The following is a 55884-nucleotide window of genomic DNA, read 5'->3' on the forward strand; positions in this document are numbered from 1 at the left end:
ACTGGTACGTGGACACCAAGGACGACCTGCTGGAACTTGCCCTGGACTCGGTGTTCGGGGAGCTGCGGGTGCCGGACGTGGAAGGCGCCGGGGCGGACGCGGACTGGCGCGACCAGCTCCGCGAACTCGCCGTCAGCTACCGCTCGGTCATGGTCCGCCACCCCTGGGTGTCGCCGCTCGTCGGCCGCTACCTCAACATCGGGCCGCGCTCGATGGAGTTCGCGAACGCCGCGCAGAAGATCCTCAGCCGCACGGGGCTGCCCGCCCACGGCATCACGGGCGGCCTGTCCGCCGTCTTCCAGTTCGTGTACGGCTTCGGCACGATCGAGGGCCACTTCGTCGCGCGGTGCGCGGAGGCCGGAGTCACCCAGGACGAGTACTTCGCCCAGGCGATGGGCGCCCTGCGCGAACGCCCCGACTTCCACCAGACGATGGAGCTGGCGGAGGAACTGATGGAGGCGCGGGGCGGGGACACGGTGGAGGAGATGCGGGAGCGGGACTTTGTGTTCGCGCTGGATATTTTGATCGCGGGGATTGAGGCTAAGCGGGAGCGGTAGGCGGGGGGTTGTTCTTCCCGTTCCTTCTCTACCCCTCCGGGGTGGTGTGGAGGGATGGGCCCGGACGGGCGCGCGGGGCATGGGCGTGGTTGGACGCCTCAATGGGAGAGGGCCCGAGGTGATTTCCCGGGCCCTTTCGGTTGGTGACGTGGGGCTGTGACCTTCTGCTCCGTAGCTATAGCGGGATGGGGCAGGGACGGTCATGGCGGTTGCTGTCGGGCCCCGGGAGGATGCCGCCGAATGGGGGTAGTTGCTGGGGTTGCGGTACGGAGCTGCTGTACAGCCACAACTGATCACGGACGGCCGTGACCTGCGGCCGCCTACTGGATCACTGCTCTGAACTGCGGCGCAGCTGTCGCCAGTTGTCAGCGCTGGTCACCATCAAGCGCCCTTTCACGGCCTCAGGGCGGCCCGGGAGGGCGCTCGTTCGGCTCCTTCGCATCATGCTGATCGGTACGCTACGCACATGAATCCGGAGGGGATCGCTAACGCCGTCGTCTCGGTATTGGCTGCTGTAGGGACGCTTGCCGGTGTGACCAGTCGCCAAAGGCGGCGCCGTAACGAAATTAAAGAGAATCTGATCCTGGCAGAGGAACTGCAGAAGAACGCGATTCTGAGTGATCATACGCCTGCAGTGGCTTGGCTTCATGGAAAGATTGCTCTTGACGTGGCTAAGCTCTCCGGGCAACCAACAGGAGCCCCCAAGAAGCCTATTCCGAAAGGAGGGGTCGCTTTTGCCGGTTTCTTCTTGCTTGGATTCGGCGGTTGGACGTACTGGCTAAACTTGGATGGTTTTGTCTGGTACTCGTTGGTGACGGGGGCCTTTGCTGCCTCAATGCTTATTTCGATTTTGGGGATGACTACGAATAGAGAGATCCCATCCGGTGAGGAAGGTGATCTACCAGAGGGTGCCGTTCCGATTTTGACTGAGGGCACGTCCGCATCTGACGAAGTTGTTGCATCGGTTGCTGTTGCCTCCATGAGTTCGGACGGCAGGTACGAAGATGACGGACAGATCGGAGTAGCAATCCGCTTTGTTCGGCACATGGTGGCAGGCGAATTTCATGAAGCCATCGAGCTGGCGGATTCGAACTGGCTATTGTGTCGAGTCCAGGCGTGGCTATGGAACACTCGAGAGCATCTCGACCGCGAGGACGGCCAACTCCCCGAACTGGCCGAAGCGATCGTAGGTGTTCGTGAAGACCACGAGCTATGGTCGATCTTCTGTGAAATTGAAATTGAAGGTTTTCGCAATGCTTGGGGAGAGATCGATCCTAATCGGCTCGGCGGAGCGAGTAGGCGGAGGAGGGTCGCCCGAGACTATGACTTGGTAGTTCTGGCGCCAGTCGGCGAAACTGGTGGATACTTTGTCAACTCTCCAACTCCCATTCCGGGAGGACTTACTCTCCTGCTGCATAGAACAGATAGAGGGTGGCTAGTTGCCAACCATGTCGGAGCAGCGCCGCCGCAGCCGGGTTTCCCTCCTGCCTGGTGGATTGTTGGGGATCCGAGCGTTCAAGAACTTGCAGATTAGGTCGGCGGAGCGGCTTTGGGCTGGAACTGCTTTGGCGCGAGTGTTCATGGCCTCGTAAGCTCTAGCGCGTCGGGCAGTCCGTGGACCTGCCCGCTCAAGCACGACGTGGGGCCATGATCTTCGAGGCTCGAGCCAATATGGCTGCCTAAAGCCGTGGAGCCGACCGCCCCAGCCACGATGTACCCCTTCTCTGACATCAGACGGCTGATGGCCCTGCGCTCGGCACGGGCGTCGGCCCGGCTGGGGTCGGGCAGCGCGCGGTGAGTGGAGCGGGCCGCCTGGAACCTGTAGAGAAAGTTGTGGCTCAGGCCCATGGCCATACGCAGATGCGGTGGCGCTCGCCCGCCGCTATCGGGCTGATCAGCCACACCATGGTCAGGGAGCCCTGGACCAGGGTCAGGGGCGTCAACTGGTTCTCGCGGAGCTCTCGTTCCGCCGTCCGGCCGTCCGCCAGGAACGCCCGCGCCGCCCGCAGTGTCTCGCCCTCGAACCCGGGCAGCGCCGCCCGCACCGCGATCCGCATCCAGCGCACCGCCGCCTCCACCGAGTCGACCTCCAGGGCCGCCTCGTTGACGCGCTCCCCCGTGTCCCGGCGCTCGACCGAGAACTCGCACAGGAACCCCGGCCCCCTCAGCATGGGAGCTCCGCCGTGACTGTGCGGCCCGCCTCGTCTCCCGTGACCGCCAGGCATTGCGCGAGCGCCATAACGATGCTCAACCCCCGCCCGTGAACGGCATCTTCAGTCGACTCAGTCACCTTCGGCCCCTGCGGCGCCCCGCCCGAGTCCGTGACCGCCACGGTCACCCGGCCCTCGGTCACGGTCAGCATCACCCGCAGCGCATCCCCCGCCGTATGCGTCAGCGCGTTCGTCCCCAGCTCGCTGACGACCAGGACCGCGTCGTCCACCCGGGGGTGCTCCCGTAAGACGTCGCGGGTCCAGCGCCGGGCGCGGGCCACTTCTTCCGGGGAACCTGGGCAGATCAAGCCCCAGATACCCGCCGGGACTCTACTCATATACTCGTCCATACAAGTTACTCCGTGCTGGTAGGCGGCCCATGGACAGTGGTTTCACGGGGCCCGTGCTAGATGAGTCGAACGCCGTCGTGTGCGCGGACAGCCGGCGGGGACATGCGATCAAGTGCGTCCAGGACGCGGATCGCGTACGCCTCGTCGGCGAGCTCGACCACTTCCTCGCGGGTGACCCAGCGCAGGGCGCGGGTCTCGTCACCGACCGTCGGAGCACCGTCGATGGCTTCGCAGCGGAAGACCAGGGAGACGATCAGGCCGGTCATGTTCTTGTACACGCCGGTCAACATCGATGGAAGGGCGATCTTGATGCCGGTCTCCTCCAGGACTTCGCGTTGCAGGGCGTCGGGAAGGGATTCCTCGCGTTCGACCACGCCGCCCGGCGGCTCCCACTTGCCGTTGTCGCGCCGCTTGATCACAAGCGCGCGGCCCGCGTCGTCGACGATGACGCCGGCGACGCTGACGGAGTGCGGGCGATCGGTGCTCACGTTCCTCGGCCCTCCCGGGTCTGGCTAGGCTCTCCACCATAGCGATCCAGGTCACCTGCTCGTCTAGATATCTAAAGGAGTACGCGCATGGCTCTCCCGTCCGGTCTTCTGGGCGCGCTGGACCCGACCAGTGACCGCGCTGTCTTCCGACAGATCGCCGACCACCTGCGCGAAGCCATCGACAAGGGCCGTTTCCGCGAAGGCGACAAGCTGCCCTCAGAGACCGAACTCGTCGAGCATTACGGCGTCTCCCGTATGACCGTTCGCAACGCCCTCTCGATCCTCCAGGGCGAAGGACTCGCCGTCTCCGAGCACGGCAAGGGCGTCTTCGTACGGCCCCGGCCGCCCGTACGCCGCCTCGCTTCCGACCGCTTCGCCCGCCGCCACCGCGACCAGGGCAAGTCCGCCTTCACCGTCGAGGCGGAAGCCGCGGGCGTGCACTCCGAAGTGGACGGCCTGGAGGTCAAGGAGGAGAAGCCCTCCCAGGATGTCGCCGCCCGCCTTGGCTCCCCGCGCAAGGTCCTCGCCCGCCGTCGCCGCTACCTCATCGACGGCCGCCCGGTCGAGTTCGCGACCTCCTACCTTCCCCTCGACATCGCACGCGGCACGCAGATCACCGAACCCAATCCCGGCCCCGGCGGCATCTATGCCCGCCTGGAAGAGCAAGGCCACCGCCTCGACCACTTCGACGAGGAGATCCGCGCCCGCATGCCCTCCCCACACGAGGTCCGCACACTCCACCTCGCCTCCGGCGTCCCCGTGATCCATCTGATCCGTACCGCGTACGACACCGAGGGCCGCGCCGTCGAAGTCTGCGACACCATCATGGCCGCCGACGCCTTCGTCCTCGCCTACCAACTTCCGGCTACGTAAGCACACTTGAACCTGTGAATACGGCGGGCTCTCTGGCCCCGGCTGCGGCTGACCAGGAGTTGGCGTAGCTCGTCGCGGTGGGGTGGCCGAGCTGGGGGCCTTAGTGCATTCGTAGTGGAGCTCCGAGAAGGTGTACGGCAGTTCAGCCGCAAGTCTGGGGAGTGTTGAGCCTGCGGGTGCGGTCAGGCGGGTCTTTGTCTGTACGGTCCAGACAGCCGGAACGAGCTGGACGAGACCGGTGAAGTTGCCCGCCCCGACGCGGAGGAAGCCCGTTGCCCGCACGACACGACATCGACAGTGAACGCGAACTGTGGGACACCTTCGCGCAGAGCACCAAGGGCAAGGTGTTCGACTCCGACCCCGTGTTCTGCTGGACGCAGTACTCCGGGCACGGGCCCGGCCCCGAGCTGCTGGGCGAGCCCGCAACGGTGCTGGAGATCGGATGCGGCACCGGACGAGCGCTCGCCCACCTCGCACAGCAAGGAGTGAAGGCAACGGGTGTCGACCTCTCACCCGTCATGGTCGCCAACACCACTGAGCGTTGGGGCCCGTTGGGAGCACGGTTCATCTGCGCCGAAGTGCTGGACCACCTCAGCACCCGTACGGACACGTACGACGCCATCTACTCGATCTTCGGAGCCGTGTGGTTCACCGACCCGGCCAGGCTGCTCCCGCTGATCGCCGAGCGGCTGAACCCCGGCGGAGTCCTGGCGTTCTCCCATCCCCCGGCCATCCCCGGCGCATACGGGCCGCAAGGCATGTACAAGGGCGGCTTCGCGGGAAAAGCGACGTTCACCTACCGCTACAGCTACACACCCCGCAAGTGGCACAACCTCTTGTCGAAAGCCGGCTTCACCGACATCGACGCGACGATCGTCAACGCCCCCGAACCCGGTCACATCGGCACGCTGATCGTCCGCGCCACCGTGTGAACCGGGCCCATGTGCCGACCCGCAGCCGGCGAACCCGGCCCGCCCAGGGGCAAAAAACGGGGCGGCAGGCCGTCCCCTGCCTGCCGCCCCTGTCGGGTGCCTCCGCTCGGGGCACCCGAGTTCAGTTACTCCGCCGCCGTCGGCGCCTGCTCCGACCGCGACTTCAGCGCGACCTCCTTGATGAACAGCGTCACGAAGAAGGCGAGCAGCGTGCACGGCGCGGCGTAGAGGAAGACGTCGGCCACCCCGTGGCCGTACGCGCTCTCCATCACCGTGCGCAGGGGCGCCGGCATCTTGTCCAGGTCGGGGATGCCGCCTCCGCCGCCCTGGGCCAGGCCCGCCGCCTTGGGGCCGAGGTCGGTCAGGCCGTCCTTGACGTAGTGCGTGACCCGGTTGGCCATCACCGCGCCGAGTGCGGACACGCCCACCGCGCCGCCCAGCGACCGGAAGAACGTCACCACGGACGACGCCGAGCCGAGGTCGGCCGCGGAGACCTGGTTCTGCGTGCACAGCACCAGGTTCTGCATCATCATGCCGATGCCGAGGCCCATCAGCGCCATGTAGATCGCGAGCTGCCAGTACGCCGTGTCGTACCGCATCGTGCCGAGCAGTGCGAGACCCGCCGTGACCAGGACGCCGCCGCTCACCAGCCACGCCTTCCAGCGGCCCGTCTTCGTGATGACCTGGCCCGAGACCGTGGAGGAGATGAACAGGCCGGCGATCATGGGGATCGTCAACACGCCTGACATCGTGGGGGACTCGCCTCGTGCCAGCTGGAAGTACTGGCTGAAGAACACCGTTCCCGAGAACATCGCCACACCCACGAACAGCGACGCCAGCGACGCCAGCGTGATCGTGCGGTTGCGGAACAGCCGCAGCGGGATGATCGGTTCGGCCGCCTTCGACTCCACGTACACGAAGACCGCGCCGAGCAGCACCGAGCCGCCGACCATCGCCGCCGTCTGCCACGACACCCAGTCGTACTTGTCGCCCGCGAACGTCACCCACACCAGCAGCAGCGACACCGCCGCGCTGATGAAGAACGCGCCCGCCCAGTCGACCTTCACCTCGCGCTTCACGACCGGAAGCTTCAAGGTCTTCTGCAACACGATCAGCGCTATCACCGCGAACGGCACGCCCACGTAGAAGCACCAGCGCCAGCCGAGCCAGGACGTGTCGGTGATCACGCCGCCGAGCAGCGGTCCGCCGACCGTCGCGACCGCGAACGTGGCACCGAGGTAGCCGCTGTACCGGCCGCGCTCACGCGGCGCGATCATCGCGGCCATGATGATCTGGGCGAGGGCGGAAAGGCCGCCGACGCCGATGCCCTGGACGACGCGGCAGGCGATCAGCATGCCCGCGTTCTGGGAGAGCCCGGCGATCACCGAACCGCTGACGTAGATGACCAGGGCTATCTGGACCAGCAGCTTCTTGCTGAACAGGTCGGAGAGCTTGCCCCACAGCGGGGTGGTCGCGGTCATCGCGAGCAGCGAGGCCGTGACGACCCAGGTGTACGCGGACTGGCCGCCGCCCAGATCGCCGATGATCTGCGGAAGGGCGTTGGAGACGATCGTCGAGGACAGGATGGCGACGAACATGCCGAGCAGCAGCCCGGACAGCGCCTCCATGATCTGCCGGTGAGTCATCGGCGCGTCGCCGTTGGAGGGCTGCCCTCCATGGGCGGCGCGGCCGTCCCGCACACCGGCCGGTGTGGATGTAGCCATGAACTTCCTTCTCTGGTGCGTCTGTTACGCCTGTTGTGCGGCGGGTGTACGGGTGAGGGGTGCGGCGGGGGCCTGGGCCAACGGTTCCTCGCGGCAGTTGAAGCTCTCTCTGAGCCGCGCGAGCATCGCGTTCAGCTGCCCGACCTCGTCGTCGGACCAGTCCCGCAGGGTCCGGGCGAACATGTCCGCCGTGCGCCGCCCGAGCTCGTCGAGCATGGCGCGGCCGGCGGGGGTGAGCCGCAGGATCCGGGAGCGCTTGTCCAGCGGGTCCGGGTCGCGCTCGATCCAGCCCCGCGCGGCCACGTGCTGGACGTGACGGCTCGTCACCGACATGTCCACATCGAGGAGTTCGGCGAGCCTGCTGATCCGCATCTCGCCGTGGCGGCCGAGGAGTGTGAGTACGGCGGCGGACCCGGCGGGGCACTCGGCGGGCAGGATCCGGCCGAGCCCGCGCTTGACGGCCCCGATGGCGCTGAGCTGCCGGGCCAGCTCCTCGTAGTGGCTCTGCGCGGCCATCGGGCTTCTCCCCTTGACTCTCATTGGCTCAATGATCTCGTTGCTTAGGGCAACCATAGGATTGATTGGTTGCTGAAGGCAAGCGAATGGGGGCGGGTGGGGGTAAAGTAAATGCAAAGTGTTCGCATGTGGGAAGTCAACGCGCAGGTGGGAGGGGTCGGGCGGCGCTCGCGCCCGGTGTGCGTACGCCGTGAGCGTGTGGTGTGCGTGCCGGGGCACGCGGGGGCGGGGGTTGGGCGGAACCCGGGACTTCGCTAGGGTCCCGTGCATGGCACACAACACCCCGGGCCCCGAGGGCAACTACGACCCCGCGGGCAGCACGCAGATGTTCCGCGCCTTCGTCGACGAGGGCGCGCCGCAGGGCCGCCAGGCGGCGGCGACCCCGGCGGCGGCGCCGGCCGGTCCGCGCGTCGGCCTGATCGTCGGCATCGTCGTCGTACTCGCCGTCCTCGCGGGCGTCGCCTGGCTCGCGCTGGGCTGACCCTCCCGCACCTCCCGTACCTCCACATCGAGACCTGTTTCGCTCAGCGCCAGTCGGCGGTGACCGTACGGGTCTCGATGTGCATTCCGAGCGGTACGCGCCAGGCGTCCACGCAGACGGTGTACGTACGTGACGTCGCGGCGTGCGCGGCGACGGGTGCGAGGGGCTGTTCCGTGGTGATGGTCGCCCAGTCGATGCCCAGCAGGCCGATGATGTGGGTCGCGAACGTGAGCGTGCCGGACCGCACGGGGGTGTCGCCGGTGTTGCGGACCGGGATCGTGACGTTTTCGCACCAGCGGGTGGGGGTGGGGGTCCGGGTCGGGGGGCCCAGGGTCAGGGCGGCGGGGGTGTCGGGGCTGGGGGTGGGCGTGGGGGTGCCGCCCGTGCTGGGGGTGCCGGTGGGGTCGCCCGTGGTGGGGCCGCCTCCGGGGGTGCTGCCGCCGCTGGTGCCCGGGGTGGCGCCGCTTCCCGCTGAACCGCTTCCCGCCGAGCCGCCTCCGGCGGAACTGCCGCCTCCGCTGCGGCTACCGCCACGGACCTCGGCCGTACCGCCGCGCGCCCCCGTCGTACCGTCGCCGCTACGGGCCTGCGGGCTGCTGGGCGCCGCGCTCCCGCCCGCAGGCGTGGTGCTCGCCCCGTCCAGCGGAACCAGCTCCACCTTGCCGTGGGGCGGCACCGCCTTGCTCGACGGGGCCTCCGTGCCCACGGCCACGTACGGCTTGCCGCCCTCCCCGCCGCAGGCGGCCAGCGCGCCGCCCAGCGCGAGCGTGGCGGCCGCCGATACGCCGATCAACGCAGCACGTCGCATCGCGCCAGTGTTGCTGACGGAGCGTCAATTGTGAACCCCGGGACGGGGCTGAGGCGGGGGGAGGAGGGGGAGGGGGCCCGGGCGGGACAGCCGGACCCCACTCAGCCCCTAGTCCGCGATCAACCCCTCCCGCAGTTGCGCCAGCGTCCGCGTCAGGAGGCGGGAGACGTGCATCTGGGAGATGCCCACCTCCTCGCCGATCTGGGACTGCGTCATGTTCGCGAAGAAGCGGAGCATGATGATCTGGCGTTCGCGCGGGGGGAGTTTGGCCAGGAGGGGCTTGAGGGACTCGCGGTACTCCACGCCCTCAAGGGCCGCGTCCTCGTAGCCGAGGCGGTCCGCGAGGGAGCCCTCGCCGCCGTCGTCCTCGGGGGAGGGGGAGTCGAGGGAGGAGGCCGTGTACGCGTTGCCGACCGCGAGGCCGTCCACCACGTCCTCTTCCGAGACGCCCAGGACCGCCGCCAGCTCGGGCACGGTGGGCGAACGGTCCAGCTTCTGGGCCAGTTCGTCGCTCGCCTTCGTCAGCGCGAGGCGGAGTTCCTGGAGGCGGCGCGGGACCCGGACCGACCAGCTCGTGTCGCGGAAGAAGCGCTTGATCTCACCGACCACCGTCGGCATCGCGAACGTCGGGAACTCCACGCCCCGTTCGCAGTCGAACCGGTCGATCGCCTTGATCAGGCCGATCGTGCCGACCTGGACGATGTCCTCCATCGGCTCGTTGCGGGAGCGGAAGCGGGCCGCCGCGTACCGCACGAGCGGGAGGTTCAGCTCGATCAGCGTGTCGCGTACGTACGTACGCTCCGGGCTCTCCCCGCCGCCCAGCGCGGCCAGCCGCAGGAACAGGGAGCGGGAGAGCGTGCGGGTGTCCAGCGGTTCGTGGGAGCGCGTCGCCTCCCGCCGGGCGGCCGCGGCGGAGGGCGCCGGTCCGGCGGAGTCGAGCGCCTCGGGGGAGCCGGGCACGGCGCAGGTGTCGATGGCTTCCGGGCTCTCGCGCACATCTGGCGCGGGCACGCTCTTCATGAGCGTGAGCACCTGCACCTTTGAGCTGCCCTGTTCTGCGGACATGCCACCCCCTTGAGGTCGCGGACGGTCGCGGTGGCCACGACCATCGGAGGAACGCAGCCTCCACCTGAATACCGGAGGCGGGGCTGCGGCAAACGCGGTTCCAGCAGAATGTCACATGTCGGCAACACGCTGTAGTGACATGTCGACAAGTCAGGTGTGGATCCGTGCAGTTAGCAGGGGGTGTGCCGGTTTTGCCGCCGGATTGTTCACCCGGACGTGGATCACTCGATCCGGTTATGCCTCGATTCGATTTGCGGATCGAAGCCGCGCGAAGCTCCTGGCCAGCAGCCTGGACACATGCATCTGGGACACGCCCAGCTCCTGGCTGATCTGGGACTGCGTCAGATTGCTGTAGTAGCGGAGCATCAGGATCCGCTGCTCGCGTTCGGGCAGTTGTACGAGGAGGTGGCGGACCAGATCGCGGTGTTCGACCCCGGCCAGCGCCGGGTCCTCGTAGCCGAGCCGGTCCAGGAGGCCCGGCAGGCCGTCGCCCTCCTGGGCCGCCTCCAGGGAGGTCGCGTGGTACGAGCGGCCCGCCTCGATGCAGGCCAGTACCTCGTCCTCGCCGATCTTCAGCCGGTCGGCGATCTCGGCGGTCGTGGGCGAGCGGCCGTGAGCGGTCGTCAGGTCCTCGGTGGCGCCGTTCACTTGGACCCAGAGCTCGTGCAGCCGGCGCGGGACGTGGACGGTGCGCACGTTGTCGCGGAAGTACCGCTTGATCTCGCCCACCACCGTCGGCATGGCGAAGGTCGGGAACTGCACCCCGCGCTCCGGGTCGAACCGGTCGATCGCGTTGATCAGACCGATCGTGCCGACCTGGACCACGTCCTCCATCGGCTCGTTGCGGGAGCGGAACCGCGCCGCCGCGTACCGCACCAGCGGCAGGTTGGCCTCGATCAGCGCCCCGCGCACCCGGTGGTGCTCCGGAGTGCCCGGCTCCAGGCCCTTGAGCTGCCCGAAGAGGACCTGGGTGAGCGCCCGGGTGTCCGCGCCCCGGCTGCTGGTCCGGACAGGGGCACGGTGGCTTTCGGGGGGCTCCTGGGGCTCGTTCTGGGGCGGCACTTGAGGTGCGGTACTGGCCGGCACGGTCAACGCCACCCCTTCGCGGTCACTGCTTGGTCAATGTCGCGGTCAACTTCGGTCGAACCATCGTCGACTCATCCGTCAAAAGCGGTCATAGCATCACAAGACATGTCCACTGTGTGCAAGCACCGTATAACCACGTGTTGAGGGCAAGTTGGGCATTTGGCCCGCCCGGCGCCCGCCCCCGGGCATACGAAAGGCCCCGCACCACCCGGGTGCGGGGCCTCGTCGCGTACCGGCTCAGAACGGATAGTCGGCGATCACCCAGGTGGCGAACTCGCGCCACTGCCCGGCCGCCGCCTGGTGGGCCGGGTGTTCGAGGTAGCGCTTCAGCGCGTCCGCGTCCTCGACCGCCGAGTTGATGGCGAAGTCGTACGCGATGGGCCGGTCGGTGATGTTCCAGGCGCATTCCCAGAACCTCAGCTCGGGGACGAGCCCGTCCAGTTCCTCGAACGCCTTCACCCCGGCGGCGACGCGCGCCTCGTCGCGCTCCACGCCTTCGTTGAGCTTGAAGAGGACCAGATGGCGGATCATGTGTGCTCCTTGCCGTGCGTACGTGTCAGCGCCCCCGCTGATCGTACGAGCAGGCCTTCGCGACTCAGCGGACCAGCTCGGTCATGAACTGGCCGATCCCCTTCGCGGCGGAGGAGATCCCCTCGAACCCCGTCTGGACCATCCCCGCGGCCTCCACCGGCGAGGTGATGATCGTGTACAACACGAAGACGACCGCGCAGTAGAGCAGCACCTTCTTCACGTCCACGTGCGTGCACCCTCCCCGGCTCCCCTGTGCGCTCGCGTGAGTCTAACCAACACCACTTCCGCCGTCCTCACCCCGTCTTTAAGGACCAAGGGCCCCCGGATCGGGGCCCTTCGCCGGACGTTACGGACGTGACAGGGGAGCAGGATGGTTCCAGAGCCCAGCGGATCTGGCAGGAATCCGAGGGGCCGGAACAGGGCCTCACTGCGGGGTCCGCGCCGCAGGCTTCCCCCCGAACGCGGCATGGACTTGCAGGCCCGTTCTCGTCGGGGGGAGCGGCTTTGTCCCCCCGATGCCGCTCCCCCCGTCCCAGCCACGAAAGCCCCGGTCGTCTCGGCCGGGGCTTTCGCGCGTCCGGACGGGCGCCGGGGCACGCAAGAAGGGCCCCGACGCTGTCGGGGCCCTTCTGAGAGCGGTAGCGGAGGGATTTGAACCCTCGGTTACTTGCGCAACACTCGCTTTCGAGGCGAGCTCCTTCGGCCGCTCGGACACGCTACCGAGAGAGAGCTTAGCCCAAGGTGGCCCGTGGTTTGAAATCCGTATGCGGCGACCGGGGTGAGACGTGGGTCACCGCCCGCCCACCTGCCCTGCCGACGCCCTGCCGACACCCGGTCGGCGCTCCCGGTCAGCGCTCCCGGAAGAACGCCGTCAGCTGGCGGGAGCACTCCTCCTCCAGGACGCCCTGGATCACCTCGGGGCGGTGGTTGAGCCGCCGGTCGCGCACCAGGTCCCACAAGGACCCGGCCGCGCCCGCCTTCTCGTCGCGCGCCCCGTACACGACCCGTTCGACCCGGGACTGCACCAACGCGCCCGCGCACATGACGCACGGCTCCAGGGTCACCACGAGCGTGCAGCCGGTCAGCCGCCACTCCCCGGTCTTCTGCGCCGCCCTCCGGAGCGCGACGATCTCCGCGTGCCCCGTGGGGTCGCCGGTGATCTCGCGCTCGTTGTGGGCGGTGGCGAGGACCGTGCCGGCCGCGGACAGGACGACGGCGCCGACCGGCACGTCGCCGGCCAGTGCGGCCCGCCCGGCCTCCCCCAGGGCGGTGCGCATCGGCTCCGCCCAGGGGTCGCGTACGGGATCGTGCGCCACGGCCACTAGCGCACGGCCTCCAGCACCTCGGCCGCTCCCAGCGCGTCGGCGATCTCCACCAGCGCGTCCGAGTCGAGCGTGAGCAGCTGGCCCTCGCTCACGCCGAGGTCCGCGAGGATCGCGGTGTCCCCGAGCGGGCCCGCGGGCACCGGGTCGAGGGCGTCCACGGCTTCGTCGTCCGGGTCCTCCTGTTCGTCGAGGTCGCCGTCCTCCGTGCCGTCGAGGTCCAGCGCGTCCAGCTCGTCGGCGCTGTCGTCGGAGGCCGGATCGCGGCCGAGCAGTTCGTCGGTGAGGAGGATTTCTCCGTATGAGGAACGGGCGGCGGCGGCTGCGTTGGAGACATAGATGCGAGGGTCCTCCTCGCCGTCCAAGCGGACGACGCCGAACCAGACATCCTCCTGCTCGATGAAGACGAGCACCGTGTCGTCGGCCCCGTCCGCCGTGGCCTCCCGGGCCAGGTCGGCGAGGTCGGCGAGGGTCTCCACATCGTCGAGCTCCGTGTCGCTCGCTTCCCACCCGTCTTCGGTGCGCGCGAGCAGTGCGGCGAAGTACACCGTGACTCTCCCACTGGTCATAGGCGTGCCGGTTGGGGGTCCCCCCGGCCGTGGCTTCACTGGAATCGTTGCAGAAACAACGCCGTTGCGAGAGTTCTTCCGCGGTTGCGTTTCTCCGGTCGGCGCGTCGGCCGCGTTCCCCGCGTCCGACGCGTCGTTTCTCAGGTCACCAGCGGAAGGTTCGCATGCGCATGGCCTGGCGCATACGGGCCGCGCGGGCGCGCCGGGGCTGGACGCGGTCGCGCAGGGCCTTCGCCTCGTGCAGCTCGCGCAGGAACTGGGCGCGCCGACGCCGCCGCTCGGCGGCGCTCTCGGGCCGCGCGTCGTCCCTGCCGTCCTGCTCGTCCGGCTGCTTGTCCGCCTGCTTGTCCGCCATGAGTGGGCACCGCCCCGGGGGTGTGTCAGTCCCTCGTCAGTCCCTCCCACCTTCCCTCGGGTGGGTGGTTTGATGCCAGCGCGGGCGGCGCGGGCGGGCCGTCGGCCCGGTTACTGTGGGGTTATGCGTCTCCACGTCGTCGACCACCCCCTGGTCGCCCACAAGCTCACCACCCTGCGCGACAAGCGCACCGACTCCGCGACCTTCCGGCGCCTCTCCGACGAGCTGGTCACCCTGCTCGCGTACGAGGCCACGCGCGACGTGCGCACCGAGCAGGTCGACATCGAGACCCCGGTGACCCCGACGACGGGCGTGAAGCTGTCGTACCCGCGTCCGCTGGTGGTCCCGATCCTGCGGGCGGGCCTCGGCATGCTGGACGGCATGGTCCGCCTGCTGCCGACCGCCGAGGTGGGCTTCCTGGGCATGATCCGCAACGAGGAGACCCTGGAGGCCTCCACGTACGCGACGCGCATGCCGGAGGACCTCTCCGGGCGCCAGGTGTACGTCCTGGACCCGATGCTGGCCACCGGCGGCACGCTGGTCGCGGCGATCAAGGAGCTCATCAGGCGCGGCGCGGACGACGTCACGGCGGTCGTCCTGCTGGCCGCGCCCGAGGGCGTCGAGGTCATGGAGCGCGAGCTCGCGGGCACGCCGGTGACGGTCGTGACGGCGTCGGTCGACGAGCGGCTCAACGAGCACGGGTACATCGTGCCGGGTCTGGGTGACGCGGGGGACCGCATGTACGGCTCGGCGGAGTAACCAGGCCTTGCCCGGGGGCTCGGCCCCCGGACGCCCCCGGTCGGCGCGCCGCCGCTGCCGGGGGCTCTGCCCCCGGACCCCCGCTCCTCAAACGCCGGAGGGGCTGAATTTGCCGCCCCTCCCCCCGGAGGGTTTAGGGAAGGGGCGGGGAGGGGCTCAACACTTGCCGGGAGCCTGCGGCGTCGGCTTGCCCAGGGTTGCCAGGGCCGTGGCCGCCTGTTGGGCCGGGTCCAGGGTCTGGAAGGTCGAGCCCAGGATGAGGTCGACGTCCGGGGTCGTGCGGGCGTCCGTCTTCTGGGTCGTGCCCTTCAGCTGCGTACCCAGGACCGAGAACATGCCCCGCGTCGCCCCGGGCGCGCCCAGCAGTATCCCGTTCCCGGTGACCTTCTTGTCGTACTCCTCCGGCGCGTTCCCCACCTTGCCGATGGCGAAGCCGCGTTTCTTGAGTTCGTCCGCCGTCTCCTTGGCGAGGCCGCCCCGCGGCGTCGCGTTGTAGACGTTCACCGTGATCTGGGCGGGCTTCGGCAGCGCGGCGGCCGCGGCGGTCGCCGTGGACGGCGACGGGCTCGGCGCGCAGTCGTGCTTCGCGCCCGCCGTCTCCTTCTTCGCGTCGTCCGACCCGCCGAAGACGTCGATGAGCTGGATCGTCCCCCAGCCGATCAGACCGAGGGCCACGACGGCGGCGACCGCCGCGAGCAGGAGTCGGCCGCGGCGGCGGGGGCGGCGCATCCGCGGGTACTTGTCGCCCGTGATGCGGTACTTTCCGCCCATGCCGGGGGGAGTGAGCATGCTCATGTGCGCAGCGTAGTGCGGCCCGGTGGCGATGCCTACTAAATGATCAATGGATGGCGGCCGTATGAGCGGTAAAGGGCCCGAAAGGATCAGTCCGGATCGGTCCGGACGGCCGTCGGCGGGTGACGCTCAGTCCATTTCCAGCACGCGCGCGTGGAGTACCTGGCGCTGCTGGAGCGCCGCGCGCACCGCGCGGTGCAGCCCGTCCTCCAGGTAGAGGTCGCCCTGCCACTTCACGACGTGGGCGAAGAGGTCGCCGTAGAACGTGGAGTCCTCCGCCAGGAGGGTCTCCAGGTCGAGCTGGCCCTTCGTGGTGACGAGCTGATCGAGCCGGACCGGGCGCGGCGCGACGTCCGCCCACTGCCGGGTGCTTTCCCGGCCGTGGTCGGGGTACGGCCGCCCGCTTCCGATGCGCTTGAAGATCACACGGAAAGCCTACCGGGCAAGCGGCTCCGGGCGCAGCCATGGTGCGCGAGTGCGATCCTGGGCGGAGTGCCGCAAACCCGACATTGGGGGCTCGCCATGACCGACAGCGACGAGACGCCGGGCGCGTCGGCGGGTGTGACCCCGGGTGGGGCGCCGCCCGTCGCCTCCTCCGTCTCCCTCCCTCCCCCCGTCGCCGAGATCGCCACCGGCTACGCCTTCACCGGCCCCGCCATGGAGCTCGGGGCCGTGCTCTGGGAGGGGCAGTGCCACGCCGACGCGCCGGTCTGTATCCCGCTCGCCATGCTCAACCGGCACGGCCTGGTCGCCGGAGCCACCGGCACCGGCAAGACCAAGACGCTCCAGCTCATCGCCGAGCAGCTGTCCGCGAACGGCGTCCCCGTCTTCCTGGCGGACGTGAAGGGGGACGTCTCCGGGATCGCCGCGCCCGGGCAGGACAGCCCCAAGGTGCGAGAGCGGGCCGGGCAGGTCGGGCAGACCTGGGAGGCGGCCGGATTCCCCTGCGAGTTCTACGCGCTCGGCGGCATCGGCGCGGGCATCCCGCTGCGGGCCACGGTCACCAGCTTCGGGCCCGTACTCCTGTCGAAGGTCCTGCAACTCAACCAGACGCAGGAGCAGTCGCTCGGGCTGATCTTCCACTACGCCGACTCCAAGGGCCTTGAGCTGTACGACCTGAAGGACCTCAAGGCGGTCACCGGCTTCCTGGTCTCGGATGTCGGCAAGCCGGAGCTGAAGGGGATCGGCGGGCTGTCGTCCGTCACCGCCGGGGTGATCCTGCGGTCGATCACCGCCTTCGAGCAGCAGGGCGCGAGTGAGTTCTTCGGGGAGCCGGAGTTCGACGTCAGCGAGCTGCTGCGGCTGGGGCCGGACGGGCGCGGGCTGGTGTCCGTACTGGAGCTGCCCGCCGTCCAGGACAAGCCGCAGCTCTTCTCCACCTTCCTGATGTGGCTGCTCGCGGAGCTGTTCAACGGGCTGCCGGAGGTCGGCGACGTGGACCGGCCCAAGCTCGTCTTCTTCTTCGACGAGGCGCATCTGCTGTTCAGCGGGGCGTCGAAGGCGTTCCTGGAGTCGATCACGCAGACCGTGCGGCTCATCCGCTCGAAGGGCGTCGGCGTCTTCTTCGTGACGCAGACGCCGAAGGACGTGCCCGCGGATGTGCTGGCGCAGCTGGGCAACCGGGTGCAGCACGCGCTGCGCGCGTTCACGCCGGACGACGCGAAGGCGCTGAAGGCGACGGTACGGACGTTTCCCAAGTCGCCGTACGACCTGGAGGAGACGCTCACCGGGCTCGGTACGGGCGAGGCGGTGATCACGGTCCTGAGCGAGACGGGCGCGCCGACGCCGGTCGCGGTGACGCGGCTGCGGGCGCCGCGGTCCCTGATGGGGCCGGTGCCGGCGGAGGACCTCGACCGGCTGGTCAAGTCCTCCCTCCTGTACGAGCGTTACGCGGAGGCCGTCGACCGCGAGTCGGCGTTCGAGAAGCTGTCGGCGGGGGAGAAGGAGCGGGAGGCTGCGGCGGTGGAGTCGGCGCTGGAGTCCCCCTCGGCGCCGAAGGAGCGGGGTGACAAGTCGCTGGCCGAGCAGGTGGTCGGCAGTGGGATCTTCCGCTCTCTGGCGCGGTCGGTGGGCACGCAGCTGGGCCGCGAGATCTCCCGCTCCCTCTTCGGCACCCGCCGCAGATAGCCCCCGGGGGGGGGTGGGGTTGAGGTGGGTTTCCCGGGGCTTCGCCCCCGGCCCCCGTTCGTCTGCGGGCCGTCTGTGGCTGGTCGCGCCCGCGCGGCGGAGCCGCAAATGTCACAGCCCCGCGCCCCTTGAATGCCGCTGCGCGGCAATCCCCTGGGCGCCCCGCAGGGGCGCATTAAGGGGCGCGGGGAACTGCGCGCTCAGCCACAGACAACCCGCACCCGAACAGCCAGCCCCCTCACTTCGGCGGCTTCGCCGCCCTCGCTGCTGCCTTCATTTCCTGTTTGTGTGCCCGCACCTTCGCCAGGGTCTCCGGGCCCGTGATGTCCGCGACCGAGCGGTGGCAGTTCGGTTCGCCGTACGCGCCCGCGGCCTCTTGCCAGCCCGGAGGGTGGACGGAGAGTTGCTTGCCGAGGAGGGCCAGGAAGATGCGGGCCTTCTGGTCGCCGAAGCCGGGGAGGGCCTTGAGGCGGGTCAGCAGGTCGGCGCCGGTCGGCGCGTCGCGCCAGATCGCCTCCGCGTCACCCCCGTACTCCTCCACCAGGTAGCGGCAGAGCTGCTGAACGCGCTGGGCCATGGAGCCGGGGTAGCGGTGCACGGCCGGTTTCTGCTTCAGGAGCTCGGCGAAGGCGTCCGGGTCGTAGGACGCGATCGCCGCCGCGTCGAGGTCGTCCGCGCCCATGCGGGTCGCGATCGTGTACGGGCCCGCGAAGGCCCACTCCATCGGGATCTGCTGGTCCAGCAGCATGCCGACCAGCGCGGCCAGAGGGCTGCGGCTGAGCAGCGCGTCGGCGTCCGGCTGCTGGGACAAGTGCAGCTCCTGCGTGGGTTTCTCACTCCGTGCCATACGCCGATGATCACCGGGGTGGTCAGGCTTCGCACCCCGCCGTCACCGTTTTCCCGGGAACTCACACTTTCGTATGACTGGCGCAACCGTTCGGAATGTCCACCCGGACGGCGGGTAGTGCTGGGGCCGACCAACTGGTGCCATCAGGAGGGGAAGCCCAGTGACGCAGCCGTTCGTCCTGCCGGATTTCTATATGCCGTATCCGGCCCGGCTCAATCCTCATCTCGAAGCCGCGCGGGTCCACTCCCGCGAGTGGGCCCGTGGGATGGGCATGCTGGAGGGGTCCGGCATCTGGGAGCTGAGCGACCTCGACGCCCATGACTACGCGCTGCTGTGCTCGTACACCCACCCCGACTGCGACGCGGAAGCCCTGTCGCTCGTCACCGACTGGTACGTGTGGGTGTTCTTCTTCGATGATCACTTTCTCGAAGAGTTCAAGCGGACCCAGGACCGGGAGGGCGGCAAGGCTTATCTTGAGCGGCTTGCCGCCTTCATGCCCATGGACCTCGCCGATGGGTTTCCCGAGCCGACCAACCAGGTGGAGAAAGGTCTCGCCGACCTGTGGGCGCGGACCGTGCCCAGCATGTCCTACGGCTGGAGGGAACGGTTCGCCGAGTCCACCCGCAACCTTCTCAACGAGTCGATGTGGGAGCTCGTCAACATCAACGCGGGGCGCATCGCCAACCCCGTCGAGTACATCGAGATGCGCCGCAAGGTCGGCGGCGCGCCCTGGTCGGCGGGGATCATCGAGTACGCGGCGAACGCCGAACTCCCGCCCGCCGTGGCGTCCTCGCGCCCGCTGCGGGTCCTCACCGACGCCTTCTCGGACGGCGTCCATCTGCGCAACGACCTCTTCTCGTACCAGAGGGAGGTGGAGGAGGAAGGGGAGCTGAGCAACGGGATTCTCGTGCTGGAGACCTTTCTCGGGTGTACGACCCAGGAAGCCGCCGAGACCGTCAACGATCTCCTCACCTCCAGGCTTCAGCAGTTCGAGAACACCGCCCTCACCGAAGTCCCCGCGCTGTGTCTGGAGAAGGGGCTCAGTCCGGAGGAGTGTGCTCGGATCGCCGCGTATGTGAAGGGGTTGCAGGACTGGCAGTCCGGCGGGCACGAGTGGCACATGCGCTCCAGCAGGTACATGAACAAGCAGGCGCAGGAGCGCAGTTCGATGTTCGGCGGGGTGCTCGGCACCTCGGCGCTGGACATCAAGAACCTCTTCGGGCGCCCGGCTCAGGCCCGGCTGCGCAGCCACGGCCATGTGCCGTTCGAGCGCGTCGGGCCGTCCCTGCTGCCCGACTTCGACGTGCCCTTCGAGCTGGGGCTCAGCCCGCACCACGCCGACGCGCGGGAGCGCTCGGTGGCCTGGGCGGGGCGGATGGGCCTGCTCAACGACATCTGGGACGAGCAGAAGCTGCTCGGCTACGACTTCGCGCTCTGCTCGGCCGGGCTCGACCCGGACGCCACCCCGGAGGAGCTGGAGCTCAGCGCGGAGTGGCTGACCTGGGGGACGTACGGGGACGACTACTACCCGCTGGTGTACGGGCGTTCGCGCGATCTCGTCGGTGCGCGGGTCGCCCATGAGCGGTTCCTGCACATCCTCGACGCCGACGATCCGGAGCGCGGGCGCGCCCTCGCGGTGAGCCCGATGGAACGTTCGCTCGCCGACCTGTGGGCGCGCACGGCGGGCCCGATGTCGCCGCAGGGGCGCCAGGGCTTCCGCCAGGCGGTCGAGGTGATGCTGGAGAGCTGGCTGTGGGAGCTGCACAACCAGGGACAGCACCGCATCCCCGACCCGGTCGACTACATCGAGATGCGGCGGCGCACCTTCGGCTCGGACCTGACCGTGGCCCTGAGCCGGATGCGGCACGCGGACGCGCTGCCGCCGGAGATCTTCCGTACGGGCACGATGAGCGCCCTGGAGAACTCCGCGATGGACTACGGGATGCTGATCAACGACTTCTTCTCGTACCAGAAGGAGATCGAGTTCGAGGGCGAGGTGCACAACCTGCTCCTGGTGGTGCAGCGCTTCTTCGACTGCGACTATCCGGCCTCGGTGCGGATCGTCGACGACCTGGTGCGCTCGCGGATGCAGCAGTTCCTCCACATCAAGGAGACCGAGATCCCGCTGCTGTACGAGGAGTTCGGGCTCGACGGGGAGGGCCGGGCGGCCCTCGACGCGTATGTGAAGGAGTTCGAGGACTGGATCGCGGGGATCCTCAACTGGCACCGGGGCGTGCGCCGCTACAGCGACGAGTCGCTGCGCGGCGGCTCGCTGCCGAACGTGATCCCCTCGGTGCTCGCCTCCTCCGGGCTAGGTACGGCCGCGCTCCGGTTCGCCCAGCTGGTGGCGCAGTCCACCGGCGGCCCGGTGGACAGCCAGGTCGCGGGGCTCACCGGGGCGTGATCGACTTGCGGGCATGGGTCATGACCATGGACCTCCACCCGGGGCCGCGGGCACCCTGAGCGGCACGTTCCGCAGCCGGCTGCTGTGGACCATCGGCATCAGCGCGTCGATCACCGTCATCCAGGTGGTCGGCGCGCTGCTCTCCGGCTCGCTCGCCCTGCTCGCGGACGCCGCACACAGCCTCACCGACGCGGTCGGCGTCGCGCTGGCGCTCGGCGCGATCACCCTGGCCCAGCGTGCCCCCACGCCCCGGCGCACCTTCGGCTTCTACCGGGTGGAGATCTTCTCGGCGGTCCTGAACGCCCTGCTGCTCGTGGCGATCTTCGTCTGGGTGCTGTGGTCGGCGATCGGCCGGTTCAACGAGCCGGTGGAGGTCAAGGGCGGGCTGATGTTCGCGGTCGCGGTGGGCGGGCTCGCGGCGAACCTGGTCGGGCTGTGGCTGCTGCGGGACGCCAAGGACCAGAGCCTCAATCTGCGCGGCGCCTATCTGGAGGTCCTGGGCGACGCGCTCGGCTCGGTCGCGGTGATCGTCGGCGGTCTGGTCATCCTCCTGACGGGCTGGCAGGCGGCCGACCCGATCGCGTCCATCGTGATCGGTCTGCTGATCGTGCCGAGGGCGTACGGACTGCTGCGCGACGCCCTGCACGTCCTGATGGAGGCCGCCCCGCAGGACATGGACCTGGCGGAGGTGCGCCGGCACCTGCTGGAGGAGCCCGGCGTGCTGGCGGTCCACGATCTGCACGGCTGGACGGTCACCTCCGGGATGCCGGTCCTCACCGCCCATGTGGTGGTGGCCGACGACGCGCTGGCCGACGGGTACGGGGACCTGCTGGGGCGCCTCCAGCGGTGCGTCGGCGACCACTTCGACGTGGCCCACTCCACGATCCAGCTGGAGCCCGAGGGACACCCCGAGTCCCCCGGTGCACTGCACAGCTAGGCCCGTGCCCGCTCACCAACTGGGGGAGCGGTACGCCCTTGTCACATCCGGGCCCGGCGCGTCGTCCTAGGGACATGGACATCGCCATTGCGGGAGGGACGGGGACGCTGGGTAGCCGCGTCGCCGAGGAGCTGCGTACGCGGGGGCACCGCGTGCGGGTGCTGAGCCGTAGGTCACCGGAGTACCGGGTCGACCTGACCACGGGGGAGGGGCTGATCGACGCCCTTGCGGGGTGCGACGTCGTGGTGGACGCGGCCAACGGCCACGGCACCGCCAAGGGGGTGGCCCGCACGCTCGTGGACGGATCGCGGCGGCTGCTCGCCGCCGCGCGGGCCGTGGGCGTACAGCACCACGTATGCGTCTCGATCGTGGGCTGCGACATGGTGCCGATGGGATATATGCAGGTCAAGGCCGAGCAGGAGTGGGTCGTACGGGAGGGCAGGGTGCCCTGGACGATTGTGCGGGCCACCCAGTTCCACGAACTGCTCGCCTCGGCGCTCGGGTCGGCCGCCAAGTGGGGGGTGGTGCCGGTGCCCCGGGCCCGGCTGCGCACGGTCGCCTGCATGGAGGCCGCCTGGGTGGTCGCCGACGTGGCGGAGGGGGTGCCGCACCGGGGGCGGATCGAGGTCTGCGGGCCCGAGGACACCGACGTCCGCGAGATGGCCCGGGTCTGGCGCAACGTCACCGGGCGCAAGGCCGTCCTGATGCCGGTGCCGCTGCCCGGCCGGATGGGCCAGGCGCTGCGGGCGGGCGCGCTCACGGTGGAGCGGCCGGACGTGCGCGGCACCATGTCGTTCGCGGAGTGGCTGCGGACCGAGCAGGTCTGGGCGAGCGTCGCGGGGCTGCGGTGAGCGCGGCCGGCGGGCGCGGCCCGCTGTCCAACGAGGACGGACTGGCCCGCGCCTTCGAGCGGGAGCGGCCCCGGCTGTTGCGGGTCGCCTATACGACGACGGGGTGCCTGGCGGAGGCGGAGGACTGCGTCCAGGAGGCGTGGCTGCGGCTGCGCGGCCTTGAGGACCCGGGGGCCGTCCGCGATCTGCGTGCCTGGCTGACCACGACGGTGGGCCGGCTCGCCCTGGACGCGCTGGGCAGCGCACGGGTGCGGCGCGAGCGGTACGTCGGCACCTGGCTGCCCGAGCCGCTGGTGGAGCAGGCGCCGGACGAGCAGGACCCCGCCGACCGGGTCACGCTCGACGAGTCGGTGTCGATGGCCCTGATGATCGTCCTGGACGAGCTGTCGCCCGCCCAGCGCACCGCGTTCCTGCTGCACGACGTGTTCGGGCTGCCCTTCGAGGAGGTCGCGGGCGTGGTGGGCCGCACCCCGGCGGCCGTACGCCAGTTGGCCTCGCGGGCCCGCCGCCACGTCGACGGCAGCCGCCCGCACCACCCCGCCGGATACGCCCGCCAGCGCGAGTTGGTCAGCGCTTTCGGCCAGGCCTGCCAGGAGGGGGATCTGGAGCGGCTGGTCTCGCTGCTCGACCCCGAGGTGGTCTGGCGCGGCGACGGCGGCGGCAAGGTGACCGCGCTGCACGGCATCGTGCGCGGCGCCGACAACGTGGCGCGCGGCATCGTCGCCCTCACCCGGGTGCACGTCCCGCCGGACGGGCTGCGGCTCGCCCACGTCAACGGGGCGCCCGGTCTCGCCCTGTACCACTGGGACGGTGCCCGCACGATCGTGGCGATCACCGTGGACGGCGGCCGGATCACCTCCGTGGACGCCATCCGCAACCCCGACAAGCTGACCCACGTACCGGACGCGTGAGCGCTTCGGCGTCCGCCCCCGCCTGAACGTCCGCCCGAGCCACGCCGACCGGCCCGGGCAGCCGCAAGAGCCGTCTCCGGCTGGTCACACGGTGACCGGCCGGAGCGCGGTCGGGGAACGGGGAGCAGCCGCTACTGGAGCGCCGCTTCCGCGAGTGCCCGGACCACCAGGGGGACCGCCTCGGCCCGGTGCTCCCGGTGCACCACGAACCGTACGGAGCCGGTGGGCAGCGGCAGTACGAGCACCCCCCGCTCCGCGAGCCGTTCGCGCAGGTCGTCGGGGTCGCGCCCGGGCAGCCGTACGGTCACGATGTTGGTGGGGCACGGGGGGTCGCCCACCTCCGCCCCGGGCACCCCCGCCAGCCCCTCGGCCAGCTGCGCGGCGAGCGCGTGGTCCTCGGCGAGACGGGACACCCGCGCGAGCCCCTCCAGGGCGGCCGCCGCGAGCACGCCCGACTGGTGCATGGTGCCGCCGAGCAGCAGCCGCAGCTCCCGGGCCCGCGCGACGAACTCCGCGCCCGCGCACAGCAGCGACCCGACCGGCGCGCCGAGCCCCTTGGCCAGGCAGAACGTCACGCTGTCCGCCGGGGCCGCGAGCTTCTCCACCGGCACCCCGAGCGCGACCGCCGCGTTGGCGAGCCGGGCCCCGTCCAGATGGACGTGCGCCCCCTGCTCCCGGCCGAGCCCCGCGAGCCGGTCGACCTCGGCCGGGTCGAGCGCGTTGCCGGTGTGCATCATGCAGGTGTTCTCCAGGGCCACGACCCCCGGCCGCCCGCCGCCCTCGCGCAGCGCCGCGACCAGCGCGTCCGGGTCCGGGGCGCCGTCGTCGCGCTCCGGCAGCGCCACCGGCTCGACCCCGGCGAACCGCCGCATCCCCTCGGCCTCGAAGAGCGCGATGTGGCTCTGGGCGCCCATGAGCAGCCGGGTGCCGGGGCCGGGCGCGGCCGCCAGCACCGCGACCAGGTTGGCCATGGTGCTGCTGGGCAGGAACAGCGCCGCCCCGGTCCCGAGCAGCCGCGCGCCCTCCTCCTCCAGCTCCCGTACGCAGGGGTCGTCCCCGTAGGCGTCGTCGCCCACCTCGGCCGCGGCCATCGCCGCCCGCATCGCCGCGTCCGGGGCGGTACGGGTGTCGCTGCGGAAGTCCAGGAAGACGGACACGGTCAGCTCGCCTCCAAGTCCGGGTGGCCGATCCAGACGGCCCGCGTGTGCGTGTACTGCTCGGCGGCGTGCACCCCGAGCTCACGGCCGTAGCCGCTCTGCCCGATGCCGCCCACGCTGATGTGCTCGTCGGTGTCGCCCCAGGTGTTGAACCAGAGCATCCCGGCCCGCAGCCGCCGCGCGAACCGCTCGACGCGCCCGCCGTCCGCCGTCCACACGGACGCCGACAGGCCGTACTCGGTGTCGTGCGCCAGGGCCAGCGCCTGCTCCTCGGTGCGGAACGAGCGCACCGCCAGGACCGGCCCGAACAACTCCTCGCGCCAGGCCCGGAGCGTGCCCGGCACCTCGTCGAGGATGGCGGGAGAGACGTAGTACCCGCCGCTCAACTGCCCGTCGAGCGGCGGCCGTACGTCCTTCTGGCCGGGCGGCAGCAGGGCCCTGACGCCGTGGGCCACCGCCTCCTCGACCGCCGACGCGACCCGCTCCACGGCCCGGCGGGTGATCAGCGGGCCGAGCTCGGTGCCCGGGTCGTCGGTGGGGCCGACGCGGCGCGCGAAGGCCCGCGCGGCCACCTCCCGTACGAAGTCGTCGTGCACGCTCTCGTGGACGATCAGCCGGGAGACGCCGACGCACATCTGGCCGGAGTTCCCGGTGAACGCCTCCACTGCCGAGGCCGCGGCCGTCGCCAGATCGGCGTCCGGGAAGACGACCAGGGGGTTCTTGCCGCCCAGTTCGAGCGAGACGCGCTTGACGGACTCGGCGCAGCGCGCCGCCACTTCGCGCCCCGCCGCCGTGGAGCCGGTGAAGGAGACGGCCGCGACCTCGGGCAGCGTGCACAGCAGCCGGCCCGCCTCCGCGCCGCCGTACACCGCGCCGAGCACGCCCTCGGGCAGCACCCGCCCGCCGAGCTCCACCAGCAGCCGCACGCTCAGCGGGGTCTCGGGCGCGGGCTTCACGACGGCCGTGTTGCCGTACGCGAGCGCCCCGCCCACCTTCCAGGCGGCCATCAGGAGCGGGTAGTTGGAGGGGACCACCGCCGCGCACACGCCGAGCGGGATCCGGTCCGTGTACGCGCGCATGCCCAGGGCCGACGGGTGCACCTCGCCCGCCGGGCGCAGCGCCTGTCCGGCGAACCAGCGCAGCGCCCGCACCGCGAAGTCGACCTCGCCGCCGATCCGCGCGACCGGCTTGCCCGCGCCGCGCCGCTCCAGCTCGACGAAGTCGGCCCGCCGCTCGTGGACCGCGTCGGCCAGCTCGTGCAGGCGGTCCGCGCGGTGGCGGGGCCCGGCCGCGTACCAGCCGTCGAAGGCCCGCGCCGCCCGCCGCACCACCTCGGCGCACTCGGCGGGCGTGCTGTCGGGGAGGCGGCCGTGGACCTCGCCGGTCGCGGGGTCGTACAACTCCCTTTCCCCGCCGGAGGTCACAGGACGGACCCCTTCCCCGTCAGGGGCGCGGCGGCCAGGACCTCCCGTACGAGGGCGAGGACGAACTGCTTGTCCAGGCCCTCGCGGGCGCTGCTCAGCAGCCTGGCCTCGACCCCGGCGTGCACGTCGTGCCACATCGCGTCGAAGGGGCCGACGCCCTCGTCGACGTACGCCAGGTACAGCGTCCGCCCGTCCAGGCCGATCTCCTTCGCGCGCGCCGGGTGCTTCTCGCGCTGCGGCGGGAACGGCATCCGGCCGCGGCCCGGGCGCTGGAGGGTCAGACGCAGCTCGTCGCCGCCCGCGGAGGTGTAGATCACCTCCAGTTCGCGGGAGCCGTCGGCGTCGGCGAAGACGGCCGCGCTGTCGGCGGGGAAGCCGCCGAGCAGGGCGGGCAGCCGCTGGTCGGCGAGGAAGCCGGTGAGCTCGTCCGGACCCACCCAGTCGCCCTCGTGCGGCCGGGTGCGCCGGTGGAAGGTGAACAGGCCGGTCGGCACGGACACCATGTCGACGTCCTGGTGGCGCGCCCAGTAGCTGAGTTCGCCGAACGGTGTGCCGATCACCCGTGCGGGCACCCCGGGCACGGCGGGCCGCAGCGAGCGGTAGAGCTCCACCAGCTCCTCGCCGGTGAACTCCCCTTCCAGTACGGACAGTTCGACGGTCGTCCGGCTCATCCGGGCCGACGCCGCCGCGTGCCCCAGATAGTCGGTGCCGAGCCACACCACCCGGCCCTCCCCGATCGGGAAGGTGAGGGTCTCGCTGCCCCACAGCGCCGGGTGGTCGGCCGCCGGGAACGCCCAGTCGTACAGGAACTGCTTGAGCCGCAGCCGCCTGCCGCCCCCGCCGATCTCGGTGCGGAACGCGGCCGGGTTCGCCCTCGACCACGGGGTGCGGCCCGAGTCCTGGCCGGTGCGGCCGGGGGGCGCCTCCTTGCGCAGGGTGGTGGTGGCGCTGTCGCACCCGGCGGGCAGCCGCTCGGGGTGCCACACGGTGAAGTTGCACCACTCCTGGGCCTCTTGGGGCCCCAGGTGCGGCGGTACGTCCTCCAGGGCGGCCGCGTCGTGCACGGTCCGCCAGTGCCAGCGTTCGGTGGAGGCCATCGTGGTGTTTCCTACTTCCCTGTTCCGGCCAGCCAGGCCGAGGCGGATGCGAGGTACATGAGCTCACCGGTGCCGAGGGCGTCCTTCAGCGGCCCGGGCGGCTCCGGCAGCCCGAAGGGCATGCCCTGCTCGTCCGCGAGCGCCCGCAGCGCCTCGCGGTACGACGGGTCGGACGGGGCCGGGAAACCCTGCTTGCGGCGGTGGACCACGGACGGCGGCAGCAGCCCGCCGAGCGCCTTCTTCAGCAGGTCCTTGTGGCTGCCGGGCTCCCCGGTGCTCTTGAGGTGCTCGGGCGAGCGGAAGGCCAGCTCGGCGAGCGTCACGTCCTGGAAGACCGGCCGGTCCTCCAGGGTGTACGTGGACGAGGTCAGGTCGACCATGTCGTTGACGTACACCAGGAAGCGGCGCATCAGATGGTGGCGGCCGCGCTTGAGGGGGTCGAGGGTGTCCGGCGAGCGGTACTCGCGCAGCACCCGCTCCCACACCCGCTCCCTGATCTCGCCCATGTCCACGTCGAGCCGCCCGGCGATCCACTCCACGAGCTCGCCCCACAGCGGCCGCTCGTCGGGGTGGAGGCGGTGGGTGAGGTAGTGGCGGCCGTGCAGATGGGTCGGCGCGTCCGGGGCCACCACGGGGAAGTAGCCGCCGTCCTGGTAGCCCCACATCTCGTCGGCGCCGTGGCCGGAGTAGACGACCACCTGGCCCTCGGCCGCGATCCGCTCGTACAGCTGGTACATGGCGAGCTCGGCGCCGTGCAGCATCGGCCGGGTGAGCCGCCCGGCCACCTCCGGGATCAGCTTCACGGCGTCACGGCGCGACAACTCGACGACAGTCAGCGGGACTTGGTGTTGCCCGGCCACGATCCGGGCGTGCTCGACGTCGCTGTCCGAGCCGCCGATGCCCTCCTCGTACTGGACGACGTACGGCCGCAGCCCGATGCCCCGGGTGTGCAGCGCGGCGAAGATCGCGGAGCTGTCGACGCCGCCGCTGAGCACCGCCGCCCGGGGCACGTCGGCCGCGGCCCGCAGGGTGACCGCCCGGTCGAAGGCGGCCCGGATCTCCTCGGCCCCGACCGGCTCGTCCCCGAACGCGGCCCGCCAGTACCGCCCGGTCCGCACCCGTGCGCCCTCGGCGACCAGATACTCGGCGGGTTGCAGCGAATGCACCCCGGTCAGCCAGGTCCGCTCGTCCGCCGCGTCCATCCGCACCCAGGACCGCAGCACGAACTCGGTGCGGTCCACCTCCGGCGCGATCAGCCCGGTGGCGAGCAGGGCCTGCGGCTCGGAGGCGAAGAGCAGGCCGCCCGCCGTGTAGCAGTAGACGAGTGGCTTGACCCCGAAGTGGTCGCGGGCCAGCGTGGTGCGGCCGGTCCGTTCGTCGTGCCAGGCCAGCGCGAACATGCCGTCCAGGCCCGCGAGTACGGGCTCGGGGTCGTCTCCCCGGCTCACCTGCTGGAGGACGAACTCGGTGTCGCAGTGCGTGCGCCGGGGCCACGGCTCGGGCAGCGGCGCCCGCGACCCGTACACCTCACCGTTGCTGACCAGCGTCACCCGCCCGTCCGGCGACGCCATCGGCTGGTCGCCGGCGGCCGAGCGGTCGCGCACCGCGAGCCGTACGCAGGCGAGCATCACCGTGCCGTCCGGGGAGACCCACGGCTCGGCGGCCGACTCGCCCCGGTGGTGCAGCGCCTCCGTCAGCGTCCGGCCGAGCGCGGCCAGCCACGGCCGCTCGCGCGGCCCGTCCAGGCTGATGAAGCCCGCGATCCCGCACATTCAGTCCCCCTGTCCGCTCCCGCGCCACACCCGGCCGAGCAGGGCCAGGGAGGTCAGGAAGCGGTGCTCGATGCCGTGGTGGCCGCCGTCGTGCTCCTGGTACTCGTGCGCGATGCCCTGCTCCTGCCAGACGGCGTGCAGCGCCCGGGCGCCCCAGTGCATGTGGTAGTCGTCCCGCAGCCCGGTGTCGAGGTAGAGCAGCCGCAGTGCTTTGAGCCGATCCGCGAACGCGGAGGCCGTCCGCACGGGGTCGTGCCGCAGCCAGCGCTCCCAGACGTCGGGCCGGAACACGCCCGTGCGCGGGTCGCAGGGCAGCGCGTCGGCGGGCGTGGTGCCGGGCTTGTCGGCGTAGCACATGCCCATCGCGAGCAGGCTCATGGCGACCATGAACGCGGTGTCGTGCGGCCCCGACTCCCTTCTGTCCAGCAGCCGTTCGATGCCGCCGGCCGCCTCCAGGGTGTCCAGGACGCCTGGCAGCAGCGGCAGATAGCTGTGCTCGAACCCGGCGTCGGGGGTGTGCGCCAGGACCGCGCCGAACAGGTCGGTGCGCATCGCGGCGAGGACCGCCCCGTACCCGCCGCTGGACTTGCCGCCCACCGCCCGCCACCGGGGCTCGGCCCGCGTCGGGAAGCGCCGGTCGACCTCGGCCACCACCTCGCCGAGGTGGCCGAGGTAGCGGCCGCAGGCGGGCGAGTCGATGTACTGCGAGCCGCCGTACGCCGTGGTGGCGTCCGGGACCACGATCAGCGCGGCCGGTATGTCGCCGCGCGCCATGGCCCGGTGGATGCGGTCCGCCGGGGCCTGTCCGAACGCCAACGCGCGTGTCGTCAACGTCGGGTGGGCACCGAAGCCCGGCAGCCAGTACACGACGGGATGGCGCGCCGACTCGTCGTACCCCGGCGGCAGCAGCACCTCGATGCGGCGGGTGGCCGGGTCGCCGAGCGGGTTGTCGCGCAGACAGGCGCTGGTGTGCTCGACGACCACACGGGTCCCCAGCGGTTCAGGCATGCGCGACCGGTCCCCGGTCGGTGTGGGCGTCGGTGCCGGTGGCGCTCAGCGCGCGGTCGACCTGGCGGGTGTAGTACGCCGGGTGGTGGAAGACCGCCGAGAGCAGATTGCTGTTGCTCGCCCACAGCCCGTACGAGCTGCCGAAGAGCAACTCGCTGTCCAGGAGCGCCTGGAGGGTGCTCGCGGCGATCTCGGTGTAGCCGTTGTCCTGGCTGAGGTGGTCGCGGGCGGGGCCCGGGCCCAGATGGCTGATGCGGCCGCTCACCGGCTCCAGGAGGTACGTGTGCGTGGAGCCGTTGTCGTCGCGGAGCGAGAGGGTGTGGGTGGCGCCGCTGTCGAGCGCCCGGTACCAGAAGTCGGTGCCGACCACGAGCTCCATCACCTCGGTGAGCAGCCGGTGCGAGCCGCGGGTCTGGCGGCCGACGCGGTCGCGCTCGGGGTCGAAGGCCGGGACCTCGGCATCCGGGTCGAGGGCGACCTCGGCGTACACCGCCTCGAAGTCGTAACCCTGCGGCACCTGCGGCCCGTTGTGCAGTTCGGCCTTGCCGCCCGCGACCTCCAGGACCTGCCCCGGCCCCCACAGCAGCCCCTCGCGGCCCAGCTCGCGCAGCCGGCCGAGCGCCTCCCACGGTGTGAACGGGAAGATCGTGCGGTTGCACCAGCCGTAGTCCTGCTCCCCCTCGCCGCTGACCTTCCAGCCGAAGGAGGACGGGACGGTGACGGCCGCGCCCAGCGTCTCCACGTACCGGTCGAAGTTGGCGACCGCGCGGGCCCGCACCGCCTCGGGTTCGACGAGCGGCCTGCGCTCGGTGAGCACCCCGGGCGGCGAGACGCTGTGCGCCGGGACGAAGGCGACGTCGATCGGGCGCGCGTCGGGGCCCGTGAAGTGGCGGACGGTCGACTCGTGCAGGATCGAGTCTCCGCACAGCATCACCACCGCCTCCTCGGTCTCCACCAGCACGCTCATCTCGGGGAACGGCACATGGGAGACGAAGGTGCGCAGCACGACGTCGCCCAGGTGCACCGTGTTGCCCGGGGTGACCGGCGTCAGCCGCTCGAAGCCGAGCCTGCGCAGGGTCCACGGGATGGCCTGGTGGCCCAGGCCCGACGCGGTGAAGCGGGGCGGGATCTGGCCGACCGGGAAGATGCACTCGGTCTCGGCCGCCCGGTGCGGGCTGTCGTCGAAGTCGACCTCGCCGTCCTCCAACAGCCGGGTCAGCGAAGGGAAGTGGTGGTGGTCGAAGTGGTGGTGGCTGAAGACGATGTGGTCGACGCCGCCGTCCAGGACCTCGTCGAGGCCGTCCGGCAGCGCCGGGTGGTGCTCCCAGAAGCGGTCCAGGCGCTGGGTGAGCCAGGGGTCGACGAGGATGCGCCGCCCGCCGGTCTCGATGAGGACGGCCGCGTGGCCGAGGGAGGTGAGCCGCATCGGTCGTCCTCTCATTCCGCTTCGTAGACGCAGCGGAACCCGACCTCGTTGTGCAGATCGGTGATCAGGTCCTTGCCCCGGTAGAACGTGGTCAGACAGGCGAGCGGCGAGGTCCAGGTGCCGCCGCGCAGCACATGGAAGGCGTCCTTGCGGTTCATGAACTCCATCGGGTGGCGGCCCTTGAAGAACGGGTCCATGTCGTCGCCCGTGTAGAAGTTGGTCCGGGTCAGCTCCCAGACGTTCCCGGACATCTGGAGCACGCCGTACGGACTCGCGCCCCCGGGAAGGCTGTCGGCGGGCAGCACCGGGTGTGCGGGCCGGTCGTCGTGGGTAGTGGTGACCAGCAGCGCCTCCAGCTCGTCCAGGTCGGCCACCTGCCGCCCGTAGGAGCGCTCGACGTAGTTCACCCGCTCCGGATCCCAGGTGTTCCCCCACGGGTAGGTCCGGCCGTCCGTCCCGCGCGCCGCCTTCTCCCACTGGAGCTCGCTCGGCAGCGAGCCGCCCGCCCAATTCGCGAATGCCCACGCGTCGTACCAGTCGATTCCCACCTGCGGCATTTCCGGCGCGTTGAACCGGGGGTCGTGGGCGTGTGCGGGCCGGTGATTCCGGCCGTCCTCCGGCTGGTCCGGGTGGTCGAACACACCGCTTTCCCCGGCCTCTTCCAGGAACTGCGCGTAGCGGGCATTGGTGACGGTGGTCCGGTCGATGTAGTACGCCGACAGCTCGACCGCCCGCAGTGGATTGTCGTCCTGCTTCATGCGGAAAGGGCCGCTCTGCGCGGAGGCGGTTCCGGCAAGAAAAGGACCAGCCGGTATCAGAATCGCGTCCTCGGTCCTGCGCGGTCGCGCCGCATGTGTGCGTATGCGCGCACGCATGTCCGTGAAGTATTCGTCCTCCAGACGCCGGAGCTCTTCCGGGTCCCGGGTGCCGAATATGGTGAGCAGGGCTCTCTTGGTGAACGCGGCGCCGCAGCCGACCGGTTTACGGGAGAAGTCCTCGCGGGCGAAATTGCTCGGCCAGCCGGAAATGCGGATGAGATCGGGAACGGCCGCCTTGATGCGGTACTGGGTGATCACTTTCAGGGAGGCGAAAGCGACCCAGTCGACCGGGTCGTGGGTGCCGCCGGCGATCGCCGACGCGGCAGCAGGGTCGTCCCGGTGGTGCTCCGCGAGCAGCCTGACGGCGGCCGCCCGCACCGGCCACTCCGGGTGCTGGACAGCCAGGCTGACCAGCAGCGGGACACCCTTGGCGTCCCGGCCGCGACGGTCGGCGAGCTCCACCACGGACTGGACCGACTCCCAGTACCGGGTGTCGTCGGACCCGTCCACCTCAAGAAACTCGGGCGACAGTTCCACGGTCGTGGATGGAAGGTTGCCGACCACAGTTGTTCTCCCCTCCGGGCTGAGGGGCCGCCCGCACTGGAGGGTGCGGGCGGCCTTTTCATCTTGTTCGCGTCGCTGAAACGCTAAAACGGGACTACCACTTGGTGGTGTCCTGCTCGTTGTCGCGCGTTCCCATGAAGTCCTTTTCCGACATCAGAATCAGCCTCCTCCCACATAGGAAATGACAAGACCGCCGGCAGGTAGCGGTCGGACAGCAACCGCTTGCCGACCCAAAACATGTTCCGTGCCCTCCGCGGCTCCGTCAACCATACGATCATCAATTGCGTGCCGACGGGGCCGATTCGGTCGCCTTGACAGCGGAGTATTCGATGAGTGGATCAAGGGTTCCGCTGTTCGGATGGTTTTGGATTGACTGCCGCGGAGTAATTGACAAGCCAGGACCTGGCCAGAAAACAACTGTTGCGCAGATCACAACTAAAATGTTCAATCATCCCCTGTCGCTTTTAGCGGAGGCTGAGCTACCGTCCTCGGCGTGGATTCATTGCAGTTCGCAGTGGTACGCCAGGAGATTGCCTTCGGACTTCCCTACACATACGCGCGCGGCCATGACCTCACGTGCACGGTCGTACGCGTCGAGTTACGTGAGAAGTCACGTGAGAAGTCACGCGAGGGTGCTCATCTCGGACGAGGTGAAGGAGCGCCCTTCGAGAGCTTCTTCGAGGTTTCCGCCGAGGAAACCGTGGCCGAACTCGAAGAGATCGGCCCGCTCGTCGAGAGCGGCACCGCCGACCGCGCGGACCTCCTCTCCCGGCTCCGGCACGGCGCCGCCCGCAACGCGCTCGACGCGGCGCTGTGGGACCTGGCGGCCAAACGCGCCGGCGTCCCCGTGTGGCGGCTGCTCGGCACGCCCGAGCCCAGGCCGCTGGAGATCATGACGACGATCTCGCTCGCGGACCCGGAGCAGCTGGAGCAGGAGATCGCCGAGAGCCGCTCCGTACGCATCCTCAAGCTCAAGCTCGGCTCCCCGGACGCCGACGACGACGTACACCGCCTGGAGCGGCTGCGCGCCGCCCGCCCGGACGCGCGGATCGTCGTCGACGTGAACGGCGGCTGGGACCTGGACACTCTGCGCGTCATGCTGCCGCTCCTGGAGAAGCACCGCGTCCGCATGCTCGAACAGCCCGTGGACGCGGCCTCGGAGCCGGGTCTGCGCGGACTGCCGCGCCCCCTGCCGATCGTGGCCGACGAGTCCTTCGAGACCGAGGACGACCTGGAGCGGGTGCGCGGGCTCTACGACGGGGTCAACGTCAAGCTCGACAAGTGCGGCGGACTCACCGCCGCCCTGCGCATCATCGGCCGCGCCCGCCGCGAGGGCCTGCGCATCATGGTCGGCTGTCTGCCCGGCAGTTCGCTCTCCGCCGCCGTCGGCTTCCACGCCGCACAACTGGCCGAGTTCGTCGACCTGGACGGCCACTTGCGCCTGGTCGACGACGTGGAGCCGAGGATGCCCGCGAAGGACGGCCGGCTCCAGGCGCCGGCGCGGGAGCTGTGGGGGTGAGCGGGGGGACTGGTGATGGTCCGGGGCAGCCAACGACCCCTGCCTACAGGCATGTTGAGAAAGAGCCTGGGCTAGGTTCATGACCATGACTCCTTCAGCGACTCCTTCAGCAGCGCGCACGCTCGACGAGCGGATCAAGGACACCCGTGAGCACTTCGAGAACGACGTCGACACCTGGGTGTCGACGGCCTCGGCGGACGGCACGCCCTACCTCGTCCCCCTCTCGTTCCTCTGGGACGGCACGACGTTCCTGATCTCGACGGTCCGTACGGCACCGACGAGCCGCAACCTCGTGGCGAACGCCGCCGTACGGCTGGCCTTCGGCGCGACCCGGGACGTGGTGCTGGTCGAGGGCAATGCCGTACCGGTCGAAGAGGGCGTGCTGGAGCCGGAGTCGGCGGACGCGTTCGCCGCGAAGACCGGCTTCGACCCGCGCGAGGAGAAGCAGGAGTACCTGTACTTCCACGTCGCCCCGCAGCGCGTCCAGGCATGGCGCGAGGTGAACGAACTGGCGGGCCGCACGCTGATGAAGGACGGCGCCTGGCTGGCCTGAAAGGCCCGACGACTCGGAATTGGGGGCACGACGATGCCGATCCAGACGATCAACGACCGGGTGGCGATCGTGGTGGACGGCCACTCCACGGGCGCGCTGCTGGCCCCGGCCTTCACGGCGTACGGGATCGGCGCGGTGCACGTCGAGAACCGGGCGGAACGCTCGGCGGCCCATCTGCGCACGTTCGCACCGGAGACGTACGAGGCCTGTTACGCGTACGAGGGCGACCTGGCGGCCCTGCTCGCGGCGCTGCGCCCGCACCGGGTGGGCTGGGTGATCGCGGGCACGGACTCGGGCGTGGCCCTGGCCGACCGCCTGGCGGCCGCGCTCGGCCTGCCCCGGCACAACGACCCGGCGACGTCGGCGGCCCGCCGCGACAAACAGGAGATGCAGCGCGCGCTCGCCGCGGCCGGGGTCCCCGCGGCATGGCACGCGACGGTCACCACACCGGAGGAGGCCCGGGAGGTGGCGCTGCTCCACGGCGGCGCCCCGGTCATCGTCAAGCCCCTGCGCAGCGGCGGCACCGACGGCGTGCTCTTCTGCGCCGACCCGGACGAGACGGCGAGCGCGGCCGGAAAGCTCCTGGGCAGCGAGTCGATCTACGGCGAGCGCAACGAGACGGTCCTGGTCCAGGAGTATCTGCGGGGCGACGAGTACATGGTCAACTGCGTGAGCGCGGCGGGCCACCACACGGTGCTGGAGATCTGGCGCTCGGTGAAGACGGTGGTGGGCACGTCACCGGTGTACGACTACACGGAACTCCTGAACCCCCGGTCACAGGAATCCGCGGGCGTGATCGCGTACGTACGAGACGTCCTCACCTCGGTGGGCAACACCTGGGGCCCGTCCCACACGGAGGTCATCGCGACCCCGTCGGGCCCCCGCCTGGTGGAGACGGCCGCACGCCTCCAGGGCACGGCGGACCTCTCGGCGATCACCCGGGCGACGGGCCGCAACCCGGTGACGGAGGCGGTCCACGCCCTGCTCGACCCCGACCTGTACGCCCGCGGCGGCCCCCCGCCGCCGCCCCAGCGGGCGGCCCGGGGCGTCAGCTTCATCTGCCCCCGAAGCGGCCGCCTCCGCCGCGACCTCGACTGGACCCCGCTCCACACCCTCCCGTCCTTCCACAGCCTCCTGGCCCCCGCCCCCAAGGCAGGCGCCTACATCCCCCGCACCACCGACCTCTTCACCCGCCCCGGCGCGGTCTACCTGATCCACGAGGACCCGAAGGTGGTGGAACGGGACCACGCGACGATTCGGGGGTGGGAGGGGGAGGGGTTTTATGACATTGAGGAGGGGGACGGCTGAAGCGATCAGGCAGCGGGTGGGCAAGCGCGAGTTCTCCGCCTTCGTCGCGGCGGCAGTCGAGCGTGAGCTGCGTGGTCAGATCCTGGATGAGTATCTGGCTGACCACGAGCGTCGCAAGGGCCCCATCTCGGAGCAGGAGCAGGAACGCGCCCGGCTGGTCTTCGATGAGGTGTTCACCGAGGGGGGCCGGTGGCCCGCCGCACGCTGACTCATGAGGGCTCGCGTCCTCGACCGCGAGGGCCTCTCGAAGCTCGTCGACGACCACGAGCCAGTGATCGCCCTGATCGCAGAGGCCCGCAAGCGCGGTATGGAAGTGGTGATCAGCGCGCTCACCATCATCGAGGCCACGCATCGCCGGACCGACAAGGCGAGACTCGCCTGAGGGTCTGAGCCACGTCGGCGACCAGCCCGTCGTCCAGATCGATCACGGTCCGACTCGTCGATGCACCTCCGGAGGGAGAGGCGGGCGGATCCTGCCATGCATCGGCGGCCCACCCCGTATCCCGCAGGATCAGCGTTTCTTGGTCTTCTTCTTTTGCGGCGGGGTCCAGTCGCCCCGGTGCAACTGGCAGCGGGCGTAGCCGATCATCGCCGGGTTCTGGCACCGCTTGCCGGTCTTGGTTTTGGTCGACCCGCATTTGACCTGCTTACCCATTCGTCCTCCCCTGTCCGGCCGAAGGTGTCCCATCTCGAACCCATCGTCACCGGGCAGAGGAGCTCACCGCTCTCCTTGCGGCCGCATTCGGCTGATTCACTCCCCTTCATGCCTGAATCACGATATTTGCATCCGTGAGTTGATCACAGGGCGTACGAGACCTCGCTCATCACAGATCGTCGGTGTCGTCCGCTGTGTCGAGGTTGATTCCCGGATCCTCGGCGCTCGATTCGTCGTCCAGGATCGGCTTGCCCATCGCGACCGCGATGCTGCGGAGCAACGCCGCTCTGCGAGCGGTGAAGAACCCGTCGAAGTCGTCGGTGGCCATGAGTTCCGGTTCGGCCAGGTGGGAGTGGATGCGTTCGGCGACGCCTTCATGAGGGGTCTGCGCGGTCTTGACCAGACGGCCCAGGTAGTCGGAGGGAGCCGCCCCTCCGATGATCCGGTTGGTGCGGGCGGTCAACGGAGTCTTGTTGATGATCGAGTTGTAGTCGGCGGGGGCGTATCCGGCCTTCTCGCACCATGTCTTGGGGAAGATGTGGTGGATGTCGATGGACTCGTCGAAGTACCCGGTGATCTCGGCCTTCTCCCCGGTGCGCCAGTCCAGGGCCCCCGCCTTGAGCAGGAGTGCGTAAATCCCCTTGTAGGCAGCGCTGTTGCGCGTACGAAGAGTCAGCAGGCGTCCGGGGGCGAACTGCGCCGCGGTGACGGTCCGGGGCTCGGCCGCATCCTCGCGGATCCAGTCGACGACGTCCGGCAGATCCTGGCTGAAGCGGGTTTCGGTCGAGCCGCCGTAGAGCTCCCCGAACACACCGCACCAGTACCAGCGGGCGAGCTTGTGCTGGGCTCCGGCGCTCTGTGCGGCGTCCCCCGCCAGGGCCAGGATCGCGGCAAGCGGTATCAACTGTGTCCCGTATGGCAGGAACTTCGTGTCGAAGAGGAACTGCTGGTGCAGGAACTTCGCCGCTGCCTTGAATCCCGTGATGACGGACGGCGCGAAGCGTACGTAGTCCTCCAGGGACAGGGCGAGCATGTCCTTGCGCTTGCAGCCGATGCGTGGAAGCCGCTCCTCTTCCGTTCCGCGTTCCGCCTCGCGCCCGCGCCGCTCGGCCGTGGCCAGCAGGGTGACCGCCTGGAGGAAGTCGGTGTTGGAGACCTCTCGAAGGATGCGGTACTCGGGCGCCTTCCAGGCGGCCCGGCACTCCCGCTCCCAGTGGCTGCGCAGATCGAACTCGTCCGCCGCGTAGGTGGCGGTCAACAACTCGAAGACGGTCAGGGTGACACCGCCGGTGTTGACCTTCTCGAACACCTGGCACACGGCTTGGCGTGGGGTCGCCTGCCCGAGTTCGATGACTGGCACGTGGTAGCGGTCGAAGGGGCGGACGAAGGCCTCGTTGAAGTCGCGCCACAGTTTGAACTTGTCCTTGTCACCATGCCAGTGGCCGATGAACGCGTAACCCCAGTCACCGCCGTCGAACACCGCGTGGAGCGGGAAGAGTTGAGCCTCGTGTTCGAGCTCGGGAGTGGAGTAGTCCTCGACGACCTGGCCCCGGAAATTGAGGACCTTGCGGGTCTCGGGCAGAAACCTGATGGCGTCCTCGCGGTCGCTGTTCTCGTCGAGGGCTTGGACCATGTCGACGTAGAACCAGCCCGACACCTGGTGCTTGCGCAAGTCCTGGGTGATCACCGGGCCCTTCAGCTTCAGAGCCTGGAACAGCGACGTCAGCCGCTGCTGCCCGTCGAGTACGAGTGTGTCGGGCTCGGGCTCACCCACCGGGGTGGCTCCTTCGATCGGCCGGTACTTGAACCGGACGTCGCCACCCGCCTTGAGCAACATGACGGTGCCGACGGGATAACTCAACGAGATCGACGCGAGGAGACTCGCGATGTTCGGGTAGGGCCACACCCAGCCCCGCTGGAACTCCGGCAGTTGGGCCTTGCCGACCTCGACCTGCCGCAGCAGATCCCGCAGTGGCCGCTTGTCGATGCTGAACGCTTCGTCGGGCACATCGGCTCCTTGAGGCTGCCGGGCACCAGAGGTGGGCACCGGAGGTCGACTCGCCTCGTGTCACGGAAAAACTACTGGGTGTCATGACATCGGGTGCCAGAAATGCAAGACAGCTCAAATTTTCATCAGGGGCAGGCCAGGCGCATATACGCCTGCGGATTCGCCGGGCGTCTTTACTCCCGCCGCGAGCGATACGGAACGGACGGCGCCGGCGATCCAGCGCCGACCGGGACACAGCGGCCTTCGGGCCACCAGAGCGCCCGGGTCATACCTTCCTGAGGACGATCGTGTCCGGGACCAGCTTCTCCAGGTCGTCCACGTCCGAAGTGAAGACGGTGACCTGCCCCTTCTGCTGCCGCGCGATGACGGCGAGGACAGCGTCGATCGCGTACTTGTGACCGTGCAGCCCGGCGTCGGCCAGGAGTCGGCGGGCCTGGCGTGCCTCGTCCTTCCCGATGTCGGCGACCTTGAGCCGGGACAGCACCCAGTCCCAGCGCTGTTCGGTGGTCCGGCCGTCGTACGCCTCGATCAGCGTCATCGGCGACGTCACCACCTCGGCTTCGCCCCGGGCCGCGAGGTCGAGCCAGGCGATCATCCTCCGGTCGCCGCGCACGGCCAGGGACAGGGCCTCGCAGTCGAGTACGAAGACACGTAGGGGCCGCTGCCCGGGTTCACCGGCGCGCTTCGTCACGCGGCCTCTCCGGCATCGTGCTTCCCGGCGGCGCGGCGGCGCTCGTGCTCGGCGTCGAGATCCTCCAGCTCCTCGAATGCCGCGGCGCGCTCGTCCTCGGTTACCGGACCGTGTTCCTCCTGCAGCCAGTCGACCAGCTCGCACAGCCGGTCACGGTCGCGCTTGAAGCGCAGCGCCTCGGCCACGTACGCCGACAGGCCCCGCTCCGCCGCCTCCGCGCGGATCTCGTCAAGGAGATCCTCGGGGATCGTCACCGTCACCTTCTTGGTTGCCATACAAGGGACCATACTCCCGGTGTTGAATCCCTTACCAGCGCGTCAGGCGGCGGTGGCGGGGCGCGGGGCGCCGTGGAAGACCTGGCCGGTGTGCCAGGAGCGGTGGGCCGCCGCGATGGGACGGGCGCCCGGCTGAGGGCCAATGAGCGGCAGGTCGCGGGGTCAGCGGGTGGCCTGCTCGGCGAGGTACTGCTCCCAGGTGCGCCTGCCGAGCGCCTGCGCAGGGGCGGTCAGGTGGCCGGCGCGCCAGGCGGCGCCGATCCTGCCGGGGACGTACACGGGGAGGACGACGCGGCGCTTGCCGGCCGCGCGCAGCCAGTCCTTGGCGAGGCCCGCGGCCGGGTACACGGTCGGGCCGGCGAAGTCGGGCACCTGGCCGCCCGGGGCGCCGATGGACAACTCGACCAGGCGGTCCGCCACTTCGCCCGGGTCGACCGGCTGGCAGTCGGTGCCGGACGGCACGAGGACCACCGGGAGCTTGGACAGTGCCCCGAAGGCGAGGTCGAGCAGCGCGGGGAACTGGGTGGCCCGCAGGTTGGTCCAGCCGATCCCCGAGGCGGCGAGCAGCCGCTCGCCCGCCAGCTTGACCCGGTAGTACGGGTACGGGATCCGGTCGACGCCGACGATCGAGATGTTGACGACGTGCTCGACGCCGGCCCGCTTCCCGGCTTCCAGCAGGTGCTGGAAGCCGGGGATGTCGTTCTTGAAGTGCCGGATGTCGCTCGCACAGTGGATGACCGTGCGGACGCCCGCGAGCGCCTCGTCCAGTCCGGTGCCGGCGGTCAGGTCGCCGGTGTACCAGGCCACCCCGGAGTCGTCCGGCACCACGTTCCTGCGGGTGAGCGCGCGGACCGGGCGGCCGGTGCGGCGGGCCCGCTCCACCACCTCGCGGCCGAGCACGCCCGTCGCGCCGGTCACCATGATCGTGTCGTTGGTCATCAGTCTCAGCCTCGCTCAGCCTGTCGGGGTAGCTGTCACTGAGGAAGAACCGACGGGTCAGGCGTTCTGTGACAGTTCCCCGAGCTGAGTGGCGAGGAAGGTCAGTTTGTCCGGGTTGCGGACGATCCGGATGCCGGTGATCCCGCCCTCGCCGAGCTCCAGCGCCCCGAGCGCGGTCAGCTCGCCGTCCTCCCAGCTGACCACCACCGGAACGCCGTTCGCCTCGGCGAACCCGATCTGTGCGCCGCTCACCCACCGGGAGAAGAGACCGACCAGGAAGTGGGCCACGTTGTCCCGCCCGACCACCGGCCGACGGGCCGCACTCACCTTGCCGCCGCCGTCCGACCATGCGACCACCTGGTCGGCGAGCAACTGCTCCAACTGAGCCATCGCACCCTCGGCCGCGGCGGCCAGGAACCGGGCGAGCAACTCGCTGTCCTGCTCCCGCGAGGTGGTGAAGCGCGGCCGACCGTCGGCCAGGCGCTGCTTGGCCCGACGGTAGAGCTGGCGCGCGTTCGCCTCCGAGGAGTCAAGGACGCCCGCGATGTCCCGGTGGCTGTAATCGAAGGCGTCACGCAGCACCACGGCGGCCCGCTCGGGGGCCGACAGCTGCTCCATCATCGTCAGCACCGCGAACGACACGGCATCCCGCTGCTCCGCCGTCTCCATCGGCCCCAGCACCCCGGCATCGGTCCCTACCGGCTCCGGGAGCCAGGGCCCGAGGTACTTCTCGCGCTGCGCCCGGGCGGAGGTGAGCCGGTTCAGGCACAGGTTGGTGACCACCTTGGCCAGCCACGGGCCCGGCGCGGCCACCTGGCCGGGCTCGACTCCGTGCCAGCGCAGGTACGCGTCCTGCACGGTGTCCTCGGCCTCGGCCGCCGAGCCGAGCATCCGGTACGCCAGCGAGAACAGCCGTGGTCGGTGGCTCTCGAATTCCTGCGCCATGTCCATGACCCCACGCTAGTGGGGTGGTGACGGGAGGCCACGAACGAAGAAGGGCCCCACCGCAAGCGGTGGGGCCCTTCGACATCGTGCCCGGTGAGGCACTGGCGGAGGATACGAGATTCGAACTCGTGAGGGGTTGCCCCCAACACGCTTTCCAAGCGTGCGCCCTAGGCCACTAGGCGAATCCTCCGCCGCAAACAATACAAGACGCTGAGGGGTGCTCGCGAACTCGTTCCCCGGTCAGGGATCGGGTACCCTGTGCGGAGCCCCTCACGTGGCGCTATCTGACTGAACTCCCCCAGGGCCGGAAGGCAGCAAGGGTAGGTCGGCTCTGGCGGGTGCGTGGGGGGCGCTTTCGTTTGCGGAGGCCCTCTGTGGAGGCCCTCGGCGGCCGGGGTCCGGGCCGGGCCCGGTCGGCCCGGTGGGTGGCGGACCGGGGCGGGTGGCCCGCCCGGTGGCCCCCGCGTACGGCGACGCGGGTTCGGTTGTCAGTCCGCCCCGATAACCTCGTAGGTGTGTCGTCCCTTGCGCTGTACCGCCGCTACCGCCCGGAGTCCTTCGCCGAGGTCATCGGGCAGGAGCATGTCACCGACCCGCTGCAGCAGGCGCTGCGGAACAACCGGGTCAATCACGCGTACCTGTTCAGCGGGCCGCGCGGCTGTGGGAAGACCACCAGTGCGCGGATTCTCGCGCGGTGCCTGAACTGTGAGCAGGGGCCGACGCCGACCCCGTGCGGCGAGTGCCAGTCGTGCCGGGACCTCGCTCGTAACGGGCCCGGGTCCATCGACGTCATCGAGATCGACGCCGCGTCGCACGGTGGTGTGGACGACGCCCGTGAGCTGCGCGAGAAGGCCTTCTTCGGCCCGGCAAGCAGCCGGTACAAGATCTACATCATCGACGAGGCCCACATGGTCACCTCGGCGGGCTTCAACGCCCTGCTGAAGGTCGTCGAGGAGCCGCCGGAGCACCTGAAGTTCATCTTCGCCACCACCGAGCCCGAGAAGGTCATCGGGACGATCCGGTCGCGGACCCACCACTACCCCTTCCGGCTCGTCCCCCCCGGCACCCTGCGGGAGTACCTGGGCGAGGTCTGCGGGCGGGAGGGCATTCCCGTCGAGGACGGCGTGCTGCCGCTCGTCGTGCGCGCCGGGGCCGGGTCCGTGCGTGACTCGATGTCCGTCATGGACCAGCTCCTCGCCGGCGCCGCCGAAGACGGTGTGACGTACGCCATGGCCACCTCCCTCCTCGGCTACACGGACGGGTCGCTGCTCGACTCCGTGGTGGAAGCGTTCGCCTCCGGTGACGGCGCCGCCGCCTTCGAGGTCGTGGATCGCGTGATCGAGGGCGGCAACGACCCGCGCCGCTTCGTCGCGGATCTGCTGGAGCGGCTGCGGGATCTCGTCATCCTCGCCGCTGTCCCGGACGCGGGCGAGAAGGGGCTCATCGACGCGCCCGTCGACGTCGTCGAGCGCATGCAGGCCCAGGCGTCCGTGTTCGGCGCCGCCGAGCTCAGCCGGGCCGCCGATCTCGTCAACACCGGGCTGACCGAGATGCGGGGCGCCACCTCGCCCCGGCTCCAGCTGGAGCTGATCTGCGCGCGCGTGCTGCTGCCCGCCGCGTACGACGACGAGCGCTCGGTCCGTGCCCGGCTCGACCGGCTGGAGCGCGGCGCCCACTTCCAGCCGGGTGCGGGGACCGGGCCCGCGATGGGTTACGTACCTGGGGCCGAGGCCCATCCGCCCATGCCCCCCGCGCCCGCTGGACACGGCCCCGAGGCCGCCCGGGCCGCCGCGCGCGGTGCCGCCGCCCCGGTCGCCCCGCCCGCGCCCCAGGCGCCCGCTCCGGCCGCCCCCGTCGCCCCGCCGGTCCAGGCCCCGGCCCCGCCCGCACCCGCTCCCGAGCCCGTCTCGCAGGCCCCCGCCCCGGGCGCCTGGCCCGGTGCCGCCGCTCCCGGTGGTGCCGGAGGCGGTCAGGGCGGCGGTCAGGGCGGCGGTGCCCAGCGGCCCGGCGCCTGGCCGGGTGCCGGAGGTTCCGGTTCCGGGAGCGCCGCCCCCGCCGCCCCCAGCCCCGCACCCTCCACATCCCCCGCCCCCGGCGGCGCCGGAGCCTGGCCCTCCGCCTCCACCCCGGGCCAGCCCGCCCCGGCCGCGCAGGCCCCGGCCCCGGCTGCGGCCCCCGCCGCGAACCCCGGCAGCGCCGTCCACGTACGGAACATGTGGCCGGACATCCTGGAGGCCGTGAAGAACAAGCGGCGCTTCACCTGGATCCTGCTGAGTCAGAACGCGCAGGTGGCCGGATTCGACGGCACCACCCTGCAGCTCGGGTTCATCAACGCGGGCGCCCGGGACAACTTCGCGAGCAGCGGCAGCGAGGAAGTGCTGCGCGGGGTGCTCGGCGAGCGCTTCGGCGTGCAGTGGAAGGTCGAGGCGATCATCGACCCGTCCGGCGGCTCCCAGCCCCCGGCCGCGGCGGGCAACTTCGGCGGCGGCGGCTCCGGCAACCCCGCCGGCTACGGGGCCCAAGGTGGCGGCCCTTCCCGCTCCCAGGCGCCCGCCCCGGCCGCCCCCGCGCCCCAGGCCGCGCCCGCCCCCGTACAGCAGCCGTCCCAGGCCTCCGCCCCCGCGAGGCAGGCGCCCCCCGTGGCGCAGGAGCCGCCGCCGGTGCGCCCGGAGGACGACGTTCCGGAGGACGACGACCCGGACCTCGTGGACAACGCGCTCTCCGGCCACGACCTCATCGTCCGCGAGCTCGGCGCGACGGTGGTGGAGGAATATACGAACGAGTAGCGGTACGGGGTTCGGTGACCCGTACGAGGGAGAATCCGCCACTCCGGCTAGGCTGGCTGCCGTGAAGGTCCTTGTCATCGGCGGCGGCGCCCGCGAGCACGCCCTGTGCCGTTCCCTGTCCCTCGACCCCGACGTGACGGCGCTGCACTGCGCCCCCGGCAACGCCGGGATCGCGGAGGTCGCCGAACTCCACCCCGTGGACCAGCTGGACGGCGAGGCGGTCGCCCGCCTCGCGGCCTCGCTCCACAGCGACCTGGTCGTCGTCGGGCCCGAGGCGCCGCTGGTCGCCGGGGTCGCCGACGCCGTACGGGCCGTGGGCATCCCCTGCTTCGGCCCCTCCGGCGAGGCGGCGCAGCTGGAGGGCTCCAAGGCCTTCGCCAAGGACGTGATGGCCGCCGCGGGCGTGCCGACCGCCCGCAGCTATGTGTGCACCACCCCGGCCGAGATCGACGAGGCGCTGGACGCGTTCGGCGCCCCGTACGTCGTCAAGGACGACGGTCTCGCGGCCGGCAAGGGCGTCGTCGTCACCGAGGACGTCGAGGAGGCCCGCGCGCACGCGCTGGCCTGCATGGGGGCACCTCCCGTGCCGTCCAGGCTACGGGGGAGGGTGGTCATCGAGGAGTTCCTCGACGGCCCCGAGGTCTCGCTCTTCGCGATCACGGACGGCGTGACCGTGCTGCCGCTCCAGCCCGCGCAGGACTTCAAACGCGCGCTCGACGGCGACGAGGGCCCCAACACCGGTGGCATGGGCGCGTACTCGCCGCTGCCGTGGGCCGACCCCAAGCTCGTCGACGAGGTCATGGCGAGCGTGCTCCAGCCGACGGTCGACGAACTGCGGCGCCGCGGCACCCCGTTCTCCGGGCTGCTGTACGCGGGCCTCGCGATCACTTCGCGCGGCGTGCGCGTCATCGAGTTCAACGCCCGCTTCGGCGACCCCGAGACGCAGGTCGTCCTGGCCCGGCTGAAGACACCGCTCGCGGGCGTACTGCTGCACTCGGCCAACGGGACGCTGGACGTTCAGCCGACCCTGGCCTGGCGCGACGACGCCGCGGTCACGGTCGTCGTGGCGTCGCACAACTACCCCGGTACGCCCCGGACGGGCGACCCGATCGACGGGCTCGACGAGGTCGCGGCCCAGGACGCGCCGCACGCGTACGTCCTGCACGCGGGGACGCGGCGGGACGGCGACGCGGTGGTCAGCGCGGGCGGACGGGTTCTTTCGGTCACCGCGACCGGGGCGGACTTGGCGCAGGCCCGCGAGCGGGCGTATGCGGCGGTCGGGCGCATCCGGCTCGACGGGGCGCAGCACCGTACGGATATCGCGCTTCGGGCGGCGCAGGTGTAACGCGGGCGTCCATCTAGCTGCCCCGGTCCGGGGCGCGGCCTTTGCGGGGCTGCGCCCCGGACCCCTTTTTTTCTGCGGACCGTGGGCCGTTGTGCCCACCCGTTCCGCCCCAGCGGAACGACTGCCCACAACGAGGGGGCGTGATGTTGGCCCTTTTCGAACCCCACCCCAAAGCCATTCCATCGAGTGACGGGTGGGCCATCCGGATGACGGGTGGCGGGGGCGCAACTAGGGTGCGGCGGGAGCGGTCCGGCACTTGGGTCACCGGCATTGCGATGTCAGTGGGGGGTGCCACAGTGGGGGAGTGAGCAACGCCGAAGCAGGGCAGAGGGGGTGACGTCCGGCCGTGTCCGGTACCGGGATGGGTGGTGAGGCGGGCGCGCGGTCTGCGCGCTCGCGGGCGCTGGCCGTGCTGCGAGTGCGCAGCCGGGCGCTGGCCTTCGCTCTGCTGCCGGCGGCCGTCGCCGTCGTGCTGCTCGTCGCGGACGTGCAGGGCCGGATCGACGGGCGCGGCTGGGACACGGCCCGCTGGGCGGTGACGGGCGCGGCGGCCGTGGTGCTGCTGGCCGCCGCCGCGGTCACGGCCGTGATCGTACGGGCGAGGCCCGCGCTCTCTCCGACGGTCGAGCTGGCCGAGTCCTCCGCGCCGGATCTGTACCGGCTGGTGAGGGACCTGGCCGACCGGCTCGACGTGCCCGCGCCGTCGGCCATAGCGCTCACGCCGGACTGCGACAGCTGGCTGGAGGACCGCACCCACCCGGCCCATTCCGTACGGGCGCGGCTGGGCCAGGGCCCGCTGGGCATACCGGGAGTGCGGCGCCGCACCGACGCCGCACCCGTCCTCGTCATCGGGTCGCCGTTCCTGTGGTGGATGCGGGTCGGTGAGCTGCGGGCCATCCTGGCGCCCGTGGTGGCCGGCACCGGGCCGTCCGCGCAGCCCGACATAGCCTCGGCCCGCCGTTTCGTACGGGGCCTGGACGCGGCCGTCGCCGTGACCAGCGGGCCCGGCGCGAGCCGGGGCGCGCGGCTGGTGCTCGGCTTCGTCGGGCCGGTCGCGCGGCTGCTGCTGCGCGGCTGCCGGTCGCACGCCGCCGAGATGGAGCGGGGGGTCGCGGCCGCGGCCTCCGAGCGGGCCCAGACCGTGGACTACGGGCTGCGGATCGTCGCCCAGGAGCAGGTCGGGCTCGCCTACGCGGGCTGGGACCGGCTGCTCACCCGGGTCGCGCTGCCCGCCTGGCGGATGGGGCGGTGGCCCTCCCGGCTCGACGCCGGGGTCGTCTCGGCGCTGACCGAGCTGTCGCGGCGGGACCGGCTGGCCGAGGGATTCGCGTCCCGGCTCGGCGAGCGGCCCGCGTGCGACCTCCTGGAGGAGCCGGGGGCGGCCGACGAGGCGGCCTCGCTGCTCGCCGCCCGGCTGTTCCACGGCGGTCCGGCCGAGCCCGGGCCCGACTGGTCGCCGGTGGACTGGCAGCACTATCCGGAGGAAGTCGTCGACCGGAAGTGGCGTGCGGAGGCGGCCCGGCTGCACCGCGTGCTCGACGGGATGGGGACACGGCCCGGTGCGGAGCCCGCCGCGCCCGCCGCCCCGACGCTGGCGCGGGTGCTGGAGCACCTCGCCGGGCAGGACGGGGAGGCGCTGGCCGCGGGTATCGAGGCGGCCGTGGCCGTCGAGGAGGCGGCGGGTCCGCCGCTGCCCTCGGCGGACGTGTGGGGCGACTCGGTCCCGCTCTTCCCGCTCCAGCCGCCGCGGACGGGACGGGATCTGCTCGCCGACCACGTCACGGCGATGGTGTGCTGCGCGGCGGTCGACACGGCCGGGGCGGCGCCGGGGCTCGACTGGCTGGACGGGCCCGCGCTGCTGGTGGACGGGGAGCGGAAGGGGGATCTGGCTTCCCGGGTGCTCGCGCTGCTGGAGGAGGGCGATGCGGAGCCGCTTCGGCGGTGGCTGGTGGGGGTGGGGGTACGGGCGGAGAAGCCGGTGCGGCTGGTTTGAGCCCGGCCTCGCCCTTCCCGGGGGCTGCGCCCCGGGTATGCCACTGCGCGGCAACCCCCTGGGCGCCCCGGAGGGGCGCTTTCAGGGGCGCGGGGAACTGCGCGCTCAGCCACGCACAACCCGCAGACGCACACCGGGCCAGAAGGTCCACAGACGGTCCGCGCCCGGCCCCCTAAACGGAGTACGCCCTTCCGTATCACGTCAATTCACGACGAACAGTGACGGAGTGCGTGCGTTATGTGATGTGCTGGAGACCGACCGCTGACCGGCGGCGTCGGGGGAGTGGAGGAGGGGAGTGGTATGGGGGCGGAGCAGATCCGGCGGTGGGAGTCGGGGGCGCTCGCGCATGCCGTCTCCGATCCCTTCGGGCAGGGGCCGCTGCCCTGGCTGCGTGGTGGGGAGCACTACTTCGACGACACCGGGCACGTGGTGCCCTGGTACGTCGAGCCCGCCCGGCCCGGCACCGGCAGCGCCTCCGGGCCCCGTACCGCCGACGACGTACGGCAGCAGATCAAGGGGTTCGCCTCCACCGGGGCCGTCGCGCCCGGCGAGGCGATCGACTTCCACATCACGGTCGATCCGCCTCAGCAGTTTTCGGTCGACATCTATCGGATCGGGCATTACGGGGGCGACGGTGCCGCCCATGTCGCCACCAGCCCCCGGCTCGCCGGGATCGTGCAGCCCGCGCCGCTCGCCGCCAACCGGACCGTCTCCTGCCACCACTGGTGGCTCTCGTGGCGCTACCAGGTCCCGTCGTACGCCTCGATCGGCGCGTACGTGGCCGTGCTCACCACCGCGGACGGGTACCGGTCGCACATCCCGTTCACCGTGCGCGACAGCCATCCGGCCGATCTGCTGCTCCTGCTGCCCGACATCACCTGGCAGGCCTACAACCTCTTCCCCGAGGACGGCCGCACCGGCGCCTCGCTCTACCACGCCTGGGACGGGGACGGGCGGCTGCTCGGCGAGGAGGACGCCGCGATCACCGTGTCCTTCGACCGGCCCTATGCCGGTGCGGGGCTGCCGCTGCACGTCGGGCACGCGTACGACTTCATCCGGTGGGCCGAGCGGTACGGATACGACCTCGCGTACGCCGACACCCGCGATCTGCACGCCGGGCGCATCGACCCCACCCGCTATCGGGGGCTCGTCTTCCCCGGCCACGACGAGTACTGGTCGGCCCCCATGCGCCGCACCGTCGAGCTCGCCCGGGAGCACGGCACCTCGCTGGTGTTCCTCTCCGCCAACACGCTGTACTGGCAGGTCGAGCTCGCGCCCTCGCCCTCCGGCGTTGCCGACCGGCTGCTGACCTGCCGCAAGCGGCGCGGACCCGGGAAGCCCGCGCTGTGGCGCGAAGTCGCCCGTCCCGAGCAGCAGTTGCTGGGGATCCAGTACGCGGGTCGGGTGCCCGAGCCGTCCCCGCTGGTCGTGCGGAACGCCGGTCACTGGCTCTGGGAGGCCACCGGCGCGGGCGAGGGGGACGAGGTCGACGGGCTGGTGGCGGGCGAGGCCGATCGTTACTTCCCGCGCACCGCGCTCCCCGAGCACCAGGACCGCATCCTGCTCGCCCACTCGCCGTACCGCGACAGCGAGGGGGCCGTGCGGCACCAGGAGACCTCCCTCTACCGGGCCCCCTCCGGCGCGCTCGTCTTCGCCTCCGGCACTTTTGCCTGGTCCCCGGCGCTCGACCGGCCGGGCCACACCGACTCCCGCATCCAGCGCGCCACCGCCAACCTCCTCGACCGCATCTGCAAAAGGGACTAGCCGCTGCGGTCGGAGCGCGACGAACCCCTGTCACGGGGTACTCGTCACGTGCGAGAGAATCGGAAGCGCTCCTGGATCAATCTACGCGGAGGAACCGTGTCCGGATTTGTAGAAAAGCCCGAGCCGATTCAGGTCCCGGGCCTCACCCACCTCCACACGGGCAAGGTCCGCGACCTCTACCAGAACGAGGCCGGCGACCTGGTGATGGTCGCCAGCGACCGGATGTCCGCGTACGACTGGGTGCTGCCGACCGAGATCCCCGACAAGGGCCGGGTGCTCACCCAGCTCTCGCTGTGGTGGTTCGACCGGCTGGCCGACCTCGTCCCCCACCACGTGCTCTCCACCGACCTCCCCGAGGGCGCCCCCGCCGACTGGGCCGGGCGCACGCTCGTCTGCAAGTCGCTGCGGATGGTCCCGGTCGAGTGCGTGGCGCGCGGCTACCTGACCGGCTCCGGACTCGTCGAGTACAACGAGTCCCGTACGGTCTGCGGGCTCGCCCTGCCCGAGGGGCTCAGCAACGGCTCCGAGCTGCCCGCGCCGATCTTCACGCCCGCCACCAAGGCCGCCGTCGGCGAACACGACGAGAACGTCAGTTACGAGGAGGTCGCCCGCCAGGTCGGCGCGGAGACCGCCGCGCTGCTGCGCCAGACGACCCTCGCCGTCTACGGCCGCGCCCGCGACATCGCCCGCGACCGGGGCATCGTCCTCGCGGACACCAAGTTCGAGTTCGGCTTCGAGACCGTCGACGGCGAGGACCGGCTCGTCCTGGCCGACGAGGTCCTCACGCCCGACTCCTCGCGCTTCTGGCCCGCCGAGACCTGGGAGCCCGGCCGCGCGCAGCCGTCGTACGACAAGCAGTACGTGCGCGACTGGCTGACCTCCGCCGCCTCCGGCTGGGACCGCCACGGCGAGCAGCCGCCGCCCCCGCTGCCGCAGGACGTCGTGGACGCCACCCGCGCCAAGTACCTGGAGGCGTACGAGCAGCTGACCGGCACCAGCTGGAGCTGAGCACACGAAGAAGCCCCCGGTCGGAGATCCGACCGGGGGCTTCTTTCGCTGAGCGGACGACGAGATTCGAACTCGCGACCCTCACCTTGGCAAGGTGATGCTCTACCAACTGAGCCACGTCCGCATGCGCCGTAGCGCGGAGCCAACTATACCCACCCGCGGCGGCGTGCGAGACGCACGGCCGTATGACGGTTCTCGGCACCGAGCTTCGTGGCGGCCGAGGAGAGGTAGTTCCGGACCGTTCCCGGGGAGAGCCCGGCGCGCTCCGCGATCTCCGCGACGGGCGCCCCGTCCGCCGCCAGCTCCAGCACCTGCGCCTCGCGGGCGGTCAGCGGCGAGTCCCCGGCGGAGATCGCGTCGGCCGCCAACTCCGGGTCCACATAGCGGTTTCCCGCGTGTACGGACCGGATGATCTCGGCGAGTGTGCGGGCGCTCACGGTCTTCGGTACGAAGCCGCGCACCCCGGCCGCGAGCGCCCGCTTGAGGTGGCCGGGCCGCCCGTGGCTCGTCACGATCATGGTGCGGCAGCCGGGCAGCTCGGCCCGCAGGGATGTGGCGACACTCACACCGTCGGCCCCCGGCATCTCCAGGTCCAGGACGGCCACATCGGGCCGGTGCGCCCGCGCCATCGCCAGCGCCTCGGGCCCGGACGCGGCCTCCGCGACCACGGTCAGATCGTCTTCGAGGCCGAGCAGCGCGGCGAGCGCGCCCCGGATCAGATGCTCGTCGTCGGCGAGCAGGACACGCAGGGGCGCCGCCCCTGCCCCGTCGGGCGTGGTCATACGGTCAGCTCCTCGGCCAGTTCCGCGGCGCTGTGCAGCGGTACGGTCACCGTCAGCAGGAAGCGCTCGCCCGTGCGGGCCGCCTCCAGCGTGCCGCCCATCGGGGCGAGCCGTTCGCGCAGACCCGCCAGGCCCGAGCCGGGGGCGGCGGGGGCGCGGTCGGGGACGCCGTCGTTCTCCACGACCAGGGTCATGGCCGGGCCGTCGGCCGCGAGCCGGATCGCGCAGCTGCGCGCGTTTCCGTGCCGCAGCACATTCGTGGTGGCCTCGCGCACCACCCAGCCGAGCGCCGACTGCACCCCGGCGGGCAGCCCGGCCGCCGTGCCCGTGACCGTGCAGTCGATCCCGGCGGCCTCCAACACGCCCCGGGCGCCGTCGAGTTCGACGGCCAGGTCCGCCTCGCGGTATCCGCGCACCACTTCCCGTACCTCTCGCTGCGACTCCCGCGCGATGCGCTGGACCTCGATCATCTGGGCCACCGCCTCGGGCCGTCCGCGCTCGGCGAGCTGTACGGCGAGCTCGCTCTTGAGGGCGATCACCGCGAGGTTGCGGCCCAGGACGTCGTGCATGTCCCGCCCGAAGCGCAGCCGTTCCTCGGCGACGGCGAGCCGCGCCTGGACGTCCTTGGCCTCCTCGGCCTGCCACATGTTCCGCAGCCCCCAGGCGCCGGGCCGCACCGTGATCAGCATCAGGGCGCCGGTGGCCACCACCATCGGCAGCGGCGCGACCAGCTCCATGCCCCGCACCCCGGCCGCCGCGAAGAAGGCGACGACCGCGGCCGCGTAGCCCAGGCAGTGCAGCAGGAAGGTGCGGGCCGGGACCAGCAGGGCGTACGGGATCATCAGCGCGATCGGCAGGTCGGTGAGGAGCAGCGGGAAGACGCTGCGCGTGTCCGCGGCGGTGAGCGCCGCGAGCAGCGCGGTGCCGACGCCGAGCAGCACGGCCGGGGCCACCAGGAGGCGGCGGGGGAAGGTGCCGTGGCCGAGGTAGTCGTCGTAGGCCGGGCCGATCCGGCGGGTGCCGACGACGCCCTGCGCGATGTTCAGTGCCAGCAGTGCCACGCTGAGCGCGGTGACCGGCGCGCTCCGGGGGCCGGCCGCGAGCATCGGGAGGCCGCCCCAGGTCAGCAGGAAGAACCAGAGCATCGTCTTCATGGTGTTGCGCGTGTACAGGTCCATCTTCTGGATCCTGCTGCGCGCCTGCCAGCGCCGTCGCCAGCCGCTGATCCGGCGTATCCGACCGAGCACCCGTCATCCCCCTGTGTCAGCGCCGTGGTTCCCAGCGGAACCACTTGCGTACAGCAAACACGCCGAGCAGCGTCCAGGCCACCGCCGTGGCGAGGTGGCCGAGCACCTCGCCGGTGTCGAGCCCGCCGGTCCAGCCGCCCCTGATCAGGGCGATCGCCGGGGAGAGCGGCAGCAGTTCGCAGACCGACGCCATCGCGTCGGGCATGAGGTCCACCGGTACGACCATGCCGGAGCCCACCATCGACAGGAGCAGCATCGGCATCACCGAGATCTGCGCGGCCTCCGCGGACCGGGTGAAGGCCGCGGTCGCCGCCGCCAGGACGCACATCAGGGCGGCGCCCAGGGCGAGTCCGGTCACCGCGAGCCACACCGCGCGGGGCGCGGCCATGTCCATCACGAGGGTGCAGCCGACTGCCAGCAGCACGCACTGCACGAGCGCCAGCGCCACCGGCGGGAGCGCGGCGCCGGCGAGGATCTCGCGGTCCCGCAGCTCGCCGGTGCGCAGCCGCTTCAGGACGAGCTCTTCCCGGCGTACGACGAAGACGCCGACGAGGGCCGAGTAGACGGCGAAGAGCAGCACGTAGCCGAGCGAGCCGGGCAGCAGGACCGTGCCGACGGTCAGCCCGGTGTCCTTCAGGTCCATTCCGCGCGCGGCCGAGCTCATGGAGAAGGTGAGCATCGCGGGCAGCACGAGCGCGGTGAACATCGCCGCCTTGTTGCGGCCGAGCAGGGTGAGTTCGGCGCGGGCGAGCGACTTCATCCGGGAGGCGGGGGTGCCGGGCGAGGGCGTCCCGACGCGCGGTTCCACGGCCGTGGTGCTCATCGGGTCGACTCCTGTTCCCGGGCGATCTGCAGGAAGGCCTCTTCGAGGGAGGCGGCCCGGATGTCGAGGCCGCGCAGCTCGACGCGGCTGTCCCGGGCCCACAGCAGCAGCTCGGTGGCGGCGTGCTGGAGCGCGGTGGTCTTCAGCCGTACGGTCCGGCCCTCGGTCCGGTGGCTGCTGACCCCGAGCAGGGCGAGCGGCGGGAGGTCGCCCAGGTGGTAGCCGTCGGGCAGCTCGAAGGAGAGGTGCGAGGGCTGGGCGGCGACCACCTCGTCCACGCGCCCGGCGGCGGCGATGCGCCCCTCGTGGAGGATCGCGAGCCGCTCGGCGAGCGCCTCGGCCTCCTCCAGGTAGTGGGTGGTCAGCAGCACGGTGGTGCCCGCGTCCCGCAGTTCGCGGACCAGCTCCCAGGTGGTGTGGCGGCCCTCGGCGTCCAGGCCGGTGGTCGGCTCGTCGAGGAAGAGCACCTCGGGCCGGGCGAGCAGGGCGAGGGCGAGATCGAGCCGCCGCTTCTCGCCGCCGGACAGCTGCTTGACGCGTACGTCCGCGCGCCGGGCGAGCCCGACGAGCTCCAGCGCCTCGCCCACCGGCCGGGCACCACTCGTACATCCCGCCCACATCCGTACGGTTTCGGCCACCGTCAGCTCGGACGGGAAGCCGCCCTCCTGGAGCATCACCCCGGTGCGGGGGCGTACGGCGGCGCGCTCGGTGTACGGGTCGTGGCCGAGCACCCGGACGGATCCGGCGCTCGGCGGGGCGAGGCCTTCGAGCAGCTCGACGGTGGACGTCTTGCCCGCGCCGTTGGTGCCGAGCAGCGCGAAGAGCTCGCCGCGCGCCACGGAGAAGGAGATTCCACGAACGGCCTCGAAGCCCCCGGCGTAAGTGCGCCGCAGCTCCTCGACCTCGATCACATCTGGCATGCGTCCAGCGTTCCGCGGGAGCGGGGCAGGGGGCAGTGCGGGGTGTCACGGGTCGGGATGACAAATGTCAGCGGTGCTCGCGCGGATACGACGAAGGCCCCGGTCTGATGACCGGGGCCTTCGCTTCTGAGCGGACGACGAGATTCGAACTCGCGACCCTCACCTTGGCAAGGTGATGCTCTACCAACTGAGCCACGTCCGCATTGCTGCCGCACGGCTCTCACCGGCGGTGCGAACACCACTGTACCTGATCCACAACCGTGGTCGGTAAGCGATGCAGAGCGGGTGACAGGAATTGCACACTGCGCCTTCCCCCTGGAAGGGGGATGTTCTGCTACTGAACTACACCCGCACGCTGCTGGAGACCCGGCCTTTCGGCCTTGCCCCTCGGCGTGCTCCAGACTCTAGCTGATCACCCCGGGTGCAATGCAACTCGGTTGCCGGGGCCGCCAGTCCGGCGCCCCGGCCCCCGCTCCTCCTCAGGCCCTCAGACCGCCGCGCCGAACGCCTCGTAGACCTTCTTGGGGATGCGGCCGCGCGCGGGCACCTCCATCTGGTTCGACCGGGCCCAGGCGCGGACCGCCGCCGGGTCGGGGGCCACGGCCGTGTGCCGGAACGCCCTCCCGGACTTCGACTGCTTGCGGCCCGCCTCGACGAACGGGGCGAGGGCCTTGCGCAGTTTCTTTGCATTGGCGGGATTGAGGTCGATCTCGTAGGCCTTCCCGTCCAGGCCGAACGTGACCGTTTCCGCCGCGTCTCCGCCGTCCAGGTCGTCGGAGAGCGTGACCACTACGCGTTGAGCCACGGATATCGGTTCCTTCCTACGGTCCGCCGTTCCCACGTGTCTGACGTGCGGCGATACCGGCCTTCCGGCGGTTTTGGAGCAATGCTGTTTCTCTCGGGTTTCCCCTGAGAAACCTTTGTACAGCGGTAGGCATTGCATTGTGAAGCCCAGCCAATTGCATCCGCGTGTCCGATCGCAATGTGCGTGGACCGTTTTTCCCGGGATTTTTCCCACGTGTTGTCGCGGCCGAAACCGGAACGTGATCGGACACCTCCGATATCTACTCGCGTAGATTTTCCGGCCGGGTACTCTGAGGGAACCGCCTTCGCACCACACCACCACGGGAGTGCCAGTGGCACGCGTCGTAGTCGACGTCATGCTCAAGCCGGAGATCCTCGACCCGCAGGGACAGGCGGTGCAGCGCGCACTTCCCCGTCTCGGCTTCGAGGGGATCGCGGATGTCCGCCAGGGGAAGCGTTTCGAGCTGGATGTGGAAGGGCCCCTCGACGAGGCCGCCCTCGCCCGCATCCACGAGATGGCTGAAACGTTCCTCGCCAACACCGTCATCGAGGACTTCACCGTGAAGGTCGAGGAGTCCAAGTGACTGCTCGCATCGGTGTCGTCACCTTCCCCGGGACGCTCGACGACCGCGACAGCCTGCGGGCCGTGCGGATCGCGGGTGCCGAGCCGGTGTCGCTGTGGCACCGCGACAAGGACCTCAAGCAGGTCGACGCGGTCGTCCTGGCCGGCGGCTTCTCCTACGGCGACTATCTGCGGG

The 55884-nt window shown here is 70.9% G+C and carries 56 protein-coding genes, 5 tRNA genes, 1 other RNA gene and 2 pseudogenes (2 of these 64 only partly in view); 24 read left to right on the plus strand and 40 right to left on the minus strand.

The annotated features are described in order from the left end of the window. Together OG965_RS21890 and OG965_RS21895 are read left to right on the plus strand one after the other, a co-directional pair. Window positions 1-557: the 3' portion of a TetR/AcrR family transcriptional regulator gene (locus OG965_RS21890; protein ID WP_371653777.1), read on the plus strand. Its footprint begins 229 nt before the window's first position; the window shows 557 of its 786 coding nt (coding positions 230-786); its start codon lies off the left edge, out of view; the stop codon is at window positions 555-557. Between the two features lie 466 nt (window positions 558-1023). Beyond that, window positions 1024-2091 (plus strand): hypothetical protein, encoded by a 1068-nt coding sequence (locus tag OG965_RS21895; RefSeq protein WP_371653778.1) that lies wholly within the window; start codon window positions 1024-1026, stop codon window positions 2089-2091. A 304-nt stretch (window positions 2092-2395) separates the two neighbouring features. Here the strand turns inward: OG965_RS21895 and OG965_RS21900 are convergent, their stop codons facing one another. Genes OG965_RS21900 through OG965_RS21910 form a run of 3 tightly spaced genes read right to left on the minus strand, consistent with a single transcriptional unit; the run spans window position 2396 to window position 3605 of the window. Then, the gene (locus OG965_RS21900; RefSeq protein ID WP_371653779.1) at window positions 2396-2728 is read right to left on the minus strand and encodes a hypothetical protein; all 333 of its coding nucleotides are present in this window, start codon (window positions 2726-2728) and stop codon (window positions 2396-2398) included. Next, window positions 2722-3117, minus strand: coding sequence for an ATP-binding protein (locus OG965_RS21905; RefSeq protein ID WP_371653780.1), 396 nt, complete (start codon window positions 3115-3117; stop codon window positions 2722-2724). Before OG965_RS21905 ends, OG965_RS21900 begins: the two co-directional genes overlap by 7 nt. Before the next feature lie 56 nt (window positions 3118-3173). Beyond that, window positions 3174-3605 (minus strand): NUDIX hydrolase, encoded by a 432-nt coding sequence (locus OG965_RS21910; RefSeq protein ID WP_371653781.1) that lies wholly within the window; start codon window positions 3603-3605, stop codon window positions 3174-3176. An 87-nt stretch (window positions 3606-3692) separates the two neighbouring features. Here OG965_RS21910 and OG965_RS21915 point away from each other — a divergent pair, with 87 nt between their 5' ends. Next, a complete protein-coding gene (locus OG965_RS21915) occupies window positions 3693-4478 on the plus strand; it encodes a GntR family transcriptional regulator (protein WP_371653782.1) in 786 nt (261 codons plus the stop codon). Between the two features lie 272 nt (window positions 4479-4750). Next, the gene (locus tag OG965_RS21920; RefSeq protein ID WP_371653783.1) at window positions 4751-5410 is read left to right on the plus strand and encodes a class I SAM-dependent methyltransferase; all 660 of its coding nucleotides are present in this window, start codon (window positions 4751-4753) and stop codon (window positions 5408-5410) included. 125 nt (window positions 5411-5535) lie between these two features. Here the strand turns inward: OG965_RS21920 and OG965_RS21925 are convergent, their stop codons facing one another. After that, on the minus strand, window positions 5536-7134 hold the full coding sequence (locus OG965_RS21925) for an MDR family MFS transporter (protein WP_371653784.1): 1599 nt from the start codon (window positions 7132-7134) through the stop codon (window positions 5536-5538). A 24-nt stretch (window positions 7135-7158) separates the two neighbouring features. Further along, window positions 7159-7650 carry a MarR family winged helix-turn-helix transcriptional regulator gene (locus OG965_RS21930; protein ID WP_371653785.1) on the minus strand — a complete coding sequence of 164 codons (492 nt, stop codon included), beginning with the start codon at window positions 7648-7650 and terminating at the stop codon, window positions 7159-7161. 268 nt (window positions 7651-7918) lie between these two features. Here OG965_RS21930 and OG965_RS21935 point away from each other — a divergent pair, with 268 nt between their 5' ends. Then, window positions 7919-8131 (plus strand): hypothetical protein, encoded by a 213-nt coding sequence (locus tag OG965_RS21935; protein WP_371653786.1) that lies wholly within the window; start codon window positions 7919-7921, stop codon window positions 8129-8131. A 43-nt stretch (window positions 8132-8174) separates the two neighbouring features. On the opposite strand, the gene OG965_RS21940 is transcribed toward OG965_RS21935, so the two are convergent. The 9 genes from OG965_RS21940 to OG965_RS21980 all read right to left on the minus strand — a co-directional run bounded on the left by OG965_RS21940 (window position 8175) and on the right by OG965_RS21980 (window position 13867). Beyond that, window positions 8175-8939, minus strand: coding sequence for a hypothetical protein (locus OG965_RS21940; protein ID WP_371653787.1), 765 nt, complete (start codon window positions 8937-8939; stop codon window positions 8175-8177). A gap of 108 nt (window positions 8940-9047) precedes the next feature. Next, window positions 9048-10004 carry an RNA polymerase sigma factor SigF gene (locus OG965_RS21945; RefSeq protein WP_371653788.1) on the minus strand — a complete coding sequence of 319 codons (957 nt, stop codon included), beginning with the start codon at window positions 10002-10004 and terminating at the stop codon, window positions 9048-9050. 234 nt (window positions 10005-10238) lie between these two features. Beyond that, on the minus strand, window positions 10239-11090 hold the full coding sequence (locus OG965_RS21950) for an RNA polymerase sigma factor SigF (protein ID WP_371653789.1): 852 nt from the start codon (window positions 11088-11090) through the stop codon (window positions 10239-10241). Window positions 11091-11327: 237 nt separating this feature from the next. Beyond that, entirely contained in the window at window positions 11328-11621 is a 294-nt protein-coding gene (locus OG965_RS21955; protein WP_371653790.1) for a Dabb family protein, read from the minus strand. Window positions 11622-11685: 64 nt separating this feature from the next. Continuing rightward, complete coding sequence (locus OG965_RS21960) at window positions 11686-11847, minus strand: hypothetical protein (RefSeq protein WP_180357221.1); 162 nt, start codon at window positions 11845-11847, stop codon at window positions 11686-11688. Window positions 11848-12257: 410 nt separating this feature from the next. Next, window positions 12258-12342 (minus strand) — tRNA-Ser (locus tag OG965_RS21965). 127 nt (window positions 12343-12469) lie between these two features. Next, a complete protein-coding gene (gene tadA / locus OG965_RS21970) occupies window positions 12470-12898 on the minus strand; it encodes a tRNA adenosine(34) deaminase TadA (RefSeq protein ID WP_371657021.1) in 429 nt (142 codons plus the stop codon). A gap of 44 nt (window positions 12899-12942) precedes the next feature. After that, the gene (locus OG965_RS21975; protein ID WP_371653791.1) at window positions 12943-13512 is read right to left on the minus strand and encodes a hypothetical protein; all 570 of its coding nucleotides are present in this window, start codon (window positions 13510-13512) and stop codon (window positions 12943-12945) included. Window positions 13513-13657: 145 nt separating this feature from the next. Further along, on the minus strand, window positions 13658-13867 hold the full coding sequence (locus OG965_RS21980; protein WP_371653792.1) for a hypothetical protein: 210 nt from the start codon (window positions 13865-13867) through the stop codon (window positions 13658-13660). 123 nt (window positions 13868-13990) lie between these two features. On the opposite strand from OG965_RS21980, the gene upp reads away from it, so the two are divergent. Continuing rightward, complete coding sequence (upp, locus tag OG965_RS21985; RefSeq protein WP_371653793.1) at window positions 13991-14626, plus strand: uracil phosphoribosyltransferase; 636 nt, start codon at window positions 13991-13993, stop codon at window positions 14624-14626. Window positions 14627-14782: 156 nt separating this feature from the next. On the opposite strand, the gene OG965_RS21990 is transcribed toward upp, so the two are convergent. Together OG965_RS21990 and OG965_RS21995 are read right to left on the minus strand one after the other, a co-directional pair. Continuing rightward, window positions 14783-15421, minus strand: coding sequence for a LytR C-terminal domain-containing protein (locus OG965_RS21990; RefSeq protein ID WP_371653794.1), 639 nt, complete (start codon window positions 15419-15421; stop codon window positions 14783-14785). A 126-nt stretch (window positions 15422-15547) separates the two neighbouring features. Beyond that, entirely contained in the window at window positions 15548-15844 is a 297-nt protein-coding gene (locus tag OG965_RS21995) for a type II toxin-antitoxin system VapB family antitoxin (protein WP_053725882.1), read from the minus strand. Window positions 15845-15940: 96 nt separating this feature from the next. Here OG965_RS21995 and OG965_RS22000 point away from each other — a divergent pair, with 96 nt between their 5' ends. Beyond that, window positions 15941-17545, plus strand: coding sequence for a helicase HerA-like domain-containing protein (locus tag OG965_RS22000; protein ID WP_371653795.1), 1605 nt, complete (start codon window positions 15941-15943; stop codon window positions 17543-17545). Between the two features lie 238 nt (window positions 17546-17783). Here OG965_RS22000 and OG965_RS22005 read toward each other — a convergent pair whose 3' ends face one another. Continuing rightward, on the minus strand, window positions 17784-18392 hold the full coding sequence (locus tag OG965_RS22005) for an HhH-GPD-type base excision DNA repair protein (RefSeq protein WP_371653796.1): 609 nt from the start codon (window positions 18390-18392) through the stop codon (window positions 17784-17786). A 160-nt stretch (window positions 18393-18552) separates the two neighbouring features. On the opposite strand from OG965_RS22005, the gene OG965_RS22010 reads away from it, so the two are divergent. The 4 genes from OG965_RS22010 to sigJ all read left to right on the plus strand — a co-directional run bounded on the left by OG965_RS22010 (window position 18553) and on the right by sigJ (window position 23495). Continuing rightward, window positions 18553-20796, plus strand: coding sequence for a germacradienol/geosmin synthase (locus OG965_RS22010; RefSeq protein WP_371653797.1), 2244 nt, complete (start codon window positions 18553-18555; stop codon window positions 20794-20796). A gap of 13 nt (window positions 20797-20809) precedes the next feature. After that, window positions 20810-21733 carry a cation diffusion facilitator family transporter gene (locus tag OG965_RS22015; protein ID WP_371653798.1) on the plus strand — a complete coding sequence of 308 codons (924 nt, stop codon included), beginning with the start codon at window positions 20810-20812 and terminating at the stop codon, window positions 21731-21733. A 74-nt stretch (window positions 21734-21807) separates the two neighbouring features. Then, window positions 21808-22584 (plus strand): SDR family oxidoreductase, encoded by a 777-nt coding sequence (locus OG965_RS22020; protein ID WP_371653799.1) that lies wholly within the window; start codon window positions 21808-21810, stop codon window positions 22582-22584. Then, window positions 22581-23495, plus strand: coding sequence for an RNA polymerase sigma factor SigJ (gene sigJ, locus OG965_RS22025; protein ID WP_371653800.1), 915 nt, complete (start codon window positions 22581-22583; stop codon window positions 23493-23495). The genes OG965_RS22020 and sigJ overlap by 4 nt, the downstream gene beginning before the upstream one ends. 131 nt (window positions 23496-23626) lie before the next feature. On the opposite strand, the gene OG965_RS22030 is transcribed toward sigJ, so the two are convergent. From OG965_RS22030 to OG965_RS22060, 7 genes are read right to left on the minus strand one after another with little or no spacing between them, the layout of a single operon-like run. Beyond that, window positions 23627-24652: a low specificity L-threonine aldolase gene (locus OG965_RS22030; RefSeq protein WP_371653801.1), complete on the minus strand. Its 1026-nt coding sequence runs from the start codon at window positions 24650-24652 to the stop codon at window positions 23627-23629. 2 nt (window positions 24653-24654) lie between these two features. Further along, the gene (locus tag OG965_RS22035; RefSeq protein ID WP_371653802.1) at window positions 24655-26076 is read right to left on the minus strand and encodes an aldehyde dehydrogenase; all 1422 of its coding nucleotides are present in this window, start codon (window positions 26074-26076) and stop codon (window positions 24655-24657) included. After that, window positions 26073-27173 carry a hypothetical protein gene (locus tag OG965_RS22040; protein ID WP_371653803.1) on the minus strand — a complete coding sequence of 367 codons (1101 nt, stop codon included), beginning with the start codon at window positions 27171-27173 and terminating at the stop codon, window positions 26073-26075. Before OG965_RS22040 ends, OG965_RS22035 begins: the two co-directional genes overlap by 4 nt. Window positions 27174-27184: 11 nt before the next feature. Next, window positions 27185-28945, minus strand: coding sequence for an asparagine synthetase B (locus OG965_RS22045; RefSeq protein WP_371653804.1), 1761 nt, complete (start codon window positions 28943-28945; stop codon window positions 27185-27187). Further along, entirely contained in the window at window positions 28946-29953 is a 1008-nt protein-coding gene (locus OG965_RS22050) for an alpha/beta hydrolase-fold protein (protein WP_371653805.1), read from the minus strand. After that, complete coding sequence (locus OG965_RS22055; protein WP_371653806.1) at window positions 29946-31379, minus strand: MBL fold metallo-hydrolase; 1434 nt, start codon at window positions 31377-31379, stop codon at window positions 29946-29948. The genes OG965_RS22050 and OG965_RS22055 overlap by 8 nt, the downstream gene beginning before the upstream one ends. Window positions 31380-31390: 11 nt before the next feature. Further along, the gene (locus tag OG965_RS22060; RefSeq protein ID WP_371653807.1) at window positions 31391-32734 is read right to left on the minus strand and encodes an SUMF1/EgtB/PvdO family nonheme iron enzyme; all 1344 of its coding nucleotides are present in this window, start codon (window positions 32732-32734) and stop codon (window positions 31391-31393) included. Window positions 32735-33254: 520 nt separating this feature from the next. On the opposite strand from OG965_RS22060, the gene OG965_RS22065 reads away from it, so the two are divergent. The 5 genes and pseudogenes from OG965_RS22065 to OG965_RS22085 form a co-directional block, all read left to right on the plus strand. Continuing rightward, window positions 33255-34280, plus strand: coding sequence for a dipeptide epimerase (locus OG965_RS22065; protein WP_371653808.1), 1026 nt, complete (start codon window positions 33255-33257; stop codon window positions 34278-34280). 85 nt (window positions 34281-34365) lie between these two features. Then, window positions 34366-34833, plus strand: a complete 468-nt coding sequence (locus OG965_RS22070; protein ID WP_371653809.1) for a pyridoxamine 5'-phosphate oxidase family protein — start codon at window positions 34366-34368, stop codon at window positions 34831-34833. Window positions 34834-34866: 33 nt separating this feature from the next. Further along, window positions 34867-36141, plus strand: a complete 1275-nt coding sequence (locus OG965_RS22075) for an ATP-grasp domain-containing protein (protein WP_371653810.1) — start codon at window positions 34867-34869, stop codon at window positions 36139-36141. Next, window positions 36116-36349, plus strand: a complete 234-nt coding sequence (locus OG965_RS22080; protein WP_371653811.1) for a hypothetical protein — start codon at window positions 36116-36118, stop codon at window positions 36347-36349. The genes OG965_RS22075 and OG965_RS22080 overlap by 26 nt, the downstream gene beginning before the upstream one ends. After that, window positions 36331-36517 (plus strand): annotated as a pseudogene (locus OG965_RS22085) (DNA-binding protein); the annotation flags it as partial. The gene OG965_RS22080 and the pseudogene OG965_RS22085, both read left to right, overlap by 19 nt. Before the next feature lie 135 nt (window positions 36518-36652). Here OG965_RS22085 and OG965_RS22090 read toward each other — a convergent pair. From OG965_RS22090 to OG965_RS22125, 8 genes and pseudogenes are all read right to left on the minus strand, one after another. Next, window positions 36653-36796: a hypothetical protein gene (locus tag OG965_RS22090; RefSeq protein WP_371653812.1), complete on the minus strand. Its 144-nt coding sequence runs from the start codon at window positions 36794-36796 to the stop codon at window positions 36653-36655. A 169-nt stretch (window positions 36797-36965) separates the two neighbouring features. Further along, window positions 36966-38804, minus strand: a complete 1839-nt coding sequence (locus tag OG965_RS22095; RefSeq protein WP_371653813.1) for a DUF262 domain-containing protein — start codon at window positions 38802-38804, stop codon at window positions 36966-36968. A 265-nt stretch (window positions 38805-39069) separates the two neighbouring features. Continuing rightward, a complete protein-coding gene (locus OG965_RS22100) occupies window positions 39070-39495 on the minus strand; it encodes a PIN domain-containing protein (RefSeq protein WP_371653814.1) in 426 nt (141 codons plus the stop codon). After that, complete coding sequence (locus OG965_RS22105) at window positions 39492-39770, minus strand: CopG family transcriptional regulator (protein WP_371653815.1); 279 nt, start codon at window positions 39768-39770, stop codon at window positions 39492-39494. The genes OG965_RS22100 and OG965_RS22105 overlap by 4 nt, the downstream gene beginning before the upstream one ends. 42 nt (window positions 39771-39812) lie before the next feature. After that, window positions 39813-39920 (minus strand): annotated as a pseudogene (locus OG965_RS22110) (restriction endonuclease); the annotation flags it as partial. A gap of 12 nt (window positions 39921-39932) precedes the next feature. Continuing rightward, a complete protein-coding gene (locus OG965_RS22115; RefSeq protein WP_371653816.1) occupies window positions 39933-40709 on the minus strand; it encodes an SDR family oxidoreductase in 777 nt (258 codons plus the stop codon). Window positions 40710-40766: 57 nt separating this feature from the next. Further along, window positions 40767-41660, minus strand: coding sequence for an RNA polymerase sigma-70 factor (locus OG965_RS22120; protein ID WP_371653817.1), 894 nt, complete (start codon window positions 41658-41660; stop codon window positions 40767-40769). A gap of 96 nt (window positions 41661-41756) precedes the next feature. Beyond that, window positions 41757-41844 (minus strand) — tRNA-Ser (locus tag OG965_RS22125). A 71-nt stretch (window positions 41845-41915) separates the two neighbouring features. On the opposite strand from OG965_RS22125, the gene ffs reads away from it, so the two are divergent. From ffs to OG965_RS22155, 6 genes are all read left to right on the plus strand, one after another. After that, window positions 41916-42014: signal recognition particle sRNA small type (gene ffs / locus OG965_RS22130), an RNA gene on the plus strand. Between the two features lie 155 nt (window positions 42015-42169). Then, on the plus strand, window positions 42170-44440 hold the full coding sequence (locus OG965_RS22135) for a DNA polymerase III subunit gamma and tau (RefSeq protein WP_371653818.1): 2271 nt from the start codon (window positions 42170-42172) through the stop codon (window positions 44438-44440). A 61-nt stretch (window positions 44441-44501) separates the two neighbouring features. Further along, window positions 44502-45785 carry a phosphoribosylamine--glycine ligase gene (gene purD / locus OG965_RS22140; protein ID WP_371653819.1) on the plus strand — a complete coding sequence of 428 codons (1284 nt, stop codon included), beginning with the start codon at window positions 44502-44504 and terminating at the stop codon, window positions 45783-45785. Between the two features lie 346 nt (window positions 45786-46131). Continuing rightward, a complete protein-coding gene (locus OG965_RS22145) occupies window positions 46132-47778 on the plus strand; it encodes a hypothetical protein (RefSeq protein WP_371653820.1) in 1647 nt (548 codons plus the stop codon). 300 nt (window positions 47779-48078) lie between these two features. Next, complete coding sequence (locus tag OG965_RS22150) at window positions 48079-49542, plus strand: N,N-dimethylformamidase beta subunit family domain-containing protein (RefSeq protein WP_371653821.1); 1464 nt, start codon at window positions 48079-48081, stop codon at window positions 49540-49542. Between the two features lie 96 nt (window positions 49543-49638). Further along, window positions 49639-50550, plus strand: a complete 912-nt coding sequence (locus tag OG965_RS22155; protein ID WP_371653822.1) for a phosphoribosylaminoimidazolesuccinocarboxamide synthase — start codon at window positions 49639-49641, stop codon at window positions 50548-50550. A gap of 51 nt (window positions 50551-50601) precedes the next feature. Here OG965_RS22155 and OG965_RS22160 read toward each other — a convergent pair. The 8 genes from OG965_RS22160 to OG965_RS22195 all read right to left on the minus strand — a co-directional run bounded on the left by OG965_RS22160 (window position 50602) and on the right by OG965_RS22195 (window position 55127). Further along, a tRNA-Gly gene (locus tag OG965_RS22160) sits at window positions 50602-50674 on the minus strand. Between the two features lie 22 nt (window positions 50675-50696). Further along, window positions 50697-51332 (minus strand): response regulator, encoded by a 636-nt coding sequence (locus tag OG965_RS22165; RefSeq protein WP_371653823.1) that lies wholly within the window; start codon window positions 51330-51332, stop codon window positions 50697-50699. Then, window positions 51329-52510, minus strand: coding sequence for a sensor histidine kinase (locus OG965_RS22170; RefSeq protein ID WP_371653824.1), 1182 nt, complete (start codon window positions 52508-52510; stop codon window positions 51329-51331). The genes OG965_RS22165 and OG965_RS22170 overlap by 4 nt, the downstream gene beginning before the upstream one ends. 85 nt (window positions 52511-52595) lie before the next feature. Continuing rightward, window positions 52596-53402: an ABC transporter permease gene (locus tag OG965_RS22175; protein ID WP_371653825.1), complete on the minus strand. Its 807-nt coding sequence runs from the start codon at window positions 53400-53402 to the stop codon at window positions 52596-52598. Next, the gene (locus OG965_RS22180; RefSeq protein WP_371653826.1) at window positions 53399-54322 is read right to left on the minus strand and encodes an ABC transporter ATP-binding protein; all 924 of its coding nucleotides are present in this window, start codon (window positions 54320-54322) and stop codon (window positions 53399-53401) included. The genes OG965_RS22175 and OG965_RS22180 overlap by 4 nt, the downstream gene beginning before the upstream one ends. Window positions 54323-54451: 129 nt before the next feature. After that, a tRNA-Gly gene (locus OG965_RS22185) sits at window positions 54452-54524 on the minus strand. A gap of 78 nt (window positions 54525-54602) precedes the next feature. Next, window positions 54603-54674, minus strand: a tRNA-Gly gene (locus OG965_RS22190). Window positions 54675-54809: 135 nt separating this feature from the next. After that, window positions 54810-55127 (minus strand): Lsr2 family protein, encoded by a 318-nt coding sequence (locus tag OG965_RS22195; protein WP_371653827.1) that lies wholly within the window; start codon window positions 55125-55127, stop codon window positions 54810-54812. Between the two features lie 331 nt (window positions 55128-55458). Between OG965_RS22195 and purS the strand changes: the two genes are divergently transcribed. Both purS and purQ read left to right on the plus strand, forming a co-directional pair. Further along, window positions 55459-55710 (plus strand): phosphoribosylformylglycinamidine synthase subunit PurS, encoded by a 252-nt coding sequence (purS, locus tag OG965_RS22200; RefSeq protein WP_067162360.1) that lies wholly within the window; start codon window positions 55459-55461, stop codon window positions 55708-55710. Beyond that, window positions 55707-55884 carry the start of a phosphoribosylformylglycinamidine synthase subunit PurQ gene (gene purQ, locus OG965_RS22205; RefSeq protein ID WP_371653828.1) on the plus strand. The gene runs 503 nt beyond the window's last position, so only the first 178 of its 681 coding nucleotides appear in the window; its start codon is at window positions 55707-55709; its stop codon lies off the right edge, out of view. Before purS ends, purQ begins: the two co-directional genes overlap by 4 nt.

Source organism: Streptomyces sp. NBC_00224, from assembly GCF_041435195.1.
Classification (GTDB): domain Bacteria; phylum Actinomycetota; class Actinomycetes; order Streptomycetales; family Streptomycetaceae; genus Streptomyces.

Bases quoted from the DNA above. Each gene is read 5' to 3' on its own strand.
- OG965_RS21895 (WP_371653778.1), top strand. From the start codon at position 1,024: ATGAATCCGGAGGGGATCGCTAACGCCGTCGTCTCGGTATTGGCTGCT.
- OG965_RS21900 (WP_371653779.1), bottom strand. From the start codon at position 2,728: ATGCTGAGGGGGCCGGGGTTCCTGTGCGAGTTCTCGGTCGAGCGCCGG.
- OG965_RS21905 (WP_371653780.1), bottom strand. From the start codon at position 3,117: ATGGACGAGTATATGAGTAGAGTCCCGGCGGGTATCTGGGGCTTGATC.
- OG965_RS21915 (WP_371653782.1), top strand. From the start codon at position 3,693: ATGGCTCTCCCGTCCGGTCTTCTGGGCGCGCTGGACCCGACCAGTGAC.
- OG965_RS21925 (WP_371653784.1), bottom strand. From the start codon at position 7,134: ATGGCTACATCCACACCGGCCGGTGTGCGGGACGGCCGCGCCGCCCAT.
- OG965_RS21930 (WP_371653785.1), bottom strand. From the start codon at position 7,650: ATGGCCGCGCAGAGCCACTACGAGGAGCTGGCCCGGCAGCTCAGCGCC.
- OG965_RS21935 (WP_371653786.1), top strand. From the start codon at position 7,919: ATGGCACACAACACCCCGGGCCCCGAGGGCAACTACGACCCCGCGGGC.
- OG965_RS21940 (WP_371653787.1), bottom strand. From the start codon at position 8,939: ATGCGACGTGCTGCGTTGATCGGCGTATCGGCGGCCGCCACGCTCGCG.
- OG965_RS21945 (WP_371653788.1), bottom strand. From the start codon at position 10,004: ATGTCCGCAGAACAGGGCAGCTCAAAGGTGCAGGTGCTCACGCTCATG.
- OG965_RS21955 (WP_371653790.1), bottom strand. From the start codon at position 11,621: ATGATCCGCCATCTGGTCCTCTTCAAGCTCAACGAAGGCGTGGAGCGC.
- tadA (WP_371657021.1), bottom strand. From the start codon at position 12,898: ATGCGCACCGCCCTGGGGGAGGCCGGGCGGGCCGCACTGGCCGGCGAC.
- OG965_RS21975 (WP_371653791.1), bottom strand. From the start codon at position 13,512: ATGACCAGTGGGAGAGTCACGGTGTACTTCGCCGCACTGCTCGCGCGC.
- OG965_RS21980 (WP_371653792.1), bottom strand. From the start codon at position 13,867: ATGGCGGACAAGCAGGCGGACAAGCAGCCGGACGAGCAGGACGGCAGG.
- upp (WP_371653793.1), top strand. From the start codon at position 13,991: ATGCGTCTCCACGTCGTCGACCACCCCCTGGTCGCCCACAAGCTCACC.
- OG965_RS21990 (WP_371653794.1), bottom strand. From the start codon at position 15,421: ATGAGCATGCTCACTCCCCCCGGCATGGGCGGAAAGTACCGCATCACG.
- OG965_RS22000 (WP_371653795.1), top strand. From the start codon at position 15,941: ATGACCGACAGCGACGAGACGCCGGGCGCGTCGGCGGGTGTGACCCCG.
- OG965_RS22005 (WP_371653796.1), bottom strand. From the start codon at position 18,392: ATGGCACGGAGTGAGAAACCCACGCAGGAGCTGCACTTGTCCCAGCAG.
- OG965_RS22015 (WP_371653798.1), top strand. From the start codon at position 20,810: ATGGGTCATGACCATGGACCTCCACCCGGGGCCGCGGGCACCCTGAGC.
- OG965_RS22020 (WP_371653799.1), top strand. From the start codon at position 21,808: ATGGACATCGCCATTGCGGGAGGGACGGGGACGCTGGGTAGCCGCGTC.
- OG965_RS22040 (WP_371653803.1), bottom strand. From the start codon at position 27,173: ATGGCCTCCACCGAACGCTGGCACTGGCGGACCGTGCACGACGCGGCC.
- OG965_RS22045 (WP_371653804.1), bottom strand. From the start codon at position 28,945: ATGTGCGGGATCGCGGGCTTCATCAGCCTGGACGGGCCGCGCGAGCGG.
- OG965_RS22050 (WP_371653805.1), bottom strand. From the start codon at position 29,953: ATGCCTGAACCGCTGGGGACCCGTGTGGTCGTCGAGCACACCAGCGCC.
- OG965_RS22055 (WP_371653806.1), bottom strand. From the start codon at position 31,379: ATGCGGCTCACCTCCCTCGGCCACGCGGCCGTCCTCATCGAGACCGGC.
- OG965_RS22070 (WP_371653809.1), top strand. From the start codon at position 34,366: ATGACTCCTTCAGCGACTCCTTCAGCAGCGCGCACGCTCGACGAGCGG.
- OG965_RS22075 (WP_371653810.1), top strand. From the start codon at position 34,867: ATGCCGATCCAGACGATCAACGACCGGGTGGCGATCGTGGTGGACGGC.
- OG965_RS22080 (WP_371653811.1), top strand. From the start codon at position 36,116: ATGACATTGAGGAGGGGGACGGCTGAAGCGATCAGGCAGCGGGTGGGC.
- OG965_RS22090 (WP_371653812.1), bottom strand. From the start codon at position 36,796: ATGGGTAAGCAGGTCAAATGCGGGTCGACCAAAACCAAGACCGGCAAG.
- OG965_RS22105 (WP_371653815.1), bottom strand. From the start codon at position 39,770: ATGGCAACCAAGAAGGTGACGGTGACGATCCCCGAGGATCTCCTTGAC.
- OG965_RS22115 (WP_371653816.1), bottom strand. From the start codon at position 40,709: ATGACCAACGACACGATCATGGTGACCGGCGCGACGGGCGTGCTCGGC.
- OG965_RS22120 (WP_371653817.1), bottom strand. From the start codon at position 41,660: ATGGACATGGCGCAGGAATTCGAGAGCCACCGACCACGGCTGTTCTCG.
- OG965_RS22150 (WP_371653821.1), top strand. From the start codon at position 48,079: ATGGGGGCGGAGCAGATCCGGCGGTGGGAGTCGGGGGCGCTCGCGCAT.
- OG965_RS22165 (WP_371653823.1), bottom strand. From the start codon at position 51,332: ATGACCACGCCCGACGGGGCAGGGGCGGCGCCCCTGCGTGTCCTGCTC.
- OG965_RS22170 (WP_371653824.1), bottom strand. From the start codon at position 52,510: ATGGACCTGTACACGCGCAACACCATGAAGACGATGCTCTGGTTCTTC.
- OG965_RS22175 (WP_371653825.1), bottom strand. From the start codon at position 53,402: ATGAGCACCACGGCCGTGGAACCGCGCGTCGGGACGCCCTCGCCCGGC.
- OG965_RS22180 (WP_371653826.1), bottom strand. From the start codon at position 54,322: ATGCCAGATGTGATCGAGGTCGAGGAGCTGCGGCGCACTTACGCCGGG.